The organism is Phocaeicola faecium, assembly GCF_014837055.1.
GTDB lineage: Bacteria > Bacteroidota > Bacteroidia > Bacteroidales > Bacteroidaceae > Phocaeicola > Phocaeicola gallinarum.
Window position 1 is genome coordinate 1,098,983 of the sequence record NZ_JACSPQ010000001.1, and the last position, 56,019, is coordinate 1,155,001.

69 protein-coding genes (2 of these 69 only partly in view) are annotated in these 56,019 nt (G+C 42.4%); 22 read left to right on the forward strand and 47 right to left on the reverse strand.

The features are described from left to right. The 6 genes from H9626_RS04695 to H9626_RS04720 form a co-directional block, all read left to right on the forward strand. Positions 1-116 carry the end of a Rossmann-like and DUF2520 domain-containing protein gene (locus tag H9626_RS04695; RefSeq protein WP_191709709.1) on the forward strand. 685 nt of this gene lie to the left of the window's left edge, so the window shows 116 of its 801 coding nt (coding positions 686-801); the start codon falls outside the window, past its left edge; the stop codon is at positions 114-116. A gap of 7 nt (positions 117-123) precedes the next feature. Continuing rightward, a complete protein-coding gene (locus H9626_RS04700) occupies positions 124-642 on the forward strand; it encodes a KdsC family phosphatase (protein WP_178257371.1) in 519 nt (172 codons plus the stop codon). A 176-nt stretch (positions 643-818) separates the two neighbouring features. Continuing rightward, entirely contained in the window at positions 819-1,403 is a 585-nt protein-coding gene (locus H9626_RS04705; protein WP_191709869.1) for a Maf-like protein, read from the forward strand. Between the two features lie 122 nt (positions 1,404-1,525). Further along, entirely contained in the window at positions 1,526-2,773 is a 1,248-nt protein-coding gene (locus H9626_RS04710; RefSeq protein WP_191709710.1) for a phage integrase SAM-like domain-containing protein, read from the forward strand. Positions 2,774-3,269: 496 nt separating this feature from the next. Further along, a complete protein-coding gene (locus H9626_RS04715; protein ID WP_178257338.1) occupies positions 3,270-3,452 on the forward strand; it encodes a hypothetical protein in 183 nt (60 codons plus the stop codon). 49 nt (positions 3,453-3,501) lie between these two features. After that, positions 3,502-3,906, forward strand: coding sequence for a DUF5053 domain-containing protein (locus H9626_RS04720; protein WP_191709711.1), 405 nt, complete (start codon positions 3,502-3,504; stop codon positions 3,904-3,906). Between the two features lie 170 nt (positions 3,907-4,076). On the opposite strand, the gene H9626_RS04725 is transcribed toward H9626_RS04720, so the two are convergent. The 3 genes from H9626_RS04725 to H9626_RS04735 are packed head-to-tail and all read right to left on the reverse strand — an operon-like array spanning position 4,077 to position 5,481. After that, positions 4,077-4,544 (reverse strand): DUF6808 domain-containing protein, encoded by a 468-nt coding sequence (locus H9626_RS04725; protein WP_191709712.1) that lies wholly within the window; start codon positions 4,542-4,544, stop codon positions 4,077-4,079. Next, the gene (locus H9626_RS04730; RefSeq protein WP_191709713.1) at positions 4,541-4,984 is read right to left on the reverse strand and encodes an N-acetylmuramoyl-L-alanine amidase; all 444 of its coding nucleotides are present in this window, start codon (positions 4,982-4,984) and stop codon (positions 4,541-4,543) included. Before H9626_RS04730 ends, H9626_RS04725 begins: the two co-directional genes overlap by 4 nt. Continuing rightward, positions 4,981-5,481, reverse strand: a complete 501-nt coding sequence (locus H9626_RS04735) for a hypothetical protein (RefSeq protein WP_191709714.1) — start codon at positions 5,479-5,481, stop codon at positions 4,981-4,983. Before H9626_RS04735 ends, H9626_RS04730 begins: the two co-directional genes overlap by 4 nt. A gap of 421 nt (positions 5,482-5,902) precedes the next feature. Here H9626_RS04735 and H9626_RS04740 point away from each other — a divergent pair, with 421 nt between their 5' ends. Both H9626_RS04740 and H9626_RS04745 read left to right on the forward strand, forming a co-directional pair. After that, on the forward strand, positions 5,903-6,130 hold the full coding sequence (locus H9626_RS04740) for a hypothetical protein (RefSeq protein WP_191709715.1): 228 nt from the start codon (positions 5,903-5,905) through the stop codon (positions 6,128-6,130). 648 nt (positions 6,131-6,778) lie between these two features. Beyond that, a complete protein-coding gene (locus H9626_RS04745) occupies positions 6,779-7,141 on the forward strand; it encodes a pyocin knob domain-containing protein (protein WP_191709716.1) in 363 nt (120 codons plus the stop codon). A gap of 25 nt (positions 7,142-7,166) precedes the next feature. Here H9626_RS04745 and H9626_RS04750 read toward each other — a convergent pair whose 3' ends face one another. The 20 genes from H9626_RS04750 to H9626_RS04845 form a co-directional block, all read right to left on the reverse strand. Continuing rightward, complete coding sequence (locus tag H9626_RS04750) at positions 7,167-7,772, reverse strand: hypothetical protein (protein ID WP_191709717.1); 606 nt, start codon at positions 7,770-7,772, stop codon at positions 7,167-7,169. A gap of 12 nt (positions 7,773-7,784) precedes the next feature. After that, positions 7,785-8,408, reverse strand: a complete 624-nt coding sequence (locus H9626_RS04755) for a hypothetical protein (RefSeq protein WP_191709718.1) — start codon at positions 8,406-8,408, stop codon at positions 7,785-7,787. Next, the gene (locus H9626_RS04760; protein ID WP_178257346.1) at positions 8,405-8,695 is read right to left on the reverse strand and encodes a hypothetical protein; all 291 of its coding nucleotides are present in this window, start codon (positions 8,693-8,695) and stop codon (positions 8,405-8,407) included. Before H9626_RS04760 ends, H9626_RS04755 begins: the two co-directional genes overlap by 4 nt. A gap of 2 nt (positions 8,696-8,697) precedes the next feature. Next, positions 8,698-10,575 carry a hypothetical protein gene (locus tag H9626_RS04765; protein ID WP_191709719.1) on the reverse strand — a complete coding sequence of 626 codons (1,878 nt, stop codon included), beginning with the start codon at positions 10,573-10,575 and terminating at the stop codon, positions 8,698-8,700. Beyond that, positions 10,572-11,081: a DUF6712 family protein gene (locus H9626_RS04770; RefSeq protein ID WP_178257348.1), complete on the reverse strand. Its 510-nt coding sequence runs from the start codon at positions 11,079-11,081 to the stop codon at positions 10,572-10,574. The genes H9626_RS04765 and H9626_RS04770 overlap by 4 nt, the downstream gene beginning before the upstream one ends. After that, the gene (locus H9626_RS04775) at positions 11,056-12,243 is read right to left on the reverse strand and encodes a hypothetical protein (protein WP_191709720.1); all 1,188 of its coding nucleotides are present in this window, start codon (positions 12,241-12,243) and stop codon (positions 11,056-11,058) included. Before H9626_RS04775 ends, H9626_RS04770 begins: the two co-directional genes overlap by 26 nt. 19 nt (positions 12,244-12,262) lie before the next feature. Continuing rightward, entirely contained in the window at positions 12,263-12,904 is a 642-nt protein-coding gene (locus H9626_RS04780) for a hypothetical protein (RefSeq protein WP_191709721.1), read from the reverse strand. Beyond that, positions 12,901-13,518, reverse strand: a complete 618-nt coding sequence (locus H9626_RS04785; RefSeq protein WP_191709722.1) for a hypothetical protein — start codon at positions 13,516-13,518, stop codon at positions 12,901-12,903. The genes H9626_RS04780 and H9626_RS04785 overlap by 4 nt, the downstream gene beginning before the upstream one ends. A gap of 12 nt (positions 13,519-13,530) precedes the next feature. Beyond that, positions 13,531-14,598, reverse strand: a complete 1,068-nt coding sequence (locus H9626_RS04790) for a hypothetical protein (protein WP_178257352.1) — start codon at positions 14,596-14,598, stop codon at positions 13,531-13,533. A 2-nt stretch (positions 14,599-14,600) separates the two neighbouring features. Beyond that, positions 14,601-15,731: a Clp protease ClpP gene (locus H9626_RS04795; RefSeq protein ID WP_191709723.1), complete on the reverse strand. Its 1,131-nt coding sequence runs from the start codon at positions 15,729-15,731 to the stop codon at positions 14,601-14,603. Positions 15,732-16,094: 363 nt separating this feature from the next. After that, on the reverse strand, positions 16,095-18,749 hold the full coding sequence (locus tag H9626_RS04800; RefSeq protein ID WP_191709724.1) for an AAA family ATPase: 2,655 nt from the start codon (positions 18,747-18,749) through the stop codon (positions 16,095-16,097). 4 nt (positions 18,750-18,753) lie between these two features. Beyond that, entirely contained in the window at positions 18,754-20,580 is a 1,827-nt protein-coding gene (locus tag H9626_RS04805; RefSeq protein ID WP_191709725.1) for a hypothetical protein, read from the reverse strand. Next, positions 20,577-21,479, reverse strand: coding sequence for a hypothetical protein (locus H9626_RS04810; RefSeq protein WP_191709726.1), 903 nt, complete (start codon positions 21,477-21,479; stop codon positions 20,577-20,579). Before H9626_RS04810 ends, H9626_RS04805 begins: the two co-directional genes overlap by 4 nt. Beyond that, positions 21,460-21,939, reverse strand: coding sequence for a hypothetical protein (locus H9626_RS04815; RefSeq protein ID WP_191709727.1), 480 nt, complete (start codon positions 21,937-21,939; stop codon positions 21,460-21,462). Before H9626_RS04815 ends, H9626_RS04810 begins: the two co-directional genes overlap by 20 nt. Next, positions 21,917-22,390, reverse strand: a complete 474-nt coding sequence (locus tag H9626_RS04820; protein WP_178257358.1) for a hypothetical protein — start codon at positions 22,388-22,390, stop codon at positions 21,917-21,919. Before H9626_RS04820 ends, H9626_RS04815 begins: the two co-directional genes overlap by 23 nt. Then, positions 22,387-22,923, reverse strand: coding sequence for a hypothetical protein (locus H9626_RS04825; RefSeq protein ID WP_178257359.1), 537 nt, complete (start codon positions 22,921-22,923; stop codon positions 22,387-22,389). Before H9626_RS04825 ends, H9626_RS04820 begins: the two co-directional genes overlap by 4 nt. Beyond that, complete coding sequence (locus tag H9626_RS04830; RefSeq protein ID WP_178257360.1) at positions 22,920-24,236, reverse strand: phage terminase large subunit; 1,317 nt, start codon at positions 24,234-24,236, stop codon at positions 22,920-22,922. Before H9626_RS04830 ends, H9626_RS04825 begins: the two co-directional genes overlap by 4 nt. Before the next feature lies 1 nt (position 24,237). Next, entirely contained in the window at positions 24,238-24,780 is a 543-nt protein-coding gene (locus H9626_RS04835) for a terminase small subunit (protein WP_178257361.1), read from the reverse strand. A gap of 2 nt (positions 24,781-24,782) precedes the next feature. Beyond that, positions 24,783-26,204, reverse strand: a complete 1,422-nt coding sequence (locus H9626_RS04840; protein WP_191709728.1) for a ParB N-terminal domain-containing protein — start codon at positions 26,202-26,204, stop codon at positions 24,783-24,785. After that, complete coding sequence (locus tag H9626_RS04845) at positions 26,201-26,794, reverse strand: ParB N-terminal domain-containing protein (protein ID WP_178257363.1); 594 nt, start codon at positions 26,792-26,794, stop codon at positions 26,201-26,203. Before H9626_RS04845 ends, H9626_RS04840 begins: the two co-directional genes overlap by 4 nt. Before the next feature lie 186 nt (positions 26,795-26,980). On the opposite strand from H9626_RS04845, the gene H9626_RS04850 reads away from it, so the two are divergent. Continuing rightward, positions 26,981-28,399 (forward strand): hypothetical protein, encoded by a 1,419-nt coding sequence (locus tag H9626_RS04850; RefSeq protein ID WP_178257364.1) that lies wholly within the window; start codon positions 26,981-26,983, stop codon positions 28,397-28,399. Between the two features lie 250 nt (positions 28,400-28,649). Here H9626_RS04850 and H9626_RS04855 read toward each other — a convergent pair whose 3' ends face one another. From H9626_RS04855 to H9626_RS04940, 18 genes are all read right to left on the reverse strand, one after another. After that, positions 28,650-28,898, reverse strand: a complete 249-nt coding sequence (locus H9626_RS04855; RefSeq protein ID WP_178257365.1) for a hypothetical protein — start codon at positions 28,896-28,898, stop codon at positions 28,650-28,652. Continuing rightward, positions 28,895-29,299 carry a hypothetical protein gene (locus tag H9626_RS04860; RefSeq protein ID WP_178257366.1) on the reverse strand — a complete coding sequence of 135 codons (405 nt, stop codon included), beginning with the start codon at positions 29,297-29,299 and terminating at the stop codon, positions 28,895-28,897. Before H9626_RS04860 ends, H9626_RS04855 begins: the two co-directional genes overlap by 4 nt. Further along, entirely contained in the window at positions 29,278-30,621 is a 1,344-nt protein-coding gene (locus tag H9626_RS04865; protein ID WP_191709729.1) for a PcfJ domain-containing protein, read from the reverse strand. Before H9626_RS04865 ends, H9626_RS04860 begins: the two co-directional genes overlap by 22 nt. Continuing rightward, complete coding sequence (locus H9626_RS04870; protein ID WP_191709730.1) at positions 30,618-30,992, reverse strand: Cas9 inhibitor AcrIIA9 family protein; 375 nt, start codon at positions 30,990-30,992, stop codon at positions 30,618-30,620. The genes H9626_RS04865 and H9626_RS04870 overlap by 4 nt, the downstream gene beginning before the upstream one ends. A 34-nt stretch (positions 30,993-31,026) precedes the next feature. Continuing rightward, the gene (locus H9626_RS04875) at positions 31,027-31,881 is read right to left on the reverse strand and encodes a hypothetical protein (RefSeq protein ID WP_178257369.1); all 855 of its coding nucleotides are present in this window, start codon (positions 31,879-31,881) and stop codon (positions 31,027-31,029) included. A 627-nt stretch (positions 31,882-32,508) separates the two neighbouring features. Then, positions 32,509-32,871 (reverse strand): VRR-NUC domain-containing protein, encoded by a 363-nt coding sequence (locus H9626_RS04880; RefSeq protein WP_191709731.1) that lies wholly within the window; start codon positions 32,869-32,871, stop codon positions 32,509-32,511. 141 nt (positions 32,872-33,012) lie between these two features. Further along, entirely contained in the window at positions 33,013-34,701 is a 1,689-nt protein-coding gene (locus H9626_RS04885; protein WP_191709732.1) for a DEAD/DEAH box helicase, read from the reverse strand. Positions 34,702-34,705: 4 nt separating this feature from the next. Beyond that, a complete protein-coding gene (locus tag H9626_RS04890; protein WP_191709733.1) occupies positions 34,706-35,362 on the reverse strand; it encodes a hypothetical protein in 657 nt (218 codons plus the stop codon). A 1-nt stretch (position 35,363) separates the two neighbouring features. Next, entirely contained in the window at positions 35,364-35,777 is a 414-nt protein-coding gene (locus H9626_RS04895) for a NinB/YbcN family protein (protein WP_191709734.1), read from the reverse strand. Next, entirely contained in the window at positions 35,774-36,592 is an 819-nt protein-coding gene (locus H9626_RS04900) for an HNH endonuclease (protein ID WP_191709735.1), read from the reverse strand. Before H9626_RS04900 ends, H9626_RS04895 begins: the two co-directional genes overlap by 4 nt. Beyond that, the gene (locus H9626_RS04905; RefSeq protein ID WP_191709736.1) at positions 36,579-37,514 is read right to left on the reverse strand and encodes an ATP-binding protein; all 936 of its coding nucleotides are present in this window, start codon (positions 37,512-37,514) and stop codon (positions 36,579-36,581) included. Before H9626_RS04905 ends, H9626_RS04900 begins: the two co-directional genes overlap by 14 nt. A gap of 121 nt (positions 37,515-37,635) precedes the next feature. Beyond that, a complete protein-coding gene (locus tag H9626_RS04910) occupies positions 37,636-37,962 on the reverse strand; it encodes a hypothetical protein (protein ID WP_191709737.1) in 327 nt (108 codons plus the stop codon). Positions 37,963-38,088: 126 nt separating this feature from the next. Continuing rightward, positions 38,089-38,472 carry a helix-turn-helix domain-containing protein gene (locus H9626_RS04915; protein ID WP_191709738.1) on the reverse strand — a complete coding sequence of 128 codons (384 nt, stop codon included), beginning with the start codon at positions 38,470-38,472 and terminating at the stop codon, positions 38,089-38,091. Continuing rightward, on the reverse strand, positions 38,469-38,675 hold the full coding sequence (locus H9626_RS04920; protein ID WP_191709739.1) for a hypothetical protein: 207 nt from the start codon (positions 38,673-38,675) through the stop codon (positions 38,469-38,471). The genes H9626_RS04915 and H9626_RS04920 overlap by 4 nt, the downstream gene beginning before the upstream one ends. Position 38,676: 1 nt before the next feature. Further along, positions 38,677-38,817, reverse strand: coding sequence for a hypothetical protein (locus H9626_RS04925; protein WP_191709740.1), 141 nt, complete (start codon positions 38,815-38,817; stop codon positions 38,677-38,679). Positions 38,818-38,950: 133 nt separating this feature from the next. Further along, positions 38,951-39,388: a JAB domain-containing protein gene (locus tag H9626_RS04930; RefSeq protein WP_191709741.1), complete on the reverse strand. Its 438-nt coding sequence runs from the start codon at positions 39,386-39,388 to the stop codon at positions 38,951-38,953. A 303-nt stretch (positions 39,389-39,691) separates the two neighbouring features. Continuing rightward, complete coding sequence (locus H9626_RS04935) at positions 39,692-40,054, reverse strand: hypothetical protein (protein ID WP_191709742.1); 363 nt, start codon at positions 40,052-40,054, stop codon at positions 39,692-39,694. An 11-nt stretch (positions 40,055-40,065) separates the two neighbouring features. Then, the gene (locus H9626_RS04940) at positions 40,066-40,350 is read right to left on the reverse strand and encodes a hypothetical protein (RefSeq protein WP_191709876.1); all 285 of its coding nucleotides are present in this window, start codon (positions 40,348-40,350) and stop codon (positions 40,066-40,068) included. 180 nt (positions 40,351-40,530) lie between these two features. On the opposite strand from H9626_RS04940, the gene H9626_RS04945 reads away from it, so the two are divergent. The 12 genes from H9626_RS04945 to H9626_RS05005 all read left to right on the forward strand — a co-directional run bounded on the left by H9626_RS04945 (position 40,531) and on the right by H9626_RS05005 (position 49,908). Continuing rightward, complete coding sequence (locus tag H9626_RS04945; protein ID WP_191709743.1) at positions 40,531-41,232, forward strand: LexA family transcriptional regulator; 702 nt, start codon at positions 40,531-40,533, stop codon at positions 41,230-41,232. Beyond that, the gene (locus tag H9626_RS04950; RefSeq protein WP_191709744.1) at positions 41,229-42,077 is read left to right on the forward strand and encodes an HNH endonuclease; all 849 of its coding nucleotides are present in this window, start codon (positions 41,229-41,231) and stop codon (positions 42,075-42,077) included. Before H9626_RS04945 ends, H9626_RS04950 begins: the two co-directional genes overlap by 4 nt. 2 nt (positions 42,078-42,079) lie before the next feature. Further along, positions 42,080-42,583 (forward strand): hypothetical protein, encoded by a 504-nt coding sequence (locus H9626_RS04955; protein ID WP_191709745.1) that lies wholly within the window; start codon positions 42,080-42,082, stop codon positions 42,581-42,583. 1 nt (position 42,584) lies between these two features. Then, positions 42,585-42,839 (forward strand): hypothetical protein, encoded by a 255-nt coding sequence (locus H9626_RS04960; protein ID WP_191709746.1) that lies wholly within the window; start codon positions 42,585-42,587, stop codon positions 42,837-42,839. Between the two features lie 412 nt (positions 42,840-43,251). Beyond that, complete coding sequence (locus tag H9626_RS04970; protein ID WP_191709747.1) at positions 43,252-43,656, forward strand: DUF5053 domain-containing protein; 405 nt, start codon at positions 43,252-43,254, stop codon at positions 43,654-43,656. Positions 43,657-44,024: 368 nt separating this feature from the next. Next, positions 44,025-44,342, forward strand: a complete 318-nt coding sequence (locus H9626_RS04975; protein ID WP_191709748.1) for a hypothetical protein — start codon at positions 44,025-44,027, stop codon at positions 44,340-44,342. Positions 44,343-44,653: 311 nt separating this feature from the next. Then, positions 44,654-45,058, forward strand: coding sequence for a methylmalonyl-CoA epimerase (gene mce / locus H9626_RS04980; protein ID WP_191709749.1), 405 nt, complete (start codon positions 44,654-44,656; stop codon positions 45,056-45,058). Between the two features lie 98 nt (positions 45,059-45,156). Continuing rightward, the gene (locus H9626_RS04985; RefSeq protein ID WP_191709750.1) at positions 45,157-46,710 is read left to right on the forward strand and encodes an acyl-CoA carboxylase subunit beta; all 1,554 of its coding nucleotides are present in this window, start codon (positions 45,157-45,159) and stop codon (positions 46,708-46,710) included. Positions 46,711-46,734: 24 nt separating this feature from the next. Next, on the forward strand, positions 46,735-47,664 hold the full coding sequence (locus H9626_RS04990; protein ID WP_191709751.1) for an OadG family transporter subunit: 930 nt from the start codon (positions 46,735-46,737) through the stop codon (positions 47,662-47,664). A 20-nt stretch (positions 47,665-47,684) separates the two neighbouring features. Continuing rightward, a complete protein-coding gene (locus tag H9626_RS04995) occupies positions 47,685-48,113 on the forward strand; it encodes a biotin/lipoyl-containing protein (RefSeq protein ID WP_191709752.1) in 429 nt (142 codons plus the stop codon). Positions 48,114-48,115: 2 nt separating this feature from the next. Beyond that, positions 48,116-49,276 carry a sodium ion-translocating decarboxylase subunit beta gene (locus H9626_RS05000; protein WP_191709753.1) on the forward strand — a complete coding sequence of 387 codons (1,161 nt, stop codon included), beginning with the start codon at positions 48,116-48,118 and terminating at the stop codon, positions 49,274-49,276. A 380-nt stretch (positions 49,277-49,656) separates the two neighbouring features. Further along, positions 49,657-49,908, forward strand: coding sequence for a cyclomaltodextrinase C-terminal domain-containing protein (locus H9626_RS05005; protein ID WP_191709754.1), 252 nt, complete (start codon positions 49,657-49,659; stop codon positions 49,906-49,908). 115 nt (positions 49,909-50,023) lie between these two features. Here H9626_RS05005 and H9626_RS05010 read toward each other — a convergent pair whose 3' ends face one another. Beyond that, positions 50,024-51,286, reverse strand: a complete 1,263-nt coding sequence (locus H9626_RS05010) for a putative DNA modification/repair radical SAM protein (RefSeq protein WP_191709755.1) — start codon at positions 51,284-51,286, stop codon at positions 50,024-50,026. Between the two features lie 111 nt (positions 51,287-51,397). Between H9626_RS05010 and H9626_RS05015 the strand changes: the two genes are divergently transcribed. Further along, on the forward strand, positions 51,398-52,303 hold the full coding sequence (locus H9626_RS05015) for an EamA family transporter (protein WP_191709756.1): 906 nt from the start codon (positions 51,398-51,400) through the stop codon (positions 52,301-52,303). Here H9626_RS05015 and H9626_RS05020 read toward each other — a convergent pair. The 5 genes from H9626_RS05020 to H9626_RS05040 form a co-directional block, all read right to left on the reverse strand. Beyond that, positions 52,260-52,724 carry a Fur family transcriptional regulator gene (locus tag H9626_RS05020; protein WP_191709757.1) on the reverse strand — a complete coding sequence of 155 codons (465 nt, stop codon included), beginning with the start codon at positions 52,722-52,724 and terminating at the stop codon, positions 52,260-52,262. The genes H9626_RS05015 and H9626_RS05020 overlap by 44 nt on opposite strands. A 152-nt stretch (positions 52,725-52,876) precedes the next feature. Then, the gene (locus H9626_RS05025; RefSeq protein WP_225230877.1) at positions 52,877-53,662 is read right to left on the reverse strand and encodes an META domain-containing protein; all 786 of its coding nucleotides are present in this window, start codon (positions 53,660-53,662) and stop codon (positions 52,877-52,879) included. 234 nt (positions 53,663-53,896) lie between these two features. Further along, a complete protein-coding gene (locus H9626_RS05030) occupies positions 53,897-55,165 on the reverse strand; it encodes an adenylosuccinate synthase (protein ID WP_191709758.1) in 1,269 nt (422 codons plus the stop codon). A 10-nt stretch (positions 55,166-55,175) separates the two neighbouring features. After that, positions 55,176-55,643 (reverse strand): Fur family transcriptional regulator, encoded by a 468-nt coding sequence (locus H9626_RS05035; protein ID WP_178257393.1) that lies wholly within the window; start codon positions 55,641-55,643, stop codon positions 55,176-55,178. Positions 55,644-55,686: 43 nt separating this feature from the next. After that, positions 55,687-56,019, reverse strand: partial view of a DNA alkylation repair protein gene (locus H9626_RS05040; RefSeq protein WP_191709759.1) — the 3' end only. The gene runs 339 nt beyond the window's last position; only the last 333 of its 672 coding nucleotides appear in the window; its start codon lies beyond the right edge, outside the window — the gene reads right to left on this strand; the stop codon is at positions 55,687-55,689.

A 56,019-nucleotide genomic window follows, 5' to 3' on the forward strand; every position in this document is an offset into this window, starting at 1 on the left:
TAAACGTTATCGACCGACACCTGCAAATGCTGAACGGGGAACCCGAACTCGCTAAACTTTACGAGCTGATAAGCCAAAACATTCATGTATATAACAAAAGAAAAAGTAAACATTAATTACCGTATGATAGATTACGATTTAACCCGAATAAAAGCATTGTTTTTCGATGTAGACGGCGTGTTAAGTGCCGAAACCATTTTTCTCCATCCCGACGGCGAACCGATGCGGTCGGTCAACATCAAAGACGGATACGCACTTCAGCTCGCAGTCAAATGCGGACTGCATGTTGCCATCATTACCGGAGGCAAGACAGAAGCAGTAAGAAAACGTTACAAAGGATTAGGCATTACAGACGTGTATTTAGGAGCAGCCGTCAAAACCAACGAATACAATGAGCTGCTGCAAAAATACAACCTCAAGCCGGAAGAAGTGCTTTACATGGGCGATGATATTCCCGATTATGAGGTTCTTTCCCTCGTGGGACTTCCTTGCTGCCCTGCTGACGCGGCTCCCGAAATAAAATCAATCTGCAAATACATATCCCACCGAAAGGGAGGGTACGGCTGCGGACGCGATGTGATAGAGCAGGTGCTTCGCGCTCAAGGCAAATGGATGTCTCATGAAGAGGCTTTCGGCTGGTAATAATCCCCCCCAAAAACGCTACCGTTAGTGTTACTCATCCTATGCGGTAGCGTTTACCGGTTCTACCCATAGAACTGACCGGTTCTACCGCAAGCGTTTTTCAAGCCTCCAAACAGATTCGAAACAAGCTCGCTACAAACTTAAACTTCCTCATCATAAAAGAATATAAAACAATGATACTTAACAACTTATCGAAATACAAAATCAAATTAGCATCCAACTCCCCCCGCCGTCGGGAGCTTTTATCGGGATTAGGCATTGACTACGAAGTAAAAATCCTGCCGGGAATCGACGAAACCTATCCTGACACCTTACAAGGTGAAGAAATACCGGTTTACATAGCCCGTAAAAAAGCGGATGCCTACCGTCCGGCGATGGGAAAAGACGAACTCATCATAACCGCCGACACAATAGTATATATCAATGGAAAGGTTTTAGGGAAGCCACGTGATGAAGCAGACGCCCGTTACATGCTCCGCCAACTGTCAGGTTCTTCCCATCAAGTCATAACCGGAGTATGTATTACCACCTGTGAATTTCAAAAAACATTCTCCGCCACTACAGAAGTAACATTTGACAACCTGACCAATGAAGAAATAGATTTTTACATCGAAAGATATCATCCCATGGATAAAGCAGGCTCATACGGCATTCAAGAATGGATAGGATTTATCGGTGTATCCGGAATACACGGTTCCTACTTCAACGTTATGGGTCTTCCGATACAGCGTTTGTATCAGGAACTCAAGAAGATACGGTGATAGATGGCTATACATCGGTTTCCCGTAAAATAACATATCAGATTCAGTATGCTATATTCGCACAAAAGTTTTACGATTGTTTTACGGTGAAACTAACACCGTCTAAATATGTTTTACAACGCATGGCAACAGTAAAAGCAATAATATTAAAACATCAAAAAAAGGAAGATAATACCTGGAATGTAAAAATTAGAATCACACATGATAGGCAAACAGCTTATATGGCTACTTCCCATTATATTACCATTGAACAAATAGACAAAAAGACCTTTAAAATCAAGGAAAGAAATAATCCTGTATTCGACCAATTTATGCTGGACGTATTGAGAATCCGGAAAGAACTTTCCTTGTTGGGACACAAAATCGACTGTTACACCGCTAAAGGATTGGTTAAATTAATGTCGAATAAACTGTCAGGGAAACCGGAAGGAATAAATTTCTTTGACTTTGCAGAAAAACAAACCCAAAAGATGGAAGAAGATGGAAAAAGAAGAAGCCAATCTTATCGGGCGATGCTAACAAGACTATACGAATACACAGGCAGTAAAGAACTTGAATTTTCAGATATAACCTCCAAGTTTTTGATAGAATTTGATAACTACCTACGCAACAAAGAATCACGTAATGGCACAGGAAAAATTTCTCAAGCCGGAGTCAGACTATATATAGGTATTATACAAAGATTGTTTAATCTTGCCAAAATAGAATACAATGATGAAGATAGAGGCTTAATAAGAATTGCAAACAACCCATTTGCAAAGTACAAACTTCCATCTGCCCCACAAACCAGAAAAAGAGCATTATCCCCTGAAACGATCCGAGCTATAAAAACATTGAAAATTCCAGTGAACATGCCCGGTACACTAATTGCTCGCGATGTGTTTATTCTTTCATTCCTGCTATGCGGTATGAATACAGTAGACATGTATTTTTTGGATTGTATCAATAACGGAAGAATAGAATACCAACGTAGAAAAACAGAAGGCAGAAGAAATGACCATGCTTTCATCTCCATCAAAATAGAACCGGAAGCAGAAGCATACTTTGACAGATACAAAGACATGATAGGTGATAGAGTTTTCAATTTTTTTACTCGATACAGCAGCGACAAACAATTTGTTACTAAAATCAATAGCAATTTGAAATGGATTGGCGAGCAAGTAGGAATCGAAAGGCTTACATTCTATGCTGCCCGCCATTCATGGGCGACTATTGCCCGTAATGAATGCGGCATATCGATGGATGATGTAGCTATGGCATTAAACCATAAATCAGGGCATGATGTAACAGATACTTATGTGAAAAAAGATTGGGGTCGAATTGACAAAGCTAACAGAGCTGTCATTGACTTTGTTTTTGGGAAGCTATAATAAGGGCTATCGCTTCATCGGTAGCCTCTTTCCTTTCCTGCTCGACCTCGGAAGAAAGACGTTGTATCAAATCCGTATCTCCAGTTATTACCGTTCGCTCAGAGCCATTTTTATTTACTAAAGATAATTTATAATGTCCGTAACCGACAAACCGCATAACAAACTGATATTCAGCATAGGGGGGGGGTAAAATTGACATATCGTTTTATTTGAGGCGAAAAAGAAAACGGTTTCGCTACCCGTTGCGTTACACTTCGAAAGAAAGCAGTGGGCGCATTAACGCTCCACACGGGACGAAACCGTTATATATGCGAAAAGCGGCGGACACAAATATGCCCGCTGCCGCATCCGGCAAAATCACTTTCGCCTTCTTTCTATGTAACGCAATGCAAAGATGAAGATTTTACCGAATATAAGCAAAAAACATCCTGAAAAACTTTTGTAATAACCAAAAGATTATTATATTTGCATTGTCGAATAACAAAGTAAAAATAATATGAGCAACGAACAGATTAGAAAGGATTTGCTTCTGCAAAGGAGTTTCCTTAAAAGAGAGTTAGACCAATTAAGGTTTATCGCCGAAATGACCGGAACGAATCAGGAAAAGGAAATAAACAAAAGGTTAGACCGCCTGAACACGATAGACAAGATATTGGCAGAACTCGAAAAGAAAAAGTAAGAAAAACAATTCCCTCCCTTGATACAGGAGGGATTAAAAACATACGATTATGACATTACGCGAAGAATTATCATCATTGAAACCGATGCTGGGGACGGATGCACCGGAATTTTACGACAAAGTGAAGTCCATAGCCGCACGTTACACCTCGGAAGAAGATAAAAAGGAAATAGCCGATTTCATAGCCGGGCAGCTTGAAGAGGCAGACCGCAAAATCGACCATCTGGAGGAAAACACCATCAAGCTGCAAATGCAGGAAGTGGCAGACATCATTTCGCTTTCATACCTCGCCAAACGGTATTTCAACAAAAGCCGTTCATGGCTGTATCAGCGGATGAACGGAAACATCGTAAACGGCAAACCCGCCCGTTTTACTTCCGATGAACTGGCAACTCTGAACAGGGCATTAAAAGACATTTCCGAGAAATTAGGCTCGCTTAGCGTTTCATATTGACGCTTTGTTATTTGACACCGTCCCCGCAGCATGAGCCGCCTGCGGGGATTTTCTTTTTAAGACAACAAAAAACTACCGCGTAGTAGTCTGCCGATTACTATGCAGTAGTTTCTCCATTACCTTGCAGTAGTTCTGAAAGTACCTTGCAGTAATTTTCCCATGATGCAGCTTCACCACTGCCACAAGTTCCAGTTAACCGTTACCGCCACTACTGGCGAAAGCCCGTGTTTACCCACGCCGTAACCTGCGCTCAGCCCAACGCCCCACCTTTTTTGCTTTTCTTTCCGCACGACGTCGCGGTAGATATACTCCGTTTGGTACACCGTGCGCGGATAAACCCGAACTTCATCCAGCCGGGGCTGCACGCCGCTCACCTTCACGTAACAGTTGCTATCGCGGTACTCTTTGTATTCACGCAGATGCCAACAACTGTCAAGCCTCATCGTGTCCGTATTGTCTATCCACGCGATGTAAGGCTGCGGGGAAAGCAGTATCAACGTGTCTACCCTTGTCTTTGTTACCACGATGGGCGGGGACTGTATGGTGTCGGTATCATGCACAGCCTTTCCGCCGGGACGGGAAAACCATCCCAAACCGAAACAGGCTATGCCTATCAATACATAAAGCAATGCTTTCATAAGTCGGCGTATTCGGTTTTAGCGTCAAAGCACGGGCATTCCTTGATACGCTCCCACGGGTCAACCTTCCCGTTGCCGTTCGTATCGGGCGAGAAGTCCCTATGCCCTTGTATAACAGCTTCGGGGTATTTCTTTTTCAGCATACCGAGCAGTTGGCGGAGCGATTTCTTCTGCGCGTCTGTGCGGTTGTCGGTTGCCTTGCCCGCCGCGTCGATTCCCCCGATATAAGCAACGTTCACACTCACGGAGTTGAACCCTTTCACACCGTTACTGATTTTCTCTTCATCGAGCAGTTGTGTAATCTTCCCATCGAGCGCGATAACATAATGGTAGCCGGGATTCTTCCAGCCTTTCCTTTTGAACTCCGCCTGAAGGTCAGCAATGGTTTGACGCTGCGAGCCTGCCGTACAGTGGACGGCAATATACTGAATCTTCCTCATTGCTTACCTTCTTCCGTCTTTTCAACCTCATTTTCTATACGCTCTATCACACTCTTTACATGGGTGGGCATGGCGCGTTTGAACTCGAAGCGTATCAGGTGGTAGATGACGCGGAAAGCAACATTCTTCGGGTATGCGTGTATAAGGTTCTTGAACGCATTCTGCACGTACACATACGAGAATACGTAGGTCATCGTCTTAATGACAACCAAAGCCTCAGCCGCATCACCCATTGCCGACATGGTGACGGCGATAATCCATATAAGCACGAGGTAGATAAGGAACTCACACAGCGCGTTCTTGAACTTGCTAAACGAAAAGTTTCGGCAACGAATGATGCTTACCCCATCGGCACGCATCCCGCAAAAGATGTTGAACGAGAAAAACACGAACAGGGCTAACACAAACCCTTTTGTAGGGGTTACGTAAGCTGCCATCATGCTGAAAAGCGATACGCATATCACTCTTAGCTGGTCGATTTGAAATAGTTTATCCATAATGTTTTTTAAATTAGTTTCTATTAATCGGGTTTAACAGTGTAAAATGGTAGCACTTTTCCCGCTTCTCTGCAAATCTATAAATAGCGTGATAGAACAAAGAATTTTAAAAGCAAATTACACTGACAAGTCATGTCAGTAGAAAATGGGTAGATTTCTTATAGGATATACCAATTTTCTACCCGTCCCGACCGAACAGGATTGAAAATAAGAAAAATATTTACCTTATTCAGTTCTTGGGGAACTGATTGGTACAGTGTCTTTCGGAAAATCCGGGCTGGCTCATCAGTTTATGTATGGTATTTCCCCGAAATATATAAGCTCATCAACCTCACAATACACCATCATTGCTAAAATCCCAATGACATGTAGCGGGTATATTTTAGCAACCGGAGGAATACAGGCTTCATATTCGGCTAATATGGCAGCATTAATTCATGTAACTTGTGAGCAAAATAAATTTTACGCAAAAGTAGTCCCTTTGGACGGAGCAGAACCGGAGCTTTATTATAAAGTGGTTGATGGATATTACCAGCTATCAGTCAAAGATAAAAGTACATGGTGGCATGTTTGTTCATCTTCATTTCATCCCGGAATTGCGGCACTTGCTCAAAAGTTAAATGATATATCAGGATGGACTAAATTATAGTTACAAATATATTGTGTTGTTTACATTCTTGGGGAACTGATTGGAATAGATAACACGTGGTTTAGAAAAAGAAGCAGTATAACCATCCCTGATTGGAATAATATTTCTAACCTTGATAGTGCTACTGAATCAGGCATGTATGTTATCAGGTTAGAATCAGGAGGTATATGGGGAATCATGGTTGTTTTTAACGGAAGCCTTTTACAAGGATGTGCATTTCAAATATTGCTATACAACGGTGATTCTTTAAGATTCCGAAGAAGGGGCAATAACACGTGGACTGATTGGCTAACATTTTCTTTTACTTGAATTGTATGCTAAGTTGAGAACTTGGGGAACTGATTGGTACAGTGAATTTACAAAAGGACGGATTAATGCCTAAGGAAGGGTTTATTTACAGATTTCGATTAAACGACAATGCGGATTGGAATACAATAACAGATAGCGGATATTATCTAACCTCTGGGAATAACACCCATTATACTAATGCACCTAAGGGGTATCACTATGGCATTCTTCGTGTGTATCGTCTTGATTTAGGTCAGATATTACAGATATATATCGAAGATGCCAACCCGTCTACAATTCATACAAGAACTTATTTTATTGACAGATGGAATGTATGGACTAAATATGCAGGAGTAAAGAATGAATCCACGTAAAAATAGTAACAAAACCAATGCTGTTTTTTTTATTCTTGGGGAACTGATTGGAATTGCAAGCCCCTCCAAAGATGGGTTGATGTCAAAAAATGGATTTTTAGCACGCGGTAGAGCCGATATAAATACTGATGCAAATATGTTAATCACAACAGGCATATATGCTGTGTATTGTTATGGTCAAGACTATGCGTCAAAACATTATCCGATTGAATTAGGGCATATAATCGTATTTGTAGACAATGTGGGCGGTTCTAAATCGCAATTAGCCATATCATCAACAGGGCAAATGTATGCAAGAATGTCTTGGGGAGAATATAACTGGAGTGAATGGCGAGCGTTTAAGATATAAAAGGAGGCATGAAAAGCCTCCTTTATTAATCGTACAGTGATTGATATGCAACGCAGAAAGTGGTTATATTCGCGTCGCTGTATGTGCTGGTTATAACCATCACCGTATTATATTGAGAACCTTTCCAACTAATCTCAAAAGGGATGCTTTTATAATCCCTGCCCGATATTTGTGTAATCTCTTTATTATAACCATTAATTAATAGCACAGACGGAATGGAACTTGACCACGGATGCCGGATGACCACTAACCCGCCAACCTTTCCGACTTCTGCACTATCTCCTTTTTTTAATAAATAGTTTGCATATTGGAAACTCTTTTGCAAGGAGGATATGTTTAATAGTTCCCCAAGAACTGTTGCAACCTGTTGTTTTGTCATTAATCCGATTGCATTTCCGGCTTGATTTACCGCCACGAAAGCAGATATGTCATTCAGGCTCGGAAGTGCCAGCGCGGACTTTTTCAGCAACTCCGTTTTTGATATTTTATGAGGGTTTCCCGACGTGTCGAAAACCTGAACCGTGTCAGCATCGGTTACCGATGTTTGCTGACGCAGCTTGTTTGAGTAATCCATTATTGCATCGCTCGTCTTTCCGTCATATTTTGACGTGTATTCTAATTTTTCTGCCATATCTTTAAATCTTTATTCATTAATAACTTTTACAAATCCACCCGAAACAAGGTCTGCGAGGTCGAATTTAAGCCCCATGCCGCTGTCACGGATGCACAGGTATTTCAATCCCTTGTCGGTGTAATATTTCCCGTCATACAGTTCCATACCCTGCTTCCACGGTATTGGGTCTGCTTCAGTACCTTTGTGTTCCTCCTGCACCACCTTGTAAAGTGAATCCACTTCGCCGGGAATCCACTCTTCCGAAATCGTGTGTGGTTGAATGACCTCGTACATGGTTTCACCTTCATTAAGACGGAAACCTACATTCACGGGCTTTCCGATGATGTCCTTCCGTTGCGGATAATACTTTTTGTTCTTCAACGACTGTTCCACCGTCATGGGAGTGTCGTTGATGCGCTCCGCGATACCCGCCATGAGCGTGTCTACCTTGCCTAAATACTCCGGGGTAATATCCTGAGAACCGAATATTGCTGCCTGCGCTTCCATCTCGGCCTTTTGTTGTGAAGTTACCTGTTTCCACCCGTCCGCTTCTTCCACCGTGTCAGTGATAACCATGTAGCGAAAAGTCCTTTTATCAAATGCCACTTCCGCCGCTTCGGTAAGATAGCAACCTGCATCTGCTATAATTTTCATAACTCTATACCTTCTATTAGTTCATAAACCTGCCCATATCCTCCGGCTGTAAGTTTTTCGCTGCACACCCGTTCGATGAACGCGGCTTCCTCCGCCGTTATCTCTGTATCACCTTCCGAAAGGAAAATGCGGCGACTGAGGCGATAAGCCATCTTTTTATCACTTTCCGGTGCGGGCATACCCGTGCCGTGGTTAAACAGGGCTTCTGCTATTGTCTGCGATATACTTTCATCGGGAAGCTCATTACCCCTGAAGTCTCTGAAATTTCTGTTGAAGTTTACTTTCATTGTTAATCTCCTATTATAATACCATTTACAATTTGTAATTTATAAGATTTAGTCCAATTCCCGTCCTTAATATCCCAATATATATTTTTCGTAATTCCTTTTTTATATGTATAAATTCCATCTTTGTCCATTGTCCATCCGGTGCCGATAGTATTTGCCATTATCAAATTCGAGTAAAGATTTCCATTTACATGAACACCTCCGTCAAAATAGCCTGCGTATGTATTATTTAAATTTGGAGTGCTATTGCCATTCCGAGATGCGTATATACAAGCTCCTCCCACATTAGAGCCGACAACTTTAACCCCATATTTCCCCAAAGTCGCACCGTTAAATGATATATCGACAACACCTGTGTTGGCATTAGTTGATACACCTATCCTGATACTACGGCTGTCTCCCCCAAAATAATCTTTTGATTTCCAGTTCAGGGCTCCGTTATCAAGTGTAAATCCGCCTACTTTTGCGCCATTTGCGGAGATTGTTCCGGAAAATGTTCCTGTTGCAGCTTTCAATTCTCCCGAAAACGTTCCCGTCGCAGCTTTCAATTCTCCCGAAAATGTTCCATCCGCCCCGTCGAGGTGTTTTACCTTCAGGTTTTCCACATCTATGTTTTCAGCTTTCAACATCGGTTTTCCGTTTACGAGTTTGAAAACGGCTATGCCCGTACCCCCGCTGTCTTGCACAAGGAACTGCGAGGCGGTTACTTTTACCGTCTTGCTGTCGATATCTATCCCGGTAGCCTTCAGTTGGTCTTTCCCCACTTTCAGGGAGATTTGCCCTTGCATAGCCGAGATAGATGATGACATCGACGAAAGGCTGCCACCCACATCCGTTCCACTTTCGAGAAGGAACTTGCTCGCCTTTACCTGAAGACCGTTTTCTTTCGTGTACTCAATGAATGTCTTACGCCCACGGTCTCCGAAATACATACGCCCGTACCCCCTGATGAAGCATTCCTGTTTCGCGCGGTCATAGCCTATTGCGAATACATCTTTTCCGGAAAGGGAATAGCTGTTTATACCTTGATAGAAAGTGATGTATGGCGCACCGTCTCCGAATGCGGACATTACGATTGCGCTTTGATAGTCCGGGTCTTTAATGTCCCCGATTTGGCATATCACATCCCCCTCCTGCGGAACATCGCTGCCCTCCGCGCAATGCGATACGGACAGGTCTATGTAATCGTCACCGACTGCCGTCACAAGCCGCCAGAAAAAACGGTTGCTGACACCCTCATGCACGCCCTCCTTTATGTTGAAGCTCTGCGAGCGGGCGAGGTTTCCGGCGTGGAAAAGGTTCTTTATGGCAGTGTCCCCGTCATCGGAAAGGAAATAGCAGCGGTACACCGCACCGTGTTCTGACGGCTGCACGTATGCCCTTGCACCGTCCGAATAGTATTTTGCCGCACCGTCTGAATAGTAGAACGGCACTTTGTCTATACGTTCCACTTTCGTAACCGTGATGCGTGCGCCGGAGGCGTTGAACATCATTGTCGCCCCGCCTACTTCCGTGCGCATTATTTCCAATACCTGAAATATTGCTTTCATGCGCACCAGCAGCCTGTCAATCTCGGCGTATGTCGTCCCGTCAGCGTTCCTTTTCAAGGTAAACCCCGTTCCCATCATGCCCGAAACAAAATCGGGTGATTGGATGAAAGGCGCAATGACCCCGCCCAACAAGTTGATCAGATAGTTGGTGGTATCTTCTTGGTCTTTGCGTAAGAAAAGTTCCTTCAGCTTATCAAGAGAAATTTCAGACAACAAATCTATAATGCCAACAAATGTACGCCCAACACGTTCCGCTGTATTCTCACCTTCAGCAGTCGCATTGCGTATTAATAGAGCCAACCGTTTTAAAACGTCTATATTGTCACTCATTCCCCTACTATTTTATAAGAATTACCATTTGCTCTAACTCTACCTTTCTTAAAAAGAGGGTATGTATCTTTATTTGCGCTCAAAAACTCCAAACATTCTTGCATGTACTTGGCTGCAATATCAAATGCATCATTATAAGCCATCAGCTTTTCTTTAAAATCCGGACGTGAACCAAACTCATCTTCTTTATTAAAATAGCCATATCGGGTTACATTTCCGTCGCCATTCTTTATTATTCTGGCGTATGTATAATAAGCCAATGTAGTTTTTAAACCGGCAAATAATTTCTTTTCACTACATTTGGTTTCATACATTCCTCCATCCATCAACAAAGAATATTTCTCAGGATTATTCCTTATGTCTATAAACAAAGCATCTCCCAAAGCCGATTTTATGTCTATGTTTTCCGCCTCTCTCAAATAAACTGATATTTTACTCTCATCTACATGAACAGACATGCCACGAGACAATATGACTACATCATTTGTTGTTATTAGATGTTGCATTTCTTACATATTTTAATGGTTCAACACTAAAATCATTTGATGTATTGGCTATTTCATACCAATATTTAAATATGCGTTCAAACGTCCTTTCTATAAGACGTTGCTGTTTGTTTACGATAGAATTATAATACTCAAAAGCATCTTCAAGAATATCGCCTGAAAAACCAACCTTCCCGATACGGATGCAATACCACGGCTCTTGCCCATAAGCTGAATAGATTCTTTCTACCACGCTTGCATCAGTAACGGTAAACTCCTTATCATAATTCTGCGATGCTATTGGTACAAATTCCGGTTTCTCTTCATCTGCCTCAAGTGTTACATCGAGCAGTTTATTGGAATTAGTATCTCCTTGCAACTTTAAAAGCATATTGGAAAATTCATCATTGTTATCCCCGTCGGATTCAATTTCATTTCCTTCATCATCAAAAGACACCTTAGTACCCTTTTTAGAAATTATCATGCCAGCAGGAAGAAAATTATTACGCACATTCCGGTATTTTACATTAGATAATCCCTCATCTGTACTCATCTCCGTAACAACACGGTCGCCTTTTCCAGTCGGATAAGTATTTTTCCCAACCATTGACACCCACAATATCTGACCCTTGTAATATTCAATGCCTCCTGCAGCTTCTATCTGTGCCAAAACCACTTCTTTTTGAGGATTGAACACGTCTATAAAGTCAATATTTGATTTATTTACCTGTATAGCCTTACCCTTGCGTGTTTTTTTACCAGTCCAATCCGGATGGACTGCTATTTTTGAAATATATCCGTTCTCATCCTCCTCTAAAAGCCTGCAATTCTCAAAAGGGACATGCTGCAACTCCACTATTTCACCTAATATGTTATAGTTTACATGCAACGCTATCCCGTTAAATTCTGCCATATCACGACAAATCAGTGCATGAATATCATCAGCCGTATCACCTTTCCGATTTACAATATACCCGGAAAATAAGACCTCACGGAATCCATTCCCCTCTATAAAATCTGCAAAACGGTCTGAACATTCCGATCCGGTTGAGCTGGCAGCAATAATATTGCGCAACGTCTGAGGATAAAGATTGTCATCCCCATACGCCTGTATTCCTAACATCTGCAAATATCCGGTATCAATCCGCTTGTTGCTTTTCTTTTTCAAATCTTTTACTCTCATTTTCCGTGAGGTTTTATTATTATTCTATTTCCGACTCATCAGCATGTACTTCATTATCGGATTGGGCATAATGTTCATCATTTTCTTTTGCCGCTTCATCTTCCAATAAATCCAAAGCCTTGCTAACATGCGCTGTAAGCAACTTTTTAGTTACTTTCTTACCGTTTATCTGGTAATCCTTAAAAGATTCAACCACGGCTTCCTTAGATACCCCATCCTTTAAAGATTCCACAAGGGTATCAAGCAATACCTGATTATACTCCGTTTCTTTCGGCTTCAAACGTTTTTCTACCCGCTCTTTCCAATCTTTAGGCAACTTAGAAAAATAATTTGCATTACCGGGATATTTCCCTAAATAAGTCTCAGCAGCTTCATCAGTTAAATTTGCATTGGTATAGAATTTGGAATCTCCGAAAGACATTTGTAGAAGCACGCCATTTTTCAATCCATAGTTAGATTTTTCTTTCATACGTCCGTTTTTATTAAGGTAAACACTCATTTCAATTACAGCATCACGATAACAGTCACTGCATGATGTCTTGACAAAAGTTTTATCCAGCACTTCTTTATAAAGGCTTTCTATATCCCGTTTGTCAGAAAGAGAGAGGGAGGCTTTTCCTCCCAACTCCTTCAATTTATCAACCACTTCTAAAACTATCATCCTCCAACTGCATCTTTAGTCAATGTAGCAACAGCAGCAGCCGTCGTTTCATAATCCGTCTTGAATAAGAATAGTGCGGATTTAGGTACTTTAGCTTCCTGTAAAGAAACAAGCCATCCACCGTCAGTCTCTTCCGAATATTTATCATTTGAAAGTTCTGCCGGTTTTAACCCCTGATACCATCCGTAAACCTGAAATGCAGCATCACCCGGATTTTCTTCCTTATTAAGCCCTTTGAACTTATTTTCAAGAATTACGACAAACTCACCGTTAGCAAGTCCGTCAATGACATTGGCACATACATCTGGTCCATTATCAAGCACAACAAGATTAACTGTATTGGTGAACGTGTTCCGGTAAGTTCCAGTAGCTAACACCGTATTGGTACCAGTAAACGGGTTGCTTCCCATCACAACCACCTCGTATGCTTTCTTACCACTTTTTAGCGCAAGTGTCTCGATAATATTCTTACGGGTAGAATTGAATGCCGTTGTACCGAAATCAATATCGGCACGGTTCATCATTACACCTTTTTGTTCTATCCCCGGAACAATAGGGTCATCGCACGATGGTACGATACCCTGTTTGATTAAATTGTCACATACTCCACTCATAGCAACTTCTTTTTAATATGCCATTTGGAACAAATCATCTTGTCCCAACAACATTCCCATCTTACCCGTAGAATAGATATAATTCATACGGTCTTTCTTGTCAAAGAATATATCCAGCTCGGATATTAATTGATTAGCCGGAGTACCGACGAACATCTCACGCGGAGAACCGAACACCGCACGGTGAGGAAGATTCAGCTTCGTACCGTTATTCTCATATTTCATGATGAATCTGTCCCAAATAGACAAGCGGTAAACAGGAACACCGTTAAACTCTGAGACATCCAATCCCTTGAAAATTTGTTCCCATGTAAGGATTTCCTTATACTCACGCTTCAAGTCCTTTGTCAAAGCATCCGCCAAAGTCTTTGTACAGAAAATTCCAGCACCTTCTACACCAAAAATACGGGAATCCGCATTTTCAAGTAATGATTCAAAAATACCAATAGCAACACCTGTTTCCTTAATCTTGCTCATTTGCAAAGCAGTTGATTCTTCTCCGTTTGCAGCAATGGAAACTTTTTGGCTTTCATTATCTGTACCGATAGCAAACAACTGTTTCCAAAATCCGTCCGCCGTTTTAAACAAATCAGTGTCTACACCCGTAGAAATCACACCGCTTTCCGTGTTCAGTTTGGCATTCTTATCACCGAACCATATAATACGCCACATCATCAAGCGCATAGCCTCCTGCAAAGCCGGATAAACAATATCATCCATGTATTCGGTAGAGGTGAGGTCTCCGATTTCCGTGCCTTTCTTCAGGCAATACTCTGCAATGGTATTAATCAAATCTGTATAACACCATTTCAACGGAACTTGCCAATCGCCAATAGCCCATTCTTTTTCCAAGAATTGAATAGTAGCATTTTTATAACTCGGGTTACACCCCGAACCATTCCAACCGACATCAGACATGGCTCCTGAATAGCCCAACTTCTGACCATTCTTTACATTTTGTCTGAGCGTAAAAAAACGTTCCAGCTCCGGGTCTGTGAACAGTTCTGCAATAATCAAATCTTTTAAAGACTGAATAGCCCCGTTGTCCGGGGTTAAATTAGATAATTGTTCCCACGTCATAATTATTCCTTGTTTCTTTGTTCTCTAATCTTCTGCAACTTTCTCTCAATCTTGCTCATAGGCTTTGTAACCTCCACTCTTTTGCTGGTAGCTTGACGTCCTGCCGGAACATATTTGCTGGCTGCCGCTTTAGTCAGTCTATCAATGCCCCCTGCTTTCTTTACAGCATTCAAAACCTTTACATCATCATCACTTTTCGCATTTGACTTCAACGCCTCATTTTCAGCTTCCAACTCAGAAATACGCGCTTTCAAAGCCTCCACATCATCATCTTCACTTCCCGGTTCACGGATTTCCGTAATCACTCCATCCGTAACAACAACGGTGCGTCCATCTTCCAGCACATGTTCACCGTCTGGTGACGCAGGGTCTCCTACCTGAATCTCGCCTTCTTCACGTTCCACATTCAGTTCATCACCGGTTGATGTGGTAATTACCATCGCAACCGCTGAAACATCTTCAATCTTTGCATACCCGCACTTTCTCAGCAGGCGGTTAAGCAAAGAAGATTCAACCTTCACTTCCTTTTTTACCATAACATTTGTTTTAGAATTAATAATATTGCTGTCTTTCTTTGCAGATATAGCCGGAACTACTGAGGATATAAATCCTAACTCGATAGCCTTGTCCGGATTAAACCAACTGTCAGTAGCCATCTGTGCTTCCAATGCTTCGCGGGGTTGACCTGTACGTTCAACATACAGAGCCAACATTTTCTCCTTCTCTGCTTTCAAGTCGGCAGCAATAGATTCCAACCTTTCCGGGGTTATTTTCCCTTTCAATGATACCCCGTCTGCATAAGGATTATGTATGCAGAGCTGTGCATGTTGGTATGCAGTCCGTCTTTCAAGCGGTGCAGCAAGAAGTATCACGGTAGCCATAGACGCACATGTGCCCACCACCTTACAAGAAATCTCTTTCCCCGAAGCACGCAGAGCATCATAAATCGCATATCCTTCCACACAATCACCGCCGCATGAATGGATTTCCACATCAATGCGGTTGTCATCTTTCGGCATCCAGTCCATGAAATACTGAATATCAGAAAATGAAATACTGTCTTCGCCCGTAAGCCAATATTTCGCCTTATCCGCATCTGGAGCAATGTCTTTATTAATGAATAATTTCGCCATATCTCAATACTTGTTTTGAAGCAAAGGTAGGAAACACGATATGGCTTAAAGAATTTTACAAGTCAAAAGCACTGACACGCCCTGTCAGTCGATTTTTATAAATAAAAAAAGGATGAGCCGAAGCCCATCCCGATTATACATCGACTTTTGTCGAAAACTTTTTAATAACCCTGTATATAGTCCTCTCATCGACATTATATTCGTCTGAAAGGTATTGCAGGATATAAATCTTTTTATGTCCTTCATCTTTTAATCTGGTATAGTCCCTGTACAGGTCCAGATACCGGATATCAGTCGGACTGACCGGAAGCGTTTGTAATTGCTCCAACACGCCCCTATGTGTAGATAAAAACTCAAAAGCATTCATACGTTACCTAAATTCTCCAATACTCCAACTCTGTTATTCACTGAATTTATTTCTTCAACGGAAACCACAGGGCGAATAGACTGTACACCTCTGGCTACTGCTCTGGCAAGCATATCCTCACCAAGTGCTTGACTACTCGACTGTGTTACGTTTATTGGTACACCCCCACCCATCATATTGAATGAAGAAAGGATAGGAGCAAACATTTCGGTGGTTCTGGCCGTCATTACCGATTCTCCGTTACTGAGACGCGCTGGTATGCTGTCGCTTGTTCCCGTACCCGGTCCGGTAACTAAACCACCACTTGCAAATTTAGCACTTTTTATCGACTTTGTAGCTGTTGCAATAGTAGAAACAACAGTGGTAACAGCAGTAGCGATATTGGCTAACAAAGTCCATATATTAGGTGAATTTGAAGCAGCTTTCACAGCATTGGCAATGGCTACCCCCTGACTAATTGCTACCTCTGCAATAGCCAATGTCTTTGCAGCCACGGCAGCAGCTTTGTTATTCTCGCCAGCCTGTTCCAATAATCCACCTATGGCACCCGTTACTGCCGCCATTGCATTTGCTTTCGCATTCTCAATCTCTACTTCTTTCTCTGAGAGTTCCCGTTTGGCATTCAAATACTCCTGATTAGCTTGTAAGCGGGCATTTTGATATTCAAGCTCACTATCGTAATCCTCACGGCGGATTGAATCGTACAGTTCTTTTTTCTGTTCAATCTGTTCTTGCAAGATTTCAAGTTCGGAAGCACCGTTTTGTTGCAACTTCATAAGCTCATTTTCCATACGGGTACGCATTTCTTCCTGCTGCTTCTGACGTACTTCTGCATTGAATTGGTCGGTCAAATCCTTTTGTTGCTTGCGGTATTTTTCTTCTATGGCAATCTTCATTTGTTCCGTCAGCTCTTTTTCCGACAATTCAGCCTCACGTTGTGCAGCCAACTGCTCCATCCTTAATCGGTATTCTTGCTCGCTTCCATCCTTTACGGCTTCCAGTTGCAGAGAAATAAGTTTCTGACGGTTTTCTATCTCTTTCTTTAGTTCATCATCAGACAGTTTTTGTAACTCCAAATCCTTTTGTTGTTCCAAAGCCCTAACCTGTGTATCAATAGACTCACGTGCTTTTGCTGTTAAATCCGTTTCTGTTTTCAATCTGTTTTTCAAATCTTCAATCTGGCGGGAATAGGTAAGTTCTATTTCCTTGCGTGCCTTTTCCCGGTTATCCTTGACCAAATTCAACATAGCATCCTCGGCAGCACGTACCTCTGTAAGCTCCTTATCTCTCATTTCTTTTGCTGCATCAGCCCCTTCTTTCCGGATGCTGTTCAATGTGTTTTGTAATTCTGTCTGCCTTCCGTAGCTATCTTCCTGAAGTTCTTGCAATGCCACATATTGCTCACTGAACTCTCGCAAATCATCTATGGTACTTTCTGATAACCCTAATTTACTTATAACCTCATCAGCCGTAATATCGCCCTGCTTTATCTGTTCTATCAACTTACGTACCTCATCATTCATTTTTGTGAATCCTAAAGAATTAGCGAGACGAGCTTCTGCCAACTTCGTTTGTATTTTTAAATCATCCTGTTCTATTTTAGCAGCCTTCTCTGCCGCTTTAATACGTTCTTCTGTTGATAAGGTAGTATCATCTGCCGCTTTCTTTAACTTTTCAATCTCGGCACGGTTAGCCGCACGGCTCATAGACAACATCACTTCACGTTTGTCTATCTCATTTAAAACATCCGCCAATTCCCATGCCCGTTTGGTTTCTTCTACAATCTCATCCCCTATCTCTTTAAATACAGCTTTAGCATCTTCTCCTGCTTGCTTAAAATTTCCTGAAAATAAATTAACCAAAACACTTCCAAATTTGCTAACACGATCTACCAGCACATTTACCGTAGCTCCTAAAGAAGCCATCAGTTTATTAGCAAGCTCTATTCCCTTTTGTGTTTTTGCAAAATATGATACCAAAGAGCCTAAAGCAACGACAAGCACACCAATACCAGTTGAAACCAAAGCCACCCTCAACAATTTTAAAACCCGAGTCCATCCGGTAGTGGTTTTTATTACATCATTCATTTTTTGTTTTACACCACCTAAATAATTTCCTACCCCGCCTAAGGAAGTAACCATTTGGTTTATTTGCTGAATAAAGGGAACATTAGCATTCGCAGCTTCCATGATAGCATTCTTATAATTGCCTACATTTCGGTAGTAACGTTGTGTCTCCTCTTCTGCATCTTTCAGTGTTTTTGTTACCTCATTTATGCGGTCTCGTAACTTTATACCTTTAGCTGCATTTCGGTCAGCCTTAGACAAAGCATCATATTCGGCTGTAAGGTTAGAAAGCTCTGCCCGAAGTGAGCGCAAACTACCCTCCTGCTCTTTTTCCTGCTTTATCTGATTTTGCATCGTCTTTGTAATAATCCGGATAGAATCATTACAATCTGAGATATACGCTTTCGAAGCAGCCATTTCCTCGTTATATTGCTGACGGGAAATGCTACCATCTTTCAACTGCTTCTTTAAATTACCCTCAGCTTCCCGAGCCGCATCAATCTTCGCCTGATACTCCGCTATTGCCTTGATTGCTTTATTGTAATTTACTTTTATATCAAGTATCTTTTCTGTCTTGTCTGCCATAGTTTTACATCTTTAAAAGTTTAACTTCACATACATCATTCTCTTTGGTCTTTACGTTGATAACAGCCCAATAGCTACCGTACTGGCTCAGATACACCGGAACTGTTAAATCCAGCGTTTGCAATTCAACCGAGCTTAACCGAACGTATTCCACAATTACCCGGGGACGGTTTACCAATGATTTATATTGAGAGTAATATTCCGATAACAAGGTATTCCACTCCAATCCGACAAACACTCCTAAAAAAGTTCCCGATAATAGTACAATGCGTGGATCTGCTCCATCGTCATATTCGAGTTCCCCGTCCGAACCATACGAGTAAAGAGGAATAGAAGCTACTCCGTTCTTAGTGTCACATGCTGCAAACGGAAGCTCTATAACGTCCCGCTCATAATCCAATGTCTCACTTTCAACCATTATTTCCGAATCATAGTACCCCTTCACGTCATCATCTTCTTTGTACTTAAAAAGGTTATGTTGGGCGAAATTGTCAAGCGTATATGAAATCTTTTGCGGTGTCTTATCGAAATACGCTTGCAGTAATTTTCCGCTCCAATCAACCGACTTGCTTTTATTCTGAACTAACGTATCAAATGAAACAAACTTGATATGGTCTGTTTCGGTGGGTACGGCAAACACTCCCAACATTGTCGCTATGGCTTTCAGGAAATCGACCTGCTTCACATCCGGGAGATTGGGTACATAATAAAAGCGAGACATGGCATTATCGCCTATCTCCACATTTGTTGCATAAGGAGAAAAAGTTAGTGTACCTGTCAATGATGAAAATATCCCCGCAGTCATCTCCATCGTACAAAAAGAATAATTATTACCTACCAATATTCCCTCTACATCCTCATCTATTTCAAAGGTATAGCGGTAAGCCCCATTCCCTAAATTTTCAACTGTTTTATGTGAATATTCACCTATTACTTCATTGTTGTTTCTGTTTACCAAATGAATGTACATTCTATCATATACAATACCATTAGTAAGCACAAAAGAACATGTGAATTTCAAATTGAATGTCAAATTCGAGAATTTGGGTTGAAAGCCTAAATAAGACATGGACTCTTGTATAAGTTTCATATAAAAGGTCTCTTGCCAAAGCGAACTGAAAAGAAACAAATAACGCTTTGTGGGGAACGTAGCTTGCTCTTGCCTAAATCCGGACACCATCGCAATTTTAGTGTTTTCATCAATCTGCTTTTGTGCATCCTTCCGGGTCAGCAAAGGTATTTTCATCCGCTCCATCATCTCCACACGGTCATCAGGAAACTCAAAAGTAATTCCGTATTCACTGGCTATCTTATCCATAATCCATTTGACTGTAACAACTGGATGATACCATACACTTGTTTCCTTATCTTTAAACCCATATTCAATCTTGGGGAATTGCGGGGTCTGTACCGACTGTTTTACCCAATTCGTATAATCAACCCCTGCAACCATCCCATAACTCAAATCCTGTAAAGATTTTCCGTCATTTACCAACGTGTCGAAATTCATGACATTGCCCCATGACAATGCGATTTCTATCTGCTCGCCCACGGACAGAAGAACCACATTGGCATCACGGATTATCTCCACGCCGTCACGGACCAGCGTACCGGCATGTTTCAGATAAGGGAAATTAGTTACCGCACTGGGGATATGCGCACACTCAATGATACGAAGGTTATTTGCCGTTTTGGGCAACTTGATGGTATAGCTGTTGTTACTGACAATTTTACTTATATCGGTCAGCAAATTACTTTTATAGTTCAGGCTGATGGAAGTCCCGCCGTCCATGTCAGCCCGGCTTCCGTTTATGTATAATTCATCTCTCATAATACTTGCGATACAATATCAGGTAATGTTACCGTTATTTCAAAATCCTGCAAATCATTTCCATTATCTACCGTAGTGGCGGCACTGACGTTTACCGGAACCCATGTTTCACCAACATACATATCAACCAAAGGCGAACTGTGAACGGAAAGAAGCATTCCGAATGTTCTTTTATCCACCAAAGGCGCACAGGCTTTGAATGATTTTTCCATCGTCTTGCCTTGCGACCGTGAGACACCATAGTAACCGTATTGCCCATCCGAGAAATTATCATATAACCTATCCCCGTATTCATCCGATTTGTTTTCATTTTCCCCCTGCTGGAAAAGCCAATACTGATAGAACCCATGCCGATCAATCCAGCGGAGGTAAACACCACATTCGGAATCATCCTCCACTACTTTGACCGTCTCGGGTACTTCAACCACATCCACATGCTTTATTCCATTATCAAAGATGGTTACGGTAAACGGAAACTTGGAGAACCACGTAACCGTACGTGGAGGGTTAAACTCTTCACCGATATTGATTGCTCCCCAAATACCGGTCATTTGAAAATTAAACTCAGCGGCGGAAGTTTTAACGTTTACCATGATGACATGGGAAACAACCATGCTCTTTCGGTCTATATCGAACAAAGCTCTCATGTAAGGCGACAAGTCAAGTTCCACTATCCCCTCATCATACTGCCTTTTGTCGGTGTACCACGGCTTTTTAGTAATCCGGAAAGTACGGTCAAACGTGGCGTCGAACACTCCTTTAAGCCCGCTTTCTTCCACCTTGATAACCACTGTAACCTCATTGGAGGTCTCTACTTTTAGGATGTTGGGGTTAAAGCAAAACGCCACCTCATCCGGATAATAAATCTTCTTAGTGCCTTCAAATGTTGCTGTTCTCATGGCTGAAATTCAAATTTATATGTTCCACTTCCGTATCAAACACGCCTAATACACGGCTGGATATTTCTTGTATCGTTTTATCCACTTCGGTTGAATAGATGTCCTTCTTCTGTCCGGAGCGGTATAATTCAGTACCTTCATTCGCTATCTTCCGCGCTACCAAATAGGCAAAAGACTTAGGTTTCTCGACCTGTATTCCTTTATCTTCCACCCATTGCAGGATAATGTTATAGAACCCTTTCGGCACTTTTCCCGGTCGGCGTCCGGATTCCAACGTGCCGAATGCCCTACGCCCCCAAAGAATACCGCCGCTTTCGGTCTGCTCTACTTTTAAACTGTCCCGCGTCCTACCGCTGGCTACCTGACGGGCTGCTTCATGGTTGGCTATAATCCTCTTTCGCAAATCCTGCAACCCGTCACTAACAATCTTCAACGTCTCATCCCTTACCGTTGCCGCCATATACTATCTCCTTCACGCTTTTAGTGGGACACATAACGATTCCCCTTGTTTCCTCCAGCTTCAGTTCGATGACTATGCCGGTGACATTCACATCCAGCTTGTCGTAAAACACAGAGTAAGGAATATCGCCGGAAACAGGCTTAAACAATCCGCTTGAGTTAAGACTTAATATAAATTCTTTAGCCAAGTTCTTGCAGCCTTCTATTATCCGGTCATTCTCCGTACCGTCGAAATCAAAATGCGTTTTATCCATGAAGGCAAGCATACAGTTAGGGCAATCCTTCAGTTGCGTCACGCCAAGATTGAATACGCCACTTACCGGAAGCACATTCAGCACAGCCGGAAGCGATTCTTTATCAAGCCTTACGTTTGCCGCCTGCCAGTTATCAAAGATGTAGGTCACACCTTCCATCTTGTCTACAATCGTTTTAATCTTCTGCTCTACTGTCATTTGTTTGTATCCATTAAAATTTTCCTTAACCTACGTTCAACCACCATCCGCCGGGCATCCATATCCATACACTTGTACACCCTCACCCACGGCACACGTTCTACTGCCTCATGGTCGGTTATCCCCATGCGCAAAGCGTAATAATCAACCAGCCCGAACAAGCCGAAATTCAGCCTGTCATACCCCGCCTTCTTCTCTTCTGGAGTGGGCGGCACGCTTGCTGACGCAAACAGTTTGTTGATGCGTTCCACCTCGCGAGCCACCCAATAGGCGAAACCGAACAATTCGGAAGCATCCGTATTCATAACCATACGTTCATCCATACCGAGCAACACACGGCACGGAATGATGATAAAATCCTTTCCAGTCCGTATGCCTTGAAGCTGCATCAGCTCGCCCATGCTCAAATCATTAAGCGTAGCAGGGGTTTTCACCCTGCCAACCGTTGCCGGCTTTGGCAGCTTTTCCAGCCATGCTTGTACCGCGCCTGCATCGGCAACACTTTCAATCGTTAAAAATTCCCTTATCGTCATATATCACCTAATTTTGCTTTTGGTCGCTTTGGCACCGGTTTAATGCGGAAATACATCGCCATTATCAACATGTCGAGATAGTCCGGAGAGAAACCCAGTATCTCCTTCATCTTCTCCTTGCTGATAATCCCCTTTCTCCGGGTGTCTGCATCAATGTGGTCTTGCTTCAGTACCGAAAGCTCCTTCTTTATCCTTTCCCTTTGCGCGTCCGTACACACCACCCTTATCTGCCTGTTGTTTATCAGCTCAGCCAACTTGAAGCCACATTCCGATTTCAGGTTATCGAACTCAGGATTTATCGGCTGTTTCCCTCCGTGAAACTCCTTGATACCGTTCAGGTAACTTTCAAGATAGTTCCCCAACCCGTCGGAATCGGCAATCATCATACTGCGCGGAATGGAGCATTCTATCATCATACGCTTCAAATCCGTTTCGATGGATTTCCCCGTACTATAACCTTGGTCCAGCTTGATGTAACATACGTTCCCTTTCCAATGTCCGGCAACAAAACGGTCACGCCCTTTCATCGCCAAGTCGGCAGAACCGGATGATACACCGGAAGGCTTTACATGCTCATTGGTGAACAAGTCGCAGATGGCATCATAATCGCACAATACCGCCGGGTCATCATCGTATTCCCAATTACCGAAGTAAAGACGTTCTTTCGTAACCTTGTCATTCGTGTTACGCAGTGTCTCGATGTAATCCTCGGTGGCAAACGGGTTATCCTGAACCAGCGCCTGAACAAAAGCATATCCATCCTCTAACGTCCCCTCTTTCCACGGCTTATAAAACAAGTCATAAAGCCAGTTCTTTTTAGGGTTACAGGTTATGAGAATCTTTCCCGGTATTCCGTACTTGTCATTCAAGTGTCGCCCTATACGGGTCTGTAAAACCGAAAAAGCCAGCCCGTTCACCTGCCCGCCTTCTTCTATCCATCCGCCCGTGAACTCCAACGAACCGAAGCGTTCATACAGCGGGTCTTTCACCGGGTAATAGGTAAGGTCGAGAAAGATGATTTCCGAACCGTTGTCAAACTCTATCCCGTCATTGGTAAGCCGATATCCGGTGAACCCGTGCCATTGCGCCACCTTACCGAATGTTACTGAGATGGAAGCCCGGCTGTCCTTCAGGTTATTTCGTCCGGCGAACCACCGCGTACCGGGAAGGAAGTAGCAACATTGCATCAGCCATTCGCAGCCGAGCCACGACTTGCCACCACCGCCCGCACCGCCATAACAAAGAAACTTCGTCGAGCCGTCGCGAAGGTAGTTATACGCCAACCGCTGTTTAAGATTCACCGTCTGCCCCATGTCATTTCAGTTTGTCCGCCTCGGGTGTGTACGGAAGGAAATCAAATCCCCTGAACTCTTTCCCTTTCGTGGTATGGTCCACTTCCTGCTTATCAGCCAAGCCCAAAGTGCGAGCTATGATGTTCGCATTGAAAGCCCCGACACATGCCCCCTCGAACTGTTGCGTCTTGATTGTTTCCTCCACACGCGCGATGACTTGCAAAAAATCTTCTTCATTCTTACTTATACAATCATCCCGGAAACTGCTCCACCAGCGGGTGGAAGCCCCTAAATAGACGCAAAGTCCCATCAGCGAATACGGGCGTGAGGTTGGGGTAACTTCCTGCTGAACCTGTTGCTGGTTTTCGGTAACGGTTTTCTTTCCCTTGCGTGTTTTTACGGGTATGCTTCTCTGTATCGCCTTGCGGGTAGTCCACGGATTCTCATCGCACCACTGGAAATATTCACATGCCGCCTCCCATAAAAGCTCAGGCGTGGCAAACAGCCGGTCTCTGCCATGCTTGCTCCTTAACATCCAATATTGATTTCCTTTCGGTGCTGCCATAATTAAAACATTTTAAAAACAGGTATTATTTCTTTATCTAAATTCCATCTTCGGTTATTGGGAAGAGGAAGAGTAAACTCATATTCCAATGCTTTTATATATTCCGCTTTTGTTGCTTTTCTGTCATTTACCGATGAGACCTGAAATGAGGAACCACTCAATTCATGCTCGTTGGTTACAGGATGAGCTTTGTCATACAACGTAAATGTTTCGCCAATATAGGTTTGGTTTAAACGGATAACATCCGCAGTTGAATGATAATGCTGAAAATACCATTCACCAAAACGGAAATTGGCAGTGAAGTTATGTGCATCAAGAAAAATTGATTTTGAACGATAATCGCGTGATTGCTTTCTGTCCGATGTCCTTTGAACAAACAACAACGGAATGCCGGACCAGAATATTTTTCCACCTTCCTTACATAAAGCTGAAATCGAAAGCAGGACATTTTTTTCATCTTCCAATGAATTTACTGAATTGAGAACACTGTCACATACAACGACATCATAAAGTCCATATTCAGACAATGTACGGCAAATATCCGCACAGTCCTGACGGATTTCCTTTTCATCGATGATGTCCTCACCATCTTTTCTATGAAAGAACTCGATTGCATCAATGTGATATCCCTTTTTCTTTAACATGGTAGCATAATCTTTTTGACCTGCACCGAAGTCAAGTACACGCATTTCCTTTGTGATATAAGGGATAACCAATTTTTCATAAAGGGTTGAATGAGTTCTACCGCTCAATACACCGTTTTTCTGACGCAACCGAACTTTTTGAGCAAAAGACTGTATATAGGTTCTGCGCTCTAAATGGGAATATTCAAATACCCCATAATCTTGTGAGAAATATAATTCGGCTAACTTTTCTTTACCTGCCGGAAGCACATAAACCAACAAATCCATACCCAACAGTTTTACGGTCTTTGCATACACGGACGAGATTATAACTTTACCGGAATAATCACACACAGCATTTGCGAACTGACCATACCTCAGAATCATTTTAGTAAGGTCTATCACATAAGAACTATTTTCTCCTTTAGACACCATCAATATATCCTTGTTAGGCACGGTATAGAACCCTTCCACACCTTCAGGAATTATCACACGGATATCCGGCTGCACGTCTGAAATTTCACATTCAGCATAGTTGTGCAACTGATTAAAACGTACTTCGTCCGTAGAATTAACCCCATCAAGAATAAATGCCGGAACATGAGTATATCCTAACAGCTTCATCGTCTTTGTGCGCTGATGTCCTGCCATAATACGATAATCCGAGCGGCGAATGATGATTGGTTTGATTATTCCAAGCTCTGTTATAGACTCCTTTAATTTGCCTTGTGCATCTTCACTTAAAAGACGCGGATTGTATTCTGCAGGATTCAAAAGGTTTATATCTATATATTCCATCATAAGCCTAAGAGATTATTTACAAAACCAACCATTACTCCGTTTTCATTCATATACTCGGTTGCACGCTGTTTCAAACCGTCTAATTCCTTTTCACTGACCGGAATCTTATACCCTTCAAAAACCAAATATTTGATATGCGCTCCAGCTTCATAATTTTGATTCCTCAAAATGTTTTCCGTATCGTCCACTTCTTCTTCATTAAAATCACTTATTTCGGGGAAACTAATACCTTCTACACCCCAATCCATAAGTTCCCGATAATCCCATTCAAACAATTTGGTCAAATCCCATTTCCCATTATTGACATTTGCACGAATAATAATTTCCCGCTCCCTTTCTTCTGTCAGCCCATGGAGTAAAGCGGTTGGAACTTCTTTCAATCCAAGTTGTAAGCAGGCTTCATAACGTTGGTTCCCGTCTATGATAACCAGTGTTCCGGTACGGTCAGACAAAACAAGGGGACGCGCTTCCAGATAATCCGGATTGTTCCGGATAGAATCTTTCAACACTTCCATATCTTCTTCCGTAATGGTACGGGGATTGCTATCGAGCTTATTCAACTCTTTTATTTTTCTGTAAACTATTTCCATTGATTTTAATATTTGCGTTACATAAACAAATTTACCCGATAACCGCCACAAAGCAGTTACCGGGCAATGAAAATCGACTGACAGGGGCTGTCAGTAATTTTTCTACAATCAAACTAAAACTTCCTGCATATACTGTTTTATCTCGTTCATTTCATATAACTTTGAAGAAAAATTATACTGAGAATCATGGAACTTATACCAATAGAAAATGAACTTAATGCTTTCAAAGAGCATCTTGATATTAACGAACGTACTATTTTTTCTGCCAAATTTGGAAACGGGAAAACATTCTTTTTAAATGAATTTAAAAAAAAATACGGAGATAGTTGTGAGTTTATTACTATATATCCAGTAAATTATCAAATAGCTGATAATAAGGAGGTTTTTGAATATATTAAAAGAGATATTCTTATACAAATGGTTTCAAAGAAAATGATAGAACCATCTTATGAAATCCCCGATTCATTAATATTCCAGTTCTTTATTATGCAGAATTCTGATTCATTCTTGGGAAATCTATTAAAAATACTACCAAGTTTAGGCATTCCAGAACAAACTGCATCTCTTTTCTTAGCTGGATACCATGCTTTAAATTGGTCGGAAAAGATGACTAAAAAATATAAAGAATATAAGGATTCTATTCAAAGCCAAGATGAGAATCAAATTATAGAAACTTTTTTAGAATCTTTTACAGAGAGAATAGGCAGTCCTTATGAGATTGATTTAATCACTCAAATCATAATTGACAATATTCAATGGTTCCGTAAAAGCAACAAAAAAAAAGTTATTTTAATAATCGAAGATTTGGACCGCATGGATCCTGCTCATCTATTCAGAATTTTAAATATTTTCTCTGCACATATTGACAGAGTATACCAATACCAAAACAGTAATACTCAAAAAGAAGAAGATACCACATATTCAGAATTATTGCCTAACAAATTTGGATTTGACAATATCATAACAGTTTTTGACTATAATAAAACTAGAAGTATTTTCCAGCATTTTTATGGGCAGGAAGCAAACTATGATGGTTACATCAACAAATTCACATCTCACCAACCATTTTTCTATTCTATAGATGAAATAGCACGTGAATATTTATATAAAGTTATATTTGAAAAATGCTGCATCAACAAAGAATCTATCAGAAATATTTCAAGACAAATAAGTGACAAATTGGATTCATTATCAGTAAGAGAGGTATACACAATCTTAAACGGAATTGATTTATATATTCAAGAAAAAACATACAAAGGAAACATTCTTGAATTTAATACAAAATCTCCATTAACCTATACAATTTCAATATTAAAGCTATTAGGAATAGCTCAGAATAATAAAATAATAAGTTATATCCTGCAATTATCAGCACTCGATTTGTTAAATTGTATTAATGTCTTCTTGTGTGTTAATAATATAACAGAAAGATTTATCTTTAAAAATCACCTATTCTATATCAGGCATAATGAAGCATCCGATAATAAAGTTCTTAACAAAATTCAAATAGTAGAAGTAAATGGATATTATAGTAATATATTTCAATTGAATGACAAACTGATTGAAAATTGCATTAATAAAGCATTCGATTACATAACTAAGTGACTGTAAATGGGCTGTCAATTTTTCAGTTTTGTGAGAGACAGCCCATATTTTTCTTTCCACCTATCCCAAGAGCCACTACATGACTGCCAGGAACAGGTAATACAATTTCGTTTTCATAGTTTATTCATTCTTCTTTCTACAAGTTTTTCCAATCGTTTTTTGCACTCAGCACACTCTAGTTTCTTACGTTCCAGCTTAGCCTTGAACTTGACCAGTTCTTCGTTCGTATTCTCTTCGAAAAACAGGTTCTTTAAGTGAATAATTCAAGTTGTATTCCTTTTCTTTTCTGTTTCTCCATTGTCCGCTTGTATCGCGGACATCTGTCACGGTAGGCGCACTGTCCGGCCTCAGCCTGCAAGAACCTGCCGTGCCATGCGTCCCATCCCTTGACCTCTTCATCGTCCCACATGAGCCTGACCAGCTCCATGCAGAAGAACCCGCGTTCCTTACCGGGCTTTTCATCAACAAGCTCTACCAATCCGTTTCCTTTCGGTCTCATAACGCCTGCTTGTTTTGGCTGTCGAACAAATGGGCGAATGCCCCGTCTACCTGCAAGTCAAGCCCCAGCTTCGAGGGGAAAGACTTGATGTAATCAAAGAACTTGAACGCCTGCATGTCGTCGTCTCCCGTGCGGTCGAGCAGCATGAGCAGCAAGGCGTTCACCATGTCGGCATCGTTGCCGAAACTCTCTTGCTCGGAGGGCGTGCATTTGCGGCTGATGTCGGCTTTCAGGCTGCGTATGGCGTGTATGGCGGCGTTGAACTGCCGCTTTGCCTCGTGGCGCAGGGCGTATCCGTGGCGGCGGTACTCTTGCTCCATGTCCATAAGGTTTGTTTCGAGAACATCGGCAAGGATGTACACGATGTTCGTCAGCGTATTCATGTGGTTTGTTTCTTCCATTGTTCTTGTTTCCTTTCTTTTATCAGGTTCATATTCTTGTTTACCAGCCCGATGATGCGGTGATGGTACGGGCTTACGCCGTTGCACGCCGCGCGGCTCTGCACGATGCGGAACGTGCGCAGCGACACTTCCACCGTCTCCATCCGCTTGCCTCCCACGGTGGCGGAAAGTATCAGGCTGTCGGGCTTGCTGTAATATCCCTGCGAGTAGACGCAGTGGTGCATGGCATCGCCTTCTTCAAGGAACTCGCGCACGCTGCCCAGCACGCGGGCGGTGAGCGTGCCGTCGGTGAACGCAAGTCCGATGAACGCTGCCTTGTCGCGGGCATAATTATCTTCATCACGCCTCATCTTTTTCATCCTTTCGGCTTCCTTGCGGCGGGCTTCCAAGCGGTCTTTCTTGCGCGCCAACCGGTCATGCTCGGCGCGGAGGTCGGCGGGACACACGTAGCGGGCGTTATGCGTATCAAGGTTGAAGTATGAAAGCAGTTCCATGTAGTCGAACCACATCGATGCGTCACCGATGATGTACCCGTTACGATGGCAGATGTTCAGGGCATGGCTGAAAGGTAGGCAGTAGTCTCCACACCTCAGTATATGGCGGAACACGTTTATCTGTCCCTGCTTCACGATGGTTTCCGCCACGGGGTTCGTGAGCAGTTGCCGCATGGCGGCTACCGGAGGCAAGTTCATCGCCGGGAAACGGTTCTGCCAGCCGTTGCGCCTCAACTTGCCGGTTACGTACATGCGCGGGTAGTACCAGTTGCCGGATGGGTCGAACATGTCTTCCATCTCGTATGCCCCGTTACAGCTGTGGTTATGGCGGGCTATCTGCATCGGTTCCCATGTTTTCCACGTGAGATGGAACGGCGAACGGGTGTAGGGACGGGCGGTTACTACTTCGCGCCCGTCATCGTTCACCCAGTTGCGGTACACCTCGTTTATTTCGTACCCGGTAGGCTCTCCCTTACAGGGGTTATTCCGTTCCGCCATGAAGGTACGTATCACGTTCCATTCTTCCGTGCGCTGTATGAATGACACATACCGCGCTTCGTGCTTGCAATCCTTTTCGGTCAGGTGTTTCAGGGTGATCGTCTTTCCGCACCGGGGGCATGTGTGTCCTACTTCAAGGCTTACCGCCAGCTCAGGTATCAGCACCCGGTCAAGATACCCGCAACACTGGCACCACACTTCGCCTTTTTTCAGGTAGAAGCCATAGGCGGGGAACAGGCTGAACGCCCATTCCCGTTTGGCTTTGCTGAGGGCGGGCAGGCGGTCGCCCAATTCAAGCACCCGCCTTTCGAGTTTCGTCCGCGCCTTCATAGTTCGTCGAATAATGAAAGTTGCAGGCTGTCATCCGCCCGATGGTTGGTTGCCTTCTGCCGTTTGGGGGCTGCGGGCTTCGCCGATCCGGGTTTCACCACGGCGGCGGGGGCTGCAACCTCCACACGCCCGGATGAAGCCTCAACCTTGATGTTGTCCTCATCGTAGTAATGCACTGCCCATCCATACACCGTTGCATCATCTACCGCCACCGCCGTACCGCCCAACTTGCGGGCGCGGCTGATGATGTAGCGGCAGCATTCCTTGATACTCTTGTTCGCTTTCTTGTAGGTCTCGGCAAAAAGGCTGTCTTCGCGCGCCCGGTTGTCGAGGTAATTTTTTATCGTCGTTTCAAAAGTTGTGGTTGACATTTGATTAGTTTTTGAAGTGGTTGATTCTTGTTGACTATTTCCTGTTCATCCGGCAGTTATAATCGCATAGGAAGCCGTAAATATCACGGCTCGCCATGTCCGGCGGTGGAGGGTTATCCCCATATACCGCCCGTATTGCATCCTCTTTTCCGGCGTAGGCGTTGAACAGGTCTTTCGGCTTGTAGTTGTTAGGAAGCAATGGGAAAAGCGTTCTGAAAGCCTTAAAATCCGTTTTTGCTTTTTCTGCAAGTCCACGGATATTTTCAATTCCTTTCACCATTGCGGCGGCGGCATCCTTGATACGGATGTAACTTTTACCGGATTCCTGCTTAACACGTTCCATATCCAGCTTACGGATGGCTTCCAATCTGTCGGATGCAAAATCATGCAGGGCAACCATGATTGCTTGGTTGTTTACCTTGCTGCCCCACACGAACTGCCCGCGCCGTCCAGCCTTCAGCTCGTTGAAAAAGATGCAAAGCTCGTAAAGGTTCAGGTAGTAATATCCGGTTGCAATGGAAAGGGATGTTTCGGCTATCACTGCCTTCATCAGTCCGTCCGTTTCCAAATCAAGGTCTATCCCGGCATACCGGAACACGGAACGGAGATGTTCGGATATGACTGCGAGAACCGTAACGTTCCCATATACCCGGCTGACATCACCAAGAGTGGGTATGCCGTCGTGCTTTACGACTTCATGCAGCGGTAGCGTGCATTTCATCTGTGCCGCCGTGCCGGACCAGTTACTGACCAATCGGGATGCTGTTAACGAGTTCTTCAAACTCATCTGGAGGGAGGTCAAGGATGTTTCCTGAGGCTTCTCCCCCACCATAGCGATTTGCGACGGGGATATTACCGCCGTCATTGCTTTTTGAAGTTCTGTTTCCATTTTGCATTATTTTTTCAGTTATCCACAAGTTTGCCCGGCTGTCCCATCGCTCGATACGGGCGCCGTTGGCATTTTTCCAGCCTAAGCTGTCGAAGTGGTAGAAGAAAGTTTCCGCCTGCATTTCCCAATCCGGAAGTTTCCCGGAGAAGTAGTTTTTTACCTCCTCCAAAGTCGGGATTATAATCTCAGGCTTTTTTCTTGAAGGCTTGGGTTTCTCCTCACGTGCGGGCGCGGGCGCAAATAACCCGCCAGGGTTATTATTATTCTTTGTCTTTGTCTTATTCAACTCGGTATCAACCTGCGCCCTAACCTGCGCCCTAACCTCGGTATCAACCTGCGCCCTAACCTCGGTAAATTTTACCAAGCTATATGTTACTACCGGGCTTCCATTTTTAGTCTTGAAGTCTATCAATCCAACTTGTTTTAATCGGTTTCTTGCCGCCGACAAAGTTTTCAATGACGCTATACCTAAATCAGCAAGAACCTTGCTATTGTTACGGTTAAACGTATTCGCCCACTTACAGAGGTTGTTAGTTTCTAACAGGTAGAAGTACAAAGCGGTTTCTGTGACGGTTAGCGAATAGGCGTTATGTTGCAACCAAAAGTTCTTAATGTAATCTATATAAGTCATCGCAGATAAGTATTGACCTCATTCATAAATTCTTGCAGAGAATGGCATACCACATACTTGTTACGGTATTTTTCCGCTTCTCTCTGCCACTTTTTTTGATTTTCGCTTTGCGTACCCTTCGGCTTCTTCATTTCAATGCAAAGGGACGCATATCCCTTTTTGGGAATAAGCAAGATTAAATCAGACACACCGGAAATGGCGCCCTCGTATTTCATGCGCGCTCCGGTCTTTGCGTCCCGCTTGCCGCCGTTGGGTACAGTGAACAGCATAAGAGCCAGGAACGGGTACTGAAGCCTGAACCATTGTACGCAGTCATGCTGTATCTGGCTTTCCGACAATGGGGTCGTTTGCTTTCTCATAAGATTTCAGTTTAAGCAATCTTGTTGTAGTCTCTTCATCTATAAAGTTCGTCCATCCGGACTTATGCAACTTTATAGCGGCTTCCCTGAGGGTAATATTCCCACCCTCTACTTTTTCTTTCAATGATTGCAATATATTTTTCATAATCTGTTCCCAAATAAATTCATAGCCATGTCAACCACGTTTTCCTTAACTACATCATCCGTACCGGTTACACCGTTGGCAATATTCTTTTTGGTCTGTATGACTTGATACATGTATTTGTCGATGGTATCTTTGCCGAGATAGTAGTAACAGTTCACGTTATTCTTCTGTCCGTTACGGTGCGCCCTATCCTCTGCCTGCTCACAATCGCTAAACGTCCACGGGAACTCGATAAAAGCTACACGGCTGGAGGCGGTCAGCGTCAATCCTGTACCTCCGGATTTATAGTTCAGTATTATCAGCTTGCATTCCGGGTCGTTTTGGAATTTGTCTACTGCCGCCTGCTTGCGCGTGGCATTGTCCTCACCCGTGACCGTTACGGCATCCGGGAAGTTACGTTTCAACTCCTGAACGACTTCTTTCAGGTAAGCAAAGACGATCAGCTTCTCACCACCATCAATCACATCATGGATGAACTCAGAAAAGACCTTTATCTTTCCACGTGCCGAAATGGATTTCAAGATTCCCATACGCACCATGACTTCACCCCGCATGGCTTTTTCTATCTTTTCATCCGATGCGTTCTTGTAGTCCCTCAAATATTGAATCAGGTCTGCTTCGGCACGGTCGTATTCCTTGCGGTTGTCGATATCCACTTCGATGTATTGCCGTGACTTGTCGGGTAGCTGCGTCAATACCTTTGCTTTTTCCCTACGGAAGAAACAAGTCATAGACAAACGCCAATTTAGCTCCTTAACATTGCTCGACTGTTTAGGTCCGGCACAATAACGCTCTATAAAGTTCTTATAGCCTCCGAAGTCCTCCAACCTACCCATGATTTTAAGTTGCTGGATAAGGTCGGTATTGTTGTTCACAACGGGCGTTCCGGTAAGTTCAAGGATATACTCTTTACCTTTACAAATTCCCTCGATGAACTTGCTTTGTTGGGTCTTGCTTGACTTGCATTTGTGGGATTCGTCAATTACTACAGACTTAAAAAGTGAAACGCGCGGGTCAAACGTTATAGAACGCATGGTGAAACGTGCATCATCCCGAATGCCCATGACAAAGAATTTTTTCAGGCTCTCATAATTAGTGATGAATATGTCACAGCATTTCGTTTCAAAAAAGCGGTGCCAATTAGCCTTGTTACGGTCATCAAGTATCAAGGCTTGTTTACCTGCAAATTTCTTGAATTCACGCTGCCAGTTTATTTTCAACGCCGCCGGACAAACAACAAGGCACGGATACGCTTTTGCTATCGTAACCGTGCCTATCGCTTGTAATGTCTTTCCCAGTCCCGGTTGGTCGCCAAAGATGCAACGTTTGTGCTGGAGCGCGTAAGCAATGCCTTCTTTCTGATACTCGTAAGGTTCAAGGAGCAACCCGTGCGGTACGGTCAGTTTCGGCAAATCGGGAATACTGTAATCAGCTACCTCTTTTGCCGAAACTGCACGCTGTACACGGCTGCATATCTTAACGGACACCGCCCAATTACTCATAGCGTCCACATACCACTTATCATCAAGAGAAACCCTCCACGCGCGTTCATCAGAAATATAAGCCGCTTTGGGATTCTTCTTAACGGAAGGAATGCGCTTTACCATGCCTAACAGGTCAGGATGGTACGGGAATGCAATCTTATAGCAATTAGGGGTTTGGGTTATGCAAAACGGGTATAACATAATCTTATGATGCTAACTGTTCGGAAGAAGCCCTGCGCGTCCTGCGGGGCTTTATATTCTTTCCATTGATGTTCATCGTCACGGAAGAACTATTCATCGCAGCCTGAAAATTTTCCATATCCGCATTACTGGGGACGGGGATCTCCGCTTCGGGGACTGCCTCAGCATGTATTTCAGTCTCGGCATTTTCCTCTTCAAACGGAAGTTCCTGCTGCACAATTTTCCATTTCTTATTGAAAAGGTACTCGTGTACCTCATATTCACATGTAGAAATGGCTTGTTCCAAATCAAAGGCAAATTGGTAAGGCTCATTATCATCTTCAAACTTGGTAAACGGGCTGTTCAAATTCAACACTTTGTTACTCTTCAAAAAACGTTTTCCCGTCAGGGTTACACCCCTGCTGTCTCCATCGCCACCTATCGAATAGCCCGTAACCTCAAGAATCTGACCAATGTTATCCGGTAAATCATTTAAAAACTCTTTGCCGTCAGCTTCTTTCAACTCGCATAGGAAAACCATGTGCGAAACAAGTTCACCGAATGCGTTTATCAAGTCTGACGTAACAAGGTTCTTACCCTCTATCGTGACCGTTCCGGTTTCGTCCCGGTAAGTGGCAGTCAAAGTATTGTCTTTGGTAACTTTCGCTTTAAGTATTTCCATCTTATCTGTTTTTATATTCATTTATAAACTCCTGATAGTAGCGGTCAGCCGGAAGCGGGAGCATTATCCCAAACTCCGACGCAGCATCAGCCTGTATCTTTTGCAGAAATTCCGTCATTTGCTTTGTGTTCAGATGGGAAGAGGTGGTATATACTTCCTCTCCCCAATCATTTACATAAGCAAGGAACTTTTTGCAATAGTGGTTGTAAGTCTCTATCGCTAAAGTTCCCGTTTCATCCTCGATACATTTGAACCAAAGCCACATCAAAGCATTCTGATTAAGGGTGCGCGGCTCAGCGTATCGCTCAATAGTCAACCTATAACGTCCGTTACGCAACTGACTGCACATGAAATCAAAAGACTTGCTTAATGTGATTTCTCCTTTTTCTTTTACAAGGATTGCTGTTTGGCTCATTCTTCCGCAAATATCTTTTTGTCAGTAATCAAATCCCTGTTTGCTTCCAGAAATTCGATGAACCGCTCTACATGGTTTGTAAGCATCTTCACCGACTGTTCATGATTGTAAGTGTAATATTCCGGGTAGCATGTTCCGGATATTAAAGGGGTTCGGCTTGTACCGCCTTTCAAGGCATAAGCGGTGTATTCAAATGCTTTTACGCTTTCCACTTGACCGGAAGCGATAAGGCAGTACGGATATACATGCCGCTGCCATTTGCGCTCATACTTGCCGAACTGGTAGCTCGAAGTGGTCTTAATGTCATAAACCACATCCTTTCTAAATTCATCAATAAATCCGTAAAGCTCCACATCACCGTACCCGGTCGGCAATATAGCCGACACAAACAACTGACTGATTGAACCTTTGAAATATTCCGCTTGACTGATAATCCATTTCCTATCAAAAAGGAAATTTCTTTGCGCCGCCAATTCCGTAGCTGGGAATGTGACCTGTACGATGTTTGTTTCACGGTCTCCAATGATGGTATATGCCGCACGTTCTGTCGGCGTATGCTTTTCATTATGCACATAACAGTCGATAACTGCATTAAAGGCTGTTCCTTTATCTGCCGCCTCACTGTCAAACGGTACGCGGTTTATCGCATTTATCAAATCCTGTTTCAAAGAGGCTTCAACTTCTTCCGGAGAGCGTTTATACTCTCCGGTTTCATTGTCTATGTTGAAAAAGGATTCTACTTCTTCATCCGCCCTCAGATAAGCATCGAACTTGTCAAGAAGTGACGGGTATATTCTGTACTTAGGCTGCAACATAGACTTTCTTTGTTTTATCGAATTTCAAACCCAATGCCTTACATTTCCGGGAAATCAAATCTTTAGCCTGCAATGAAGAATCGAAAATATGATTCAGTTTCTGCATGGCTTCTACCGCCGCATTCGCCGAAACAGCATCCGTAATCATCTCTACATTTTCTTTAATGACTTCCATCAGCTCCTCATATTCATTTGAAAGCTCCGTTTGCTTTGATTGGTAGACTGAATATGATTTAATGATATTGGTCATAAAGTTATTTTCACCCGTCACATTACCGTCCGCATCTATAATGACCGGAATCTCCATACGCTCCGGCAGGTTGCAGGTATTCTTTCCGTAGAACTTTTCACAAGGATTGAAAGATATGGTACGCTTCTTGCCGATGGCTTCCATATAACCTACCAAATCAAGCTCCTTAATCAAATCCCCGGCAGAAGAACCGCCTATCTCCGGACGTATCTGCTTTTCGTCTCCGTTCTTTTCTTCGCGTTCATGCGCAACGAACACAACCGATTTCCCCATCAGTGTTACCTGATTCACAAAGTTGATAAACATGTTTTTGCGCACCCCATATCCTTGCAGGGAAAGAGTACCGTCGGCTTTCTTCATTTTCGGATTGTTCTGCATGATATACTTATCCATGAAAGAAAGCATCTTTCCCGCAGTATCAATAACAAAGGTCTTATAACCTGCTATCTCATCGGAGGAAAGAACCTCATCCACTTCTTCCCATTTCGTAATCTGTACCGTGTCTACACGGTGGGCGGCATTTACACGGTGAATCCCCCCGTCAAAATCCAGCAAAAGCGGAAGTGGCGCCGATAATGCCAAAGTAGTTTTCCCCATACCCGGTTGTCCGTAAATCAAAGCGGACAACGTTTGTTTAACACTCAGTTCGTTAGGCTTTTTAATCAGTCCCATAATAAATTAATTTTTAAGTGGTTAATAAAAAAACGATTCCCAGAACGGCGGCCAGACCGAACCGGGAATATAATCACGATATAAAGAGGACTTTCACCTCGCGTTGCCCATAGGGTCGCTTTTAAATTATACAATTTATATCTTTTATTTCATCTTTAGCTCTTGGAGAGATGGATTTGAAACAATTACATTTGAATGCAGCCGATTCTAACTCTAATTTATTGAATCTTACACCTGATTTGGGTTTCCCGTCTGCATCCTTATACCTCTTTACAAGCCCCTCACGTACCCATTTAGATACATTTCCTCGTCCGTAGCGGATATGCGCTTGATTCTGTGTTATGAATTCAGCCTCTTTGCCTGATTCTATACGTTCCTGCATTCTTCCTATATCCGCTGCATAATCGACTATTTTATATAATATTTCATCATTTATAGCGATAATCATAACGCCTCCTTGCCTTTGGCTTTTGTTTTAACTTTTTCTTATTTTTTGCACGTCTTTTCAAAATCTTGTGCAATCTCCTTTTTATAGCGGAATCATGGAGAAGTGTTGTCCTTAACTTGCCATTAATTAGAAAAACCATAATCCTGATGCTTCAAAATTTCTTCTTGCAGTGCGCATTACTCGGACCACTCTTGATTGAGTCCGAAATCCAGCTCTTCTTATTTCCCAATGACATCCTGAAATTGCCATATAGAATAATAGAGCTGAAAAGAATAACTCAAGTCCATGTTTGCGTATCTCTTTCAAATCGAAATCTATCTTCATCTTTTCACAGAACATGTACAGCACGAGTTCCGTATCTTTCGATATTCCCAATTTCCTGTATATGTCCCGTTTCTGTGCCTTGATAGTCCATTCTGACCGGTTCAAAACATCAGCGACCTCTTTATCTGCCAAACCCTTACAATACTGTTCGGCAACAAGGTGCTCCCGGTCTGTCAGAGCGTTCATGACATGCGTTTTACTTTGAATTCACCCTTCTTCTTATCTATCTCACCGATACGCTTCCATTCAGCCCCTTCAAGACACATTTCCAACCTTAACCGGGAAATAGTAGTATTAATCACTGATATTGAAGACACGGGAAATACTAAAATTTCACCGACTTTCATTCCTCGCAAAGCCGATGACCAATTTTCTGTTACTTTTACCATATTATTTCTTATTTGATTTTTCTAAAATACTTTGAATCTCTTCGCTAATCTCTTTGTCAAACTTGGCTCTACGGTCAAGCTCTTTCGACCGTTCTTTCAGCAGGCGGTTAATTTCTTCCATTTCCTTTATTACTTCTTCCATAGCCTTTGCGATTTTTTCGAGAATGTCAGAACTGATACAACGAATACTATGAAAGCCATCCAAAACGCTATTCCCAAAGACGGGTTGCCACCCATCACTAATAATGACAGGAAGCAAATGAACAATGAGTATTTCATAATATTTCTCCGTTATCAGCCATTGAATAATAATCAGAATCTGAAATGATAATACTGTCAAGCAGATTTATATCAAATAGCCCAAGTGCTTTTTTGACTGAATTTGTGAAACGCTTATCCTGATTGCTCGGTATCAAATTCCCACTCGGATGATTATGTACGAAAATCACTCCGGAAGCTAAACTGTCGATAGCATATTTAGCTATAATCTTAACATCTACCTGTGTACCACATACACCACCCTGCGAAATCTTTGCATATCCGGTTATATATCCTGCTCTGTTAAGCAACATAATAAATGCACTTTCATAAATCAGAATATCATCATGGTAAAACTTACGGGCAAAATCAAACGCATTCGATGATGAACAAACTTTTACGGTTTCAAAGTCCCGCTTTTCAGCTTTTAAAGTATATTCTACTGCATTTTCCATATCAAATATTATTATTGTTAGTACCCCGATAAGCTCTCTCTGCTCTTCCCACCGGAGTTATCAGCTACTGTTCTTCACTGCATGACCGTTCGGGGCATGTGTCTTACTTCCCAGGCTGCTTGCATCTGCCTAAAGGCTGCTTGCTTCGACCCTTGAAACATCTCGCGTCCTCTATGTTGGCTTGAGGGTATGCGCCGGTATCGCTTTTTCCGGAACGGGCTGTTATAGTTCAGCCAATCTCTTATGCTCCCCGCCTCCACATCAAAGGGTAGGCTCGCTGACCGGACGGGGATTAGGTAGGTATTACTGGATATGTTCTTTGATATACTTCTTATCTATCGCCCACAATTCAAGCGAAAGGGACAGTTTCCTTCTGATGACTTCTGCATGTCCTACCATTTCGATAGCCTTGTTAAGCAAGGCTGCATCTCCGAACTCCTGTGCCCTGTCTAAAAGGAAGTCTACTACATCTTTCCTCTCTGCTGCAAGATTTCGTGCTACGACTGTTTGTTTTACGGTCTCAGCAAGCAATATCCTGTTACTTTTCCATCCCTTGCAAAACTCATTTTTATCAAGGTCTGTGTTCATGTACATTTCTTCGATTTGCTTGTATTCTTCTTCAGTAGGCGTATAGCCTGTTCTTTCTGTAAATTCTTTCGGTGTCATAATCTTATTTTTTAGTCTCCACAATATTTTGAACCTAAATAGCCTCTGCTATTATCCGGATAGATGTCAGCGGCTGTAATACCTTCCGACCATTCATAAGGTTTTGGAGTAGAAATAGGCTGTACGATGGTTGATTTAGGCTTTTCCTCCATGAACTTGCTGACTGAAATACGCATCTTAGCCAATCTCCAAGTAGATTTCAAAACTTGGGCAAATGTCTTGCCCTGCTTCTTTGCAACGTACTTGTATGTTCTCCAAGCGTTTTTCATTATCTCTCTCAAATCGTACCGTTTCATATCTCCTACCTATTTTTAGTTATCACTTATGTTTTGCAGTCTCAGAACTTTTTCTTTCCTTTGTTTATTATTTATTGTTTGATGGTGCAAATATACTAACAGTTAGCATAAACACAAACTATTGCGAGTTAAAAGTTAGTTTATTTACAACATTTAACTAACCGTTAGTATATATCTATTATGGAAGCATGGGAACGAATACAAAAAATAATGGATGAAGAAGGATTGAATAAAAATTCCTTCAGTAAGGCTATAGGCATTTCAAACAATGTCACAATAACTCGTATTATCAATGAAAAACGTTCTCCTTCAAAAAGTACATGTGAAAAAATTGTTGCTGCATTCCCCAAATATAATCTAACATGGTTACTAACTGGTGAAGGAAACATGCTAACTGATATAACATCTCTAAACGAAGCATCTTTCATTGATAAACCAATTATATTACATGTACCACTCGTGAGCCAATACGCACAAGCCGGATACCTCTGCGGATATGCAGATGCAGCATATATGGCAACATTGCCAACCATACCTTATATAGTAGACCATGAAGCACAAGGACATTACGTTGCTTTTGAAGTGAAGGGAGATAGTATGAACGATGGAACAGAAGATTCCATTCTTGAAGGTGATCGGCTATTGTGCCGAGAAATAATGCCGCATCTCTGGGCAGATAGTAAACTTCACTTTCGCAAATGGGATTTTGTGATAATCCATTCGGATGGAATCCTAGTTAAACGCATCATTGACCATGATGTAGAAAACCATACTATCACGATACATTCACTGAACTCACTATATCCAGACAAGGTTATAAATCTTGCTGACGTGAAACAGATATTTAATGTCATTGAACTACAAAGACCAAGAAGAAGATGAGTTTTTTCAACCTATTGGGGACAAAGAAAGTTATAAAAGAAGAAGCTGTTACCACAAAACAATATTACACACCTGAAGAAATTGAGGATATTGCTTGTAAAGGGTTTAAAGACAAATGGTGCATTGGTATTAAAGATAATCCTAATTTATTTCCTGCAATGTTTGAATGGGTAGCAATAAACGAATATAAGCAGGTTCTCAAATTCAAACATTTCAGAACAGACAAAGAAAACTATGCTCCATACATTACCTATATAGGTGACAAGCCTGATGTCTTTTTCCATGACGAAAAAACATCTTCTCCAATATTTATAAAGACCATATTCTTTGGGTACGCATCTATTAAGTATCCCGTAGAAAAGTGTATAGTACACATGCTTGCGCCAGTATATGATGACATGTGTAAGCGCTCTCAAAAACAAGTTGAAGATTTTTCTGATGTTTTAGAAATAGATTATTCACCAAAAGCAATTTCCAAATATGAAAATCAATTGGAGCAACAAAGGCTAAAAGCTGAAGCACTGCATAAACGCGAACAGGTTGAAAAAATCAAAGAAAAATTACTTAGAAAGAAACAAAGAGAAGAATTAGAGAAAATTGCCATGCAGGAACTGATGGATGAGGGAGAATTATTCCCGGAAGCGGGGAAACGTCCTCCTATTCCTAAAGAGGTAGTAGATGCTGTATGGAAAAGGGATGGCGGAAGATGTGTTTATTGCGGTTCTACTGAGAATCTGCAACTTGATCACATAATACCTTTTTCCAAAGGTGGTGCAACAACTGTTGAAAATCTTCAATTATTATGTCAAAAATGCAATTTGCAAAAATCAAATAAAATCGGATAATCATGAAAAAGTTAGCATTATTAGCAATCACCATTTTAATAGTGTGTTCGTGTGGGCAATCAAGCGAAAATAAGGCTAGAAAAATTATCGAAAATCATCTTCAAACAACCATGAATGATTGGTCCAGTTATGAATTTGTAGGAATGACACCGCTTGACAGTGTATTCACTAAATTCGAGGAATCTGATTATATGAAAGAACATCGTAAGAAAATGCTTACAGCTATGGTTAACACGGGTGATATTAAATCAAAACTAAGGTCATGTGAGAAGTCGGTAGAAAGTATTCTTCAAGACAGCCTTTTATATTTCCAGAATATAGAAGATAGCCTAATGGATGTTTTTAATGTACAAAGAGAATCATTTAAAGGTGATTTCATTGGGTATGAAACTACATTCTCTTTTAGAGGAAATAACAAATTAGGCGCAAAAGTATTATCAAATATTATAGTGACTTTTGATAAAGATTTGACGGTTATAACTAATGTTAAGGAAATTGACAACTAATATGAACTACACCGTTTCACTTTGTGCGGCACAGCATACAGGAGAAAGCCATTGCAGGCTCTCCCCCACCTGCAAAGGATGGGGATGCCGGTTTCTAAGTACACCGATAGAAGAACTTCCAGAAACCGACCGGGAAAAAGCGAAGCTATTCTCAAAAGTCTATCGAGAAGCAAAAGCAAAGGGCGTTTTGGAGTGCCCACACTACCGCTCAATGTTCATTGATGAAGTGCTAAAAAACATTAGTTCAAACGTATAATTTCCTTTTAAAAGGCTGTTTTATTTACAATAGTTTTACAAGAAATATACAATAATACTTAAACCATTAATAATAAGTATATTATAATTCACCAATCCTACTTCAACGTTATGGGTCTTCCGGTACAGCGTTTGTATCAGGAACTCAAGAAGATACGGTGATAGATGGCTATACATCGGTTTCCCGTAAAATAACATATTAAACTTAGTTCGCTATAAATCAGGACATGATGTAACAGATAATACGCGAAAAGTAGCAGACACAGATATGATCGGAACGAATCAGGAAAAGGAAATAAACAAAAGGTTAGACCGCCTGAACACGATAGACAAGATATTGGCAGAACTTGAAAAGAAAAAGTAAGAAAAACAGTTCCCTCCCTTGATACGGGAGGAATTAAAAACATACGATTATGGCATTACGCGAAGAATTATTATCATTGAAACCGATGCTGGGGACGGATGCACCGGAATTTTACGACAAAGTGAAGTCCATAGCCGCACGTTACACCTCGGAAGAAGATAAAAAGGAAATAGCCGATTTCATAGCCGGGCAGCTTGAAGAGGCAGACCGCAAAATCGACCATCTGGAGGAAAACACCATCAAGCTGCAAATGCAGGAAGTGGCAGACATCATTTCGCTTTCATACCTCGCCAAACGGTATTTCAACAAAAGCCGTTCATGGCTGTATCAGCGGATGAACGGAAACATCGTAAACGGCAAACCCGCCCGTTTTACTTCCGATGAACTGGCAACTCTGAACAGGGCATTAAAAGACATTTCCGAGAAATTAGGCTCGCTTAGCGTTTCATATTGACGCTTTGTTATTTGACACCGTCCCCGCAGCATGAGCCGCCTGCGGGGATTTTTTTAGGTTCACCACTGCCACAAGCTCCAGTTCACTATTATGGGTCTTCCGGTACAGCGTTTGTATCAGGAACTCAAGAAGATACGGTGAGATACGATGCGAAAAACGGAATTCTTGTGGTATAAATAAAGAAACAGAAACAAAAGAAAAAGAAAAAAAAGAATTAAAATTATTTTGACCAAAATAAAACAAATACTATCTTTGAACTCGCGGTTACGTCTGACATTAACTTATAGATTATTTCCTCTCTCTAAGGATAACGTTTGATAAAACCCGCAAAATTAATCGGATATTTAATTATCTTCTAACTATTTGTAATGAAGAAAAAATCAAAATCAAAATTACCGAAAAAGATATTGGTAAAATACACGAAAAAAGGAAACTCTGAGGCCAGCAAACCAAGTTGTTATGATTATGAAACAATTCTTTCTTCCGAAGAATTGTTCTCCATACTAAATTTCAGAGAAAATCAGAGTTCTAATATAGGCATGGCAAGACCTGCTTGTGTAAAACGTATTACCGCTACTTGTGTAAAAATCTCATTAACACAGATTACGCAAAACTCAGTTCATTTATCAACAGAATCGAAAACAGACAAAGAGAACAACGAAAAAGACACTGAAAAAGACAAGTAATTTCAACTTCAAGAAATCCGGTGCAGCTTCCGGAAACAATCAGCACATTCAAGTTGCACCTCAAACAAAGAAAAGAGAACACAACAGTGAAGAAAGTCTAAAGATTTTCTTCACTGTTGTGTTATATACAGACCAACAAAATAGCCTGCGAAAATTTTCACAAATCCACAATAAAAATGAAAGGCTAATTAACACGATTCCGAGGAAAGATTTTCTATAAAAAGTTTCGTATTTCAACACAATTTTGCTTTCTTTGTCTGCAAGTAAAAAAAAGAGCTTTAAACTTAATATCCATAAAAAACTATTTTATTATGAAGATTTCTCACATCGAACATTTGGGCATTGCAGTAAAAAGCATCGAAGAAGCCCTGCCTTATTATGAAAACGTTCTTGGACTAAAATGTTATAACATAGAAACGGTGGAAGACCAGAAAGTGAAAACGGCATTCTTAAAATGCGGTGAAACCAAAATAGAGCTACTCGAACCTACGGGAGCAGACAGCACTATCGCCAAATTTATAGAGAACCGGGGCATGGGAGTACACCATGTGGCTTTCGCTATCGAAGATGGGGTAGCCAACGCTTTGGCTGAAGCCGAAACTGCCGGTATCCGACTGATAGATAAAGCACCGCGTAAAGGAGCTGAAAACTTAAACATCGCATTTTTACATCCCAAATCAACAATGGGTGTACTGACCGAACTCTGTGAAAAATAATTAAGCAAGTGTATGGAAAGCTGTCTTTTACGGTTTTTACTGACATCTTTTCGTGCTTTGATTTAATACATTACCAATTCATTTAAAAGACTAATACCATGAGCAAACAACTTGAAAAAGTAAAAGAGCTGATAGACCTGCGCACCCAAGCACGTATGGGCGGAGGTGAAAAAGCAATCGAAAAGCAACACGCAAAAGGAAAATATACAGCCCGCGAACGCATCTCCATGCTTTTAGACGAAGGAAGTTTCGAAGAAATGGACATGTTTGTACAGCATCGGTGTACTAACTTCGGCATGGACAAAAAGCATTATTTAGGAGATGGTGTAGTAACGGGATACGGTACGATAGAAGGACGTCTTGTGTATGTCTTTGCACAAGATTTTACGGTTTCGGCCGGCTCACTGTCGGAAACAATGTCAATGAAGATTTGTAAAGTAATGGATATGGCTATGAAAATGGGAGCGCCTTGCATCGGATTGAACGATTCGGGAGGTGCACGTATCCAAGAAGGCATTAATGCACTTGCAGGTTATGCTGAAATCTTCCAACGCAATATCATGGCTTCGGGAGTAATTCCGCAAATTTCAGGAATCTTTGGTCCGTGTGCCGGAGGTGCGGTTTACTCACCTGCTCTAACCGACTTTACGCTGATGATAGAAGGAACTTCTTACATGTTTCTTACAGGACCGAAAGTTGTAAAAACGGTTACAGGCGAAGATGTTTCTCAAGAAGATTTAGGCGGAGCCAGTGTACACTCTACACGCTCAGGAGTTACTCACTTCACTGCATCAACTGAAGAAGAGGGACTTACACTTATCCGTAAACTATTAAGCTACATTCCACAAAACAACCTCGAAGAGCCTCCATACATTGACTGTACAGACCCCATTGACAGATTAGAAGATTCGTTGAATGAAATCGTACCCGACAGCCCGAATAAGGCTTATGATATGTATGAAGTAATCGGAGCCATAGTAGATAACGGTGAATTCTTAGAGGTACAACGAGATTATGCTAAGAATATCATTGTAGGATTTGCCCGTTTTAACGGACAGTCAGTAGGTATTGTAGCTAATCAACCTAAAGTATTGGCAGGTGTACTCGATTGTAATTCATCACGTAAAGGCGCACGCTTCGTACGGTTCTGCGACGCATTCAACATTCCAATCGTATCATTAGTAGATGTTCCGGGATTCCTTCCGGGTACAGGACAAGAATATAACGCCGTAATCTTAAACGGAGCCAAATTGTTATATGCCTACGGAGAAGCTACCGTACCTAAAGTAACCATAACCTTACGTAAATCGTACGGCGGTTCTCACATTGTGATGAGTTGCAAACAGTTGCGAGGCGACATGAATTACGCATGGCCAACAGCCGAAATAGCTGTCATGGGAGGAGCCGGAGCCGTAGAAGTCCTTTATGCTCGCGAGGCCAAAGAAGCTGCCGACCCCAAAGCTCTTATGGCCGAAAAAGAAGCCGAATACACGAAATTGTTTGCTAACCCATATAATGCAGCTAAATACGGTTACATTGATGATGTAATAGAACCGCGCAATACACGCTTCCGTATCATACGCGCATTACAACAGTTGCAGACTAAAAAACTGACGAACCCTGCAAAGAAGCATGGAAATATTCCTTTGTAATATTAATCTTTAAATTCAGTTTCTATGAACAAACCTTTAATCGGAATATTTTTCATATCCATTTTGCTGGCAGCGTTTAGTTCGTGTACCACTCCCGAAGGGAAAACCAAAATAGTAATCAATGAGGTTTTAATTGATAATGAAAGCAACTTCGAGGACGATTACGGCGTACACAGCGGATGGGTTGAAATATTCAATACCTCTTACAATAGTGTTAATCTGGCAGGATGTTACCTGAAAGTTAGCAGCGAACCGGGAGATACGGTTTCTTATTTTATACCGAAAGGCGATGTGCTAACAGCCATCAGCCCGCGCCAACACGCTCTTTTTTGGGCAGACGGCACTCCACGCAGAGGAACGTTCCACACCAACTTTGTGTTAAGCAAAACAAATGATAACTGGGTAGGACTTTATGATTCCGGCAGAAATTTACTCGACCAAATAGTAGTACCTGCCGGCATTTTGAAAACAAACCAGTCTTATGCACGAGTAAGCGATGGTTCAAACGAATGGGAGGTCAAAGATGACAGCGAAACCAAATATGTTACGCCCAGTACGAACAACCAAACGCTGGAAGGAAACCCGAAGATGGATAAGTTTGAACAACATGACTCTGTGGGTATCGGTATGACGATAACTGCAATGTGCGTAGTGTTCACCGGTCTTATCCTACTTTACCTCTGCTTCAAGTTAGTCGGCAAAATTGCTATCAAGCTGCGCAAACGCAACGCCATGATAGCGCATAACATTACCGATAAACAGGAAGCTAAAGACCGCAAGTTCGGAGAAACTCCGGGCGACGTAATTGCTGCCATATCTATGGCGTTACACGAAGCTCAGGGAGCCGACCACGATGTGGAAGAAACCATTCTTACCATCAGCCGCGTAAAGAGAAGCTACTCTCCGTGGAGTTCGAAGATTTATACCTTACGCGAAAATCCTCATAAGAAATAACCCGCTAACGATTAATAACCATGAAAGAATATAGATACAAAATCAACGGAAATCTTTACAAGGTAACCGTAGGAGATATTGAAGACAACAATGTACACGTAGAAGTCAACGGAACAGCATACACCGTAGAGTTAGAAAAGAAATCTTCTCCTAAAATAAAACCGGTGGTACGTACAGCTTCTACCAGCCCGGCTACACCGCCTCCCGCTGTGACCCGTCCTACACTGGCAAGTAGCAAATCGGGACTGAAATCTCCGCTACCGGGAGTAATCCTCGAAATTAAAGTAAAAGAAGGTGATACCGTAAAACGTGGACAAACCCTGATTGTGCTCGAAGCCATGAAAATGGAAAACGACATCAAGGCAGACCGAGACGGCAAAGTTACCGCTATCAAAGTCAACAAAGGAGATTCTATTCTTGAAGGTACAGACCTCATAATCATTGAATAACTATGGGAGAATTTGTTAATTTCTTACAGAATAACTTGGCGGATTTCTGGACATATACCGGATTTCATAATGCAACTTACCAACATTTTATCATGATTGGTGTCGGTATATTCTTCATTTATCTTGCCGTGGCTAAAGAATTCGAGCCAATGTTATTGATACCTATCGGATTCGGTATGCTGGTAGGAAACATTCCATTCAATATGGAAGCGGGATTACAAGTAGGTATTTACGAACAAGGCTCAGTGTTAAACATCCTATATCAAGGTGTAACGTCGGGATGGTATCCGCCCCTTATCTTCCTCGGTATCGGGGCGATGACGGACTTCTCGGCATTGATTTCCAATCCCAAACTGATGCTTATTGGTGCAGCAGCCCAGTTCGGTATCTTCGGTGCATACATGATTGCGCTTGAGTTGGGTTTCGACCCCATGCAGGCAGCCGCTATCGGTATCATCGGTGGTGCAGACGGCCCGACGGCTATCTTCCTTTCATCCAAACTGGCTCCTAACCTGATGGGTGCGATTGCGGTATCTGCCTATTCATACATGGCACTCGTACCGGTTATCCAGCCACCTATCATGCGCTTGCTGACCACGAAGAAAGAACGTGTTATCCACATGAAAGCTCCGCGTGCCGTATCGCATACCGAAAAGGTAATGTTCCCCATCATCGGTTTGCTGCTTACGTGCTTCCTCGTTCCTTCCGGTTTGCCGCTGTTAGGTATGTTGTTCTTCGGAAACTTGCTGAAAGAAAGCGGAGTAACCCGCCGTTTGGCAGAAACAGCACGCGGTCCGCTAATCGACACCATCACCATCTTGTTGGGATTGACAGTAGGTGCATCCACACAAGCATCCGAATTCCTTACCGTTAATTCTATCTTAATATTTGTATTGGGAGCATTGTCTTTCGTCATTGCTACGGCATCGGGTGTATTGTTCGTCAAAATCTTTAACCTGATACTGAGCAAAGACAATAAGATTAACCCGCTGATTGGTAACGCCGGTGTATCTGCCGTACCCGATTCAGCCCGTATTTCTCAAATCATCGGATTGGAATACGACCCTACCAACTATCTGCTGATGCACGCCATGGGTCCGAACGTAGCCGGAGTGATCGGTTCGGCTGTAGCTGCCGGTATCTTGTTGGGCTTCCTTGTATGATGAAGTAAAAATACTAAAATCATAAAACAGCCGGGGCTTGAGTGGTAAAATCATTCAAGCCCCGTTTTTGTATCCATCAATTCCGCCAAACTCAGCCTTGCATCCTCCCCAAAAACACTACCGTTAGTATTACTAATCGCATACGGATAAGTTACTCCATTCTATTCGGAAGACCACTTCACCCATGCGGTAGGAATTTTTCCGGAATAAAACCGGATAAAATTAAACAAATCCGGTCAGAATAACTTTTCATTTTACCCCGTTTTCTTGATTTATATCATGAAAAACCTGCAAATCCATACATTTTTTATGCTTCATACTCGGAAAAGAATACAAACATTATAACTTTGCCCATGCAAAACAACTAACTTAACAAGAATATGACAGCAAAAAAAACTGTAAAGTATTACATCCCTCAGAAGGGAGTATACTTATACGCCTACACTCAGAATGGAAAAACAGAAATGATTGTATTAAACAGCACTGACAGCGAACAAGTGTTATCTGCCGAACATTACAACGTGCTGACTAAAGACTCTAAATCAGGAAAAGAAATTGCAAGCGGAAAGAAAATCGACTTCTCTCAAAATTTAGTGCTATCGGCACGTAAATCATTAAGTATAGAATTTTAAGAACTCTAAGACATTTATGTCGATATTATAAAAGCGCAATGTTTTGAAGTATAACACTTCGAATATTGCGCTTTTGTATTAATATCCAATAAGCCATACGCCTATCATCATCTTCTCACTCCGAAAAATCCAACGTAAGCTGACGTTCGTCTATTACTTTTTTCGGCTTCGGCAACAGCAGTTTTCTAACAGCGGTGCTGCCGAGTTCATGAATCGTTTTTTCGGGCAATTCGTTACACGTTATAAAATATTGGGCTTTCTTGATTACGGCACCCATTTTCTTTAACTCATAAAAGCCGATGCGAGAGAAACGACGAGATGCGACAATAAGCTTTGCCGAACGAGTGCCTATGCCCGGAACACGCAACAGAACTTCGTAATCGGCCGTGTTGATATTCACAGGAAAAAACTCAGGATGGCGAAGCGCCCACGAAAGTTTGGGGTCAATTTCCAAATCCAAGTCGGGAACGTCATCGTTCACCAGTTCATCTACTTTGAACTGATAGTAACGCAACAGCCAGTCGGCTTGATAGAGACGGTTCTCACGCACTAAAGGAGGCTGTTTCAAGGCAGGAAGCCGCTTGTCGTAAGTGTTCACTGAAATGTAACCGGAGTAATAGACACGCTTCATTGTAGGGTGCTGATAGAGCGATGACGAAACGTTTAATATGTCTTTGTCTGTTTCGGAGGTTGCACCCACTATCATCTGTGTGCTTTGACCTGCAGGGGCAAAGCGGGGAGCATAACGATACTTTTTCCGTTCTTCGGAACTCTCCAGAATGCCCTGTTGGATGTAACGCATGGGCTGATACACACTCCGATGGTCTTTTTCCGGAGCAAGGCGTTTTAAGTTTTCTTCCGTAGGAATCTCCAGATTCACACTAAGGCGGTCGGCATAACGCCCGGCTTCGCGCACCAGTTCTTCGCTTGCTCCGGGAATACTTTTCAGATGGATATATCCGTTGAAACGGTGTACCTCGCGCAGGTCTTTCGCCACACGCACGAGGCGTTCCATCGTATAATCGGGGTTACGCACCACTCCCGAACTAAGAAACAGTCCTTCGATATAATTTCTACGATAAAACTCAATGGTCAGTTCCACCAACTCCGATACCGAAAGCGTGGCACGCGGAATGTCGTTGCTGATGCGGTTGATGCAGTACGCACAATCGTAAATGCAGTAATTCGTCAGCATGATTTTAAGCAGAGAGATACACCTCCCGTCCTCCGAAAAGCTGTGGCAAATCCCCCACCCGCTCACCGTGTTACCCAGTCCGCCTTTGATGTTCCGGCGAGACGTGCCGCTCGATGCGCAAGAGACATCGTACTTTGCCGATTCTGCCAGCACCTTTAATTTATGGATTACCTGCTCGTTCATGCGAAAACTTTTATCACAAACAAAGTTAGTTACTCTGACTGAACCATGCAACGACTTTATGAAATTTATCGTACCTTTGCACGTCAAATAAAAACAAACCGATTCTGCTATATGTGGTTACTACTTGCTTTCTGCTCGGCAGCGTTGCTGGGCTTTTATGATGTTTTCAAAAAAAAATCGCTGGCAAATAATGCCGTATTACCCGTTTTGGGACTGAATACGCTGTTTTCAAGCCTGATATTTCTACCGTTTATTCTTATTTCTTACCTCAAACCGGAATGGCTGGCGCAGACACTTTTTTTCGTTCCGCACGCAGGATGGGAAGTGCATAAGTTTATCATACTCAAGTCGCTAATCGTGTTGTCATCGTGGACGTTTGGATATTTCGGCATGAAGCACCTGCCCCTTACCATCGTAGGTCCGATTAACGCCACCCGTCCGGTGATGACGCTGGTAGGCGCACTGCTTATTTTCGGAGAGCGACTGAACGTATATCAGTGGATAGGCGTACTGCTTGCCATCGTTTCGTTTTTCATGCTGAGCCGATCGGGGAAAAAAGAGGGCATCGACTTTCAGCATAACAAGTGGATATGGTTTGTGGTACTTGCTGCCGTATTGGGAGCTGTGAGCGGACTGTACGACAAATACCTCATGAAGCAATTCAATAACATGGTGGTACAGTCGTGGTACAACATTTACCAACTGTTTCTGATGGGCGGCGTGCTGATGTTCCTCTGGCTGCCGCGCCGTAAAACCACCACACCTTTCCGTTGGGACTGGTGTATTATCCTGATTTCCGTATTCCTTTCGGCTGCCGACTTTGTTTACTTTTACGCACTGAGCATGGACGGCTCGATGATTTCCATCGTGTCAATGGTACGCCGAGGAAGCGTAATCGTTTCTTTCCTGTTTGGCGCAATGGTATTCCGCGAAAAGAATCTCAAGAGCAAAGCCATCGACCTCGTGCTGGTACTTATCGGGATGGTTTTCCTTTATTTGGGCAACGTGTTGGGCTGACGTGTTTCGCACACTCGGCACACGTCCCTTTCACGATGTAATTTACTTTCCGCGCGATGAATCCTTCGGGGATGTCAACGTGAGGAATGAGGTCTTGATCCAAGCAATAGGTTTTTCCGCAACACTCGCAGTAGAAATGGCAGTGTTCTTCTTCGTTGGTGCAATGTCCGTGGTTATGACAGAGGCAGTATTTCAACGAACCGCTTCCGTCGTCTACACTATGAATAAGCCGGTGTTCGTGAAAAAGTGTCAAAGTACGGAAAATAACAGACTTGTCGATGCTCTGCAACTGTGCCTCCAGACTGCCCAAACTGAATGTATCCTTCGTTCCGGCTATGGCTTCATAGATTAAAAGACGGGTAGATGTAGGGCGTATTCCCGTCTCTTCCAATATAGAACTATAGTCTTGCGCTTTTTTCATGTTTCTTTGTCAATTATGCCTTTATTCCAACTATAAAGTTACGGGCATAAAAATAAAAAAACATGCTTACATTTTAAACAAAATATAAGCATGTTTTCTAAGAGCCTGTTTAAATTTTCCAATAAGTTGTTTTTATCAGCTTCCCTTTGAGTTTATTTCCGGCTCAATGTTATTACTGTTGTTCCTTCCCCGTCGACCAGAAGCATTGTTCCGTTTTCATCCAAACTGAAACTGCGAACTTTATCCAAAGCCCCCAATACTTGACGCTCAATATCCATATCCGGACAAGACATCATCGTAGAAATCATTTGAGTGAAACGTAAAGAAGAGGCTTTATCTGCTTCTTGCTCAAATCCACCATTAATGACATTGCAACCCGCATTTCCGTGAACCCGCTTTTCGGCTACATTAAAAGCGAGAAAAGGAGCTTTCTCCATTCCGCCCAATTCAAAATTATATACCGAAACGATATTCCATTCACCTTCCAAGTCTTTCACCGAAACTTCCGGCTGCAAACGTTTTTCCAGCTTCATAATCTGCTTACCTTCAGAATCATTCAATGACAATCCGCTTTTTGTTTCCTCGTATCCTGCTACTTTATCAAGTGCTTCTACCACTTTGCGTTCGGTTTCCATATCAGGACACATCATACGTGTTGTTGCCACGGAAGCGAAATGGATTTTTCCGGGTTGGATGGAATCAAAATCCAGACTGCCCATCATGCGGTTACATCCCGCATTTCCGTAAATTCGTTTTTCTTTCATGTCCATTCCCAGATAGGGAAGGTTTTCTGCCGTTATTTTTTCACCATTAACTTCTACGATGTTCCACTCTCCTGCCAAATCGACAGACGAAATAGCTTTGCTACCTGTTCCGCAACTGTTCATCATCAGCAAAACGCCGCCTGCAACCACACTTAACATTTTCTTATTTACCATAAATTTCCAATTTAATATTCTCTGGTACAAAAATACAGAGATATTCCGAATACTGCATCCTATTTTAATTTTTTACTTAAACATGGAACTATTTTAACCTATTTGAGAGGGCAGACGGCGTAATAAACCACTACCGAATGGTTACAGGAAAACTGTCAGAAAAAAATCCCCGCCATCCATCGCGCAAATACAGGCAACGGATAACGGGAATCTAACTAAAGCAACTATTCTTGTTTATTCTGTATAGCGTTCAATCGTTTGTTCACGGTCGGGACCTACAGAAACAATCTTAATGGGCGCACCAAGTTGTTCCTCCAAGAATGAGATATAAGCATTAAACTCTTCGGGGAATTCATCTTCGCTGGTCATGTGAGTCATGTCTGTCTTCCATCCGGGCATTTCCACATAAACAGGTTCCACACCTTCGGAAATATCATAGGGGAAATAATCGATTTCCTCTCCGTTTACCTTGTATGCCACACATGCTTTTATCGTATCGAAGCCATCAAGCACATCGCTCTTCATCAGGATAAGCTGGGTTACGCCGTTTACCATGATGGAATAACGCAAGGCAACCAAGTCTACCCATCCGCAGCGACGTTCACGTCCGGTAACAGCTCCGTATTCATGTCCTAAATCGCGAATGGTTTTGCCGGTTTCATCAAATAATTCAGTAGGGAACGGACCTGCTCCTACACGTGTGCAATAAGCCTTCATGATGCCATACACCTCTCCTATTTTATTCGGAGCAATACCCAAACCGGTACATGCACCTGCACAAACGGTATTAGAGGAAGTAACAAACGGATAAGAACCGAAATCAACATCGAGCATTGTTCCTTGAGCACCCTCACACAATACGCTTTTTCCTTCTTTCAGCAGATTGTTTACTTCATGTTCGCTATCTACCAAATGGAACTGACGCAGGTATTCAATACCTTCCAGCCATGTCTTTTCCAAATCGGTAACATCGTATTCGTAGTTCAGGCTCTTCAAAATCTTTTCATGACGGGCCTTTGCAGCAGCATATTTTGCTTCAAAATCATGAAGGATATCGCCTACACGCAAACCGTTACGACTAACCTTATCCGTGTAAGTAGGACCAATACCTTTACCCGTAGTACCTACTTTGGCATCGCCTTTAGCAGCCTCATAAGCTGCATCCAAAATACGGTGAGTAGGCAAGATAAGATGAGCTTTCTTTGATATATGCAAACGTTCTTTCAACGGATGTCCGCTGGCTTCCAATGCTTCGGCCTCAGCTTTAAACAAAGCGGGGTCAAGCACAACACCGTTTCCTATTATATTTATTTTATCACCCTGAAATATTCCTGAAGGAATAGAACGGAGTACATACTTCTGACCTTCGAACTCAAGAGTATGGCCTGCATTCGGTCCGCCCTGAAAACGAGCTACTACATCATAACGGGGAGTCAATACATCGACAACTTTACCCTTGCCTTCATCGCCCCACTGCAAACCTAATAAAACATCTACTTTCATGATAATTTTTCTATTTTAGTTTGTTTTTTCTACGTTTTCCTCCCATACATTTGCTGCATAACCCATAAATGTATAACGAATAGTGAGAAGCATGAAAATTTTTCAATTTCGTTTGTGCTATGGCTTGCTTCAAATTTTCATCTTCAAACTCCGTCACTTTCCCACAGCCTGTACAAATCAGATGATGATGGGTTTCATTCTTATACGAACGTTCATACTGAGATGTATTTCCAAACTGGTGTTTAATAATCAGTCCGGCATCAATCAGCAATATGATAGTATTATAAAGAGTGGCACGGCTTACACGGAATTTTTCTTTTTCCGCCATGTAACTATACAGCATGTCTATATCGAAATGTCCCTTTATCGAATAAATCGTATCCAATATAGCATAACGTTCGGGCGTTTTTCGATGTCCGTTTTTTTGCAGATACTCCGTTAGTATCTGTTTCACCGTTTCTTTTACATTCTCTTCCATGCCATTATCGTTCAACGTCCAAAGATAACCTTTTTTGTGTAATTTAGAAAGATTGCAAACAATATTCTATCTCATTTTTTATTTCATCGGCTAAGGCACATACATCCGGCTTATCCGATTTACACAAAAGTCCTAACGGGCGGCTTATCTTTTTCCAATTATTTTTCGAACGTGTTCCATACTTACGCAAGGCGGTTGCCGCAGCTTTTCGCACTTGTAATGAGTCACTTTCCAACCCGGTAAAGGCTTGGTCGAAAAACTCGGCTTCTGCCCGGTCGTCCAACTGCAAGCCTTGCATAATCAAACGTGCCGTCAATAAGAAACCGCATACCTGAAAATACTCACGCTCGTTTGCCATCCACGGGAAAATCACTTC

What these genes read in the sequence shown, in the direction of transcription:
- H9626_RS04990 (WP_191709751.1), top strand. Translation starts at nt 46,735, where the DNA reads ATGAACAAACCTTTAATCGGAATATTTTTCATATCCATTTTGCTGGCA.
- H9626_RS04950 (WP_191709744.1), top strand. Translation starts at nt 41,229, where the DNA reads ATGAGTTTTTTCAACCTATTGGGGACAAAGAAAGTTATAAAAGAAGAA.
- H9626_RS04860 (WP_178257366.1), bottom strand. Translation starts at nt 29,299, where the DNA reads ATGGAAGAAACAAACCACATGAATACGCTGACGAACATCGTGTACATC.
- H9626_RS04995 (WP_191709752.1), top strand. Translation starts at nt 47,685, where the DNA reads ATGAAAGAATATAGATACAAAATCAACGGAAATCTTTACAAGGTAACC.
- H9626_RS04735 (WP_191709714.1), bottom strand. Translation starts at nt 5,481, where the DNA reads ATGGATAAACTATTTCAAATCGACCAGCTAAGAGTGATATGCGTATCG.
- H9626_RS04945 (WP_191709743.1), top strand. Translation starts at nt 40,531, where the DNA reads ATGGAAGCATGGGAACGAATACAAAAAATAATGGATGAAGAAGGATTG.
- H9626_RS04840 (WP_191709728.1), bottom strand. Translation starts at nt 26,204, where the DNA reads ATGATGGAATATATAGATATAAACCTTTTGAATCCTGCAGAATACAAT.
- H9626_RS04720 (WP_191709711.1), top strand. Translation starts at nt 3,502, where the DNA reads ATGACATTACGCGAAGAATTATCATCATTGAAACCGATGCTGGGGACG.
- H9626_RS04875 (WP_178257369.1), bottom strand. Translation starts at nt 31,881, where the DNA reads ATGGAAACAGAACTTCAAAAAGCAATGACGGCGGTAATATCCCCGTCG.
- H9626_RS04770 (WP_178257348.1), bottom strand. Translation starts at nt 11,081, where the DNA reads ATGCAACATCTAATAACAACAAATGATGTAGTCATATTGTCTCGTGGC.
- H9626_RS04920 (WP_191709739.1), bottom strand. Translation starts at nt 38,675, where the DNA reads ATGGTAAAAGTAACAGAAAATTGGTCATCGGCTTTGCGAGGAATGAAA.
- H9626_RS04935 (WP_191709742.1), bottom strand. Translation starts at nt 40,054, where the DNA reads ATGACACCGAAAGAATTTACAGAAAGAACAGGCTATACGCCTACTGAA.
- H9626_RS04890 (WP_191709733.1), bottom strand. Translation starts at nt 35,362, where the DNA reads ATGGAAATACTTAAAGCGAAAGTTACCAAAGACAATACTTTGACTGCC.
- H9626_RS04975 (WP_191709748.1), top strand. Translation starts at nt 44,025, where the DNA reads ATGAAGAAAAAATCAAAATCAAAATTACCGAAAAAGATATTGGTAAAA.
- H9626_RS04810 (WP_191709726.1), bottom strand. Translation starts at nt 21,479, where the DNA reads ATGAGAACAGCAACATTTGAAGGCACTAAGAAGATTTATTATCCGGAT.
- H9626_RS04835 (WP_178257361.1), bottom strand. Translation starts at nt 24,780, where the DNA reads ATGGCAGCACCGAAAGGAAATCAATATTGGATGTTAAGGAGCAAGCAT.
- H9626_RS04915 (WP_191709738.1), bottom strand. Translation starts at nt 38,472, where the DNA reads ATGAACGCTCTGACAGACCGGGAGCACCTTGTTGCCGAACAGTATTGT.
- H9626_RS04845 (WP_178257363.1), bottom strand. Translation starts at nt 26,794, where the DNA reads ATGGAAATAGTTTACAGAAAAATAAAAGAGTTGAATAAGCTCGATAGC.
- H9626_RS04870 (WP_191709730.1), bottom strand. Translation starts at nt 30,992, where the DNA reads ATGTCAACCACAACTTTTGAAACGACGATAAAAAATTACCTCGACAAC.
- H9626_RS04815 (WP_191709727.1), bottom strand. Translation starts at nt 21,939, where the DNA reads ATGGCGGCAACGGTAAGGGATGAGACGTTGAAGATTGTTAGTGACGGG.
- H9626_RS04885 (WP_191709732.1), bottom strand. Translation starts at nt 34,701, where the DNA reads ATGTTATACCCGTTTTGCATAACCCAAACCCCTAATTGCTATAAGATT.
- H9626_RS04905 (WP_191709736.1), bottom strand. Translation starts at nt 37,514, where the DNA reads ATGGGACTGATTAAAAAGCCTAACGAACTGAGTGTTAAACAAACGTTG.
- H9626_RS04985 (WP_191709750.1), top strand. Translation starts at nt 45,157, where the DNA reads ATGAGCAAACAACTTGAAAAAGTAAAAGAGCTGATAGACCTGCGCACC.
- H9626_RS04940 (WP_191709876.1), bottom strand. Translation starts at nt 40,350, where the DNA reads ATGAAACGGTACGATTTGAGAGAGATAATGAAAAACGCTTGGAGAACA.
- H9626_RS04955 (WP_191709745.1), top strand. Translation starts at nt 42,080, where the DNA reads ATGAAAAAGTTAGCATTATTAGCAATCACCATTTTAATAGTGTGTTCG.
- H9626_RS04715 (WP_178257338.1), top strand. Translation starts at nt 3,270, where the DNA reads ATGAGCAACGAACAGATTAGAAAGGATTTGCTTCTGCAAAGGAGTTTC.
- H9626_RS05020 (WP_191709757.1), bottom strand. Translation starts at nt 52,724, where the DNA reads ATGAAAAAAGCGCAAGACTATAGTTCTATATTGGAAGAGACGGGAATA.
- H9626_RS04780 (WP_191709721.1), bottom strand. Translation starts at nt 12,904, where the DNA reads ATGATAGTTTTAGAAGTGGTTGATAAATTGAAGGAGTTGGGAGGAAAA.
- H9626_RS04730 (WP_191709713.1), bottom strand. Translation starts at nt 4,984, where the DNA reads ATGAGGAAGATTCAGTATATTGCCGTCCACTGTACGGCAGGCTCGCAG.
- H9626_RS04795 (WP_191709723.1), bottom strand. Translation starts at nt 15,731, where the DNA reads ATGGCGAAATTATTCATTAATAAAGACATTGCTCCAGATGCGGATAAG.
- mce (WP_191709749.1), top strand. Translation starts at nt 44,654, where the DNA reads ATGAAGATTTCTCACATCGAACATTTGGGCATTGCAGTAAAAAGCATC.
- H9626_RS04960 (WP_191709746.1), top strand. Translation starts at nt 42,585, where the DNA reads ATGAACTACACCGTTTCACTTTGTGCGGCACAGCATACAGGAGAAAGC.
- H9626_RS04855 (WP_178257365.1), bottom strand. Translation starts at nt 28,898, where the DNA reads ATGAGACCGAAAGGAAACGGATTGGTAGAGCTTGTTGATGAAAAGCCC.
- H9626_RS04900 (WP_191709735.1), bottom strand. Translation starts at nt 36,592, where the DNA reads ATGTTGCAGCCTAAGTACAGAATATACCCGTCACTTCTTGACAAGTTC.
- H9626_RS04785 (WP_191709722.1), bottom strand. Translation starts at nt 13,518, where the DNA reads ATGAGTGGAGTATGTGACAATTTAATCAAACAGGGTATCGTACCATCG.
- H9626_RS04700 (WP_178257371.1), top strand. Translation starts at nt 124, where the DNA reads ATGATAGATTACGATTTAACCCGAATAAAAGCATTGTTTTTCGATGTA.
- H9626_RS04745 (WP_191709716.1), top strand. Translation starts at nt 6,779, where the DNA reads ATGAATCCACGTAAAAATAGTAACAAAACCAATGCTGTTTTTTTTATT.
- H9626_RS04740 (WP_191709715.1), top strand. Translation starts at nt 5,903, where the DNA reads ATGGCAGCATTAATTCATGTAACTTGTGAGCAAAATAAATTTTACGCA.
- H9626_RS04820 (WP_178257358.1), bottom strand. Translation starts at nt 22,390, where the DNA reads ATGACAGTAGAGCAGAAGATTAAAACGATTGTAGACAAGATGGAAGGT.
- H9626_RS05000 (WP_191709753.1), top strand. Translation starts at nt 48,116, where the DNA reads ATGGGAGAATTTGTTAATTTCTTACAGAATAACTTGGCGGATTTCTGG.
- H9626_RS04805 (WP_191709725.1), bottom strand. Translation starts at nt 20,580, where the DNA reads ATGAGAGATGAATTATACATAAACGGAAGCCGGGCTGACATGGACGGC.
- H9626_RS04710 (WP_191709710.1), top strand. Translation starts at nt 1,526, where the DNA reads ATGGCAACAGTAAAAGCAATAATATTAAAACATCAAAAAAAGGAAGAT.
- H9626_RS04775 (WP_191709720.1), bottom strand. Translation starts at nt 12,243, where the DNA reads ATGAGAGTAAAAGATTTGAAAAAGAAAAGCAACAAGCGGATTGATACC.
- H9626_RS05005 (WP_191709754.1), top strand. Translation starts at nt 49,657, where the DNA reads ATGACAGCAAAAAAAACTGTAAAGTATTACATCCCTCAGAAGGGAGTA.
- H9626_RS05010 (WP_191709755.1), bottom strand. Translation starts at nt 51,286, where the DNA reads ATGAACGAGCAGGTAATCCATAAATTAAAGGTGCTGGCAGAATCGGCA.
- H9626_RS04910 (WP_191709737.1), bottom strand. Translation starts at nt 37,962, where the DNA reads ATGATTATCGCTATAAATGATGAAATATTATATAAAATAGTCGATTAT.
- H9626_RS04725 (WP_191709712.1), bottom strand. Translation starts at nt 4,544, where the DNA reads ATGAAAGCATTGCTTTATGTATTGATAGGCATAGCCTGTTTCGGTTTG.
- H9626_RS05035 (WP_178257393.1), bottom strand. Translation starts at nt 55,643, where the DNA reads ATGGAAGAGAATGTAAAAGAAACGGTGAAACAGATACTAACGGAGTAT.
- H9626_RS04880 (WP_191709731.1), bottom strand. Translation starts at nt 32,871, where the DNA reads ATGAGAAAGCAAACGACCCCATTGTCGGAAAGCCAGATACAGCATGAC.
- H9626_RS05015 (WP_191709756.1), top strand. Translation starts at nt 51,398, where the DNA reads ATGTGGTTACTACTTGCTTTCTGCTCGGCAGCGTTGCTGGGCTTTTAT.
- H9626_RS04760 (WP_178257346.1), bottom strand. Translation starts at nt 8,695, where the DNA reads ATGAAAGTAAACTTCAACAGAAATTTCAGAGACTTCAGGGGTAATGAG.
- H9626_RS04895 (WP_191709734.1), bottom strand. Translation starts at nt 35,777, where the DNA reads ATGAGCCAAACAGCAATCCTTGTAAAAGAAAAAGGAGAAATCACATTA.
- H9626_RS04865 (WP_191709729.1), bottom strand. Translation starts at nt 30,621, where the DNA reads ATGAAGGCGCGGACGAAACTCGAAAGGCGGGTGCTTGAATTGGGCGAC.
- H9626_RS04790 (WP_178257352.1), bottom strand. Translation starts at nt 14,598, where the DNA reads ATGACGTGGGAACAATTATCTAATTTAACCCCGGACAACGGGGCTATT.
- H9626_RS04830 (WP_178257360.1), bottom strand. Translation starts at nt 24,236, where the DNA reads ATGGGGCAGACGGTGAATCTTAAACAGCGGTTGGCGTATAACTACCTT.
- H9626_RS05030 (WP_191709758.1), bottom strand. Translation starts at nt 55,165, where the DNA reads ATGAAAGTAGATGTTTTATTAGGTTTGCAGTGGGGCGATGAAGGCAAG.
- H9626_RS04970 (WP_191709747.1), top strand. Translation starts at nt 43,252, where the DNA reads ATGGCATTACGCGAAGAATTATTATCATTGAAACCGATGCTGGGGACG.
- H9626_RS04930 (WP_191709741.1), bottom strand. Translation starts at nt 39,388, where the DNA reads ATGGAAAATGCAGTAGAATATACTTTAAAAGCTGAAAAGCGGGACTTT.
- H9626_RS05025 (WP_225230877.1), bottom strand. Translation starts at nt 53,662, where the DNA reads ATGGTAAATAAGAAAATGTTAAGTGTGGTTGCAGGCGGCGTTTTGCTG.
- H9626_RS04925 (WP_191709740.1), bottom strand. Translation starts at nt 38,817, where the DNA reads ATGGAAGAAGTAATAAAGGAAATGGAAGAAATTAACCGCCTGCTGAAA.
- H9626_RS04755 (WP_191709718.1), bottom strand. Translation starts at nt 8,408, where the DNA reads ATGAAAATTATAGCAGATGCAGGTTGCTATCTTACCGAAGCGGCGGAA.
- H9626_RS04750 (WP_191709717.1), bottom strand. Translation starts at nt 7,772, where the DNA reads ATGGCAGAAAAATTAGAATACACGTCAAAATATGACGGAAAGACGAGC.
- H9626_RS04765 (WP_191709719.1), bottom strand. Translation starts at nt 10,575, where the DNA reads ATGAGTGACAATATAGACGTTTTAAAACGGTTGGCTCTATTAATACGC.
- H9626_RS04800 (WP_191709724.1), bottom strand. Translation starts at nt 18,749, where the DNA reads ATGGCAGACAAGACAGAAAAGATACTTGATATAAAAGTAAATTACAAT.
- H9626_RS04825 (WP_178257359.1), bottom strand. Translation starts at nt 22,923, where the DNA reads ATGACGATAAGGGAATTTTTAACGATTGAAAGTGTTGCCGATGCAGGC.
- H9626_RS04850 (WP_178257364.1), top strand. Translation starts at nt 26,981, where the DNA reads ATGGAACTTATACCAATAGAAAATGAACTTAATGCTTTCAAAGAGCAT.